This window comes from Rhizobium sp. GN54 (assembly GCF_021026345.1).
Taxonomy (GTDB): domain Bacteria; phylum Pseudomonadota; class Alphaproteobacteria; order Rhizobiales; family Rhizobiaceae; genus Mycoplana.
Map to the genome: position 1 here is coordinate 114646 of NZ_JAJNCZ010000009.1, position 56474 is coordinate 171119.

General features: G+C 66.1%; 52 protein-coding genes (2 of these 52 only partly in view). 24 read left to right on the top strand and 28 right to left on the bottom strand.

What is annotated here, in order from left to right; genetic code table 11:
* The 4 genes from recJ to LQK81_RS20920 form a co-directional block, all read right to left on the bottom strand.
* Positions 1-206, bottom strand: partial view of a single-stranded-DNA-specific exonuclease RecJ gene (recJ, locus tag LQK81_RS20905; RefSeq protein WP_230808317.1) — the 5' portion only. The gene continues 1594 nt to the left of window position 1, outside the view; only the first 206 of its 1800 coding nucleotides appear in the window; its start codon is at positions 204-206; its stop codon lies off the left edge, out of view.
* A 39-nt stretch (positions 207-245) separates the two neighbouring features.
* The gene (locus LQK81_RS20910; RefSeq protein ID WP_230808318.1) at positions 246-1568 is read right to left on the bottom strand and encodes a homoserine dehydrogenase; all 1323 of its coding nucleotides are present in this window, start codon (positions 1566-1568) and stop codon (positions 246-248) included.
* A gap of 60 nt (positions 1569-1628) precedes the next feature.
* A complete protein-coding gene (locus tag LQK81_RS20915) occupies positions 1629-2846 on the bottom strand; it encodes an LL-diaminopimelate aminotransferase (protein ID WP_230808319.1) in 1218 nt (405 codons plus the stop codon).
* A gap of 176 nt (positions 2847-3022) precedes the next feature.
* Positions 3023-3367 (bottom strand): SHOCT domain-containing protein, encoded by a 345-nt coding sequence (locus LQK81_RS20920; protein WP_230808320.1) that lies wholly within the window; start codon positions 3365-3367, stop codon positions 3023-3025.
* Positions 3368-3533: 166 nt separating this feature from the next.
* Here LQK81_RS20920 and phaC point away from each other — a divergent pair, with 166 nt between their 5' ends.
* The 5 genes from phaC to sthA all read left to right on the top strand — a co-directional run bounded on the left by phaC (position 3534) and on the right by sthA (position 9784).
* On the top strand, positions 3534-5381 hold the full coding sequence (gene phaC, locus LQK81_RS20925; RefSeq protein WP_230808321.1) for a class I poly(R)-hydroxyalkanoic acid synthase: 1848 nt from the start codon (positions 3534-3536) through the stop codon (positions 5379-5381).
* Between the two features lie 376 nt (positions 5382-5757).
* Entirely contained in the window at positions 5758-6477 is a 720-nt protein-coding gene (gene sfsA, locus LQK81_RS20930) for a DNA/RNA nuclease SfsA (RefSeq protein ID WP_230808322.1), read from the top strand.
* A gap of 29 nt (positions 6478-6506) precedes the next feature.
* Entirely contained in the window at positions 6507-7334 is an 828-nt protein-coding gene (map, locus tag LQK81_RS20935) for a type I methionyl aminopeptidase (RefSeq protein ID WP_230808323.1), read from the top strand.
* Between the two features lie 7 nt (positions 7335-7341).
* Positions 7342-8187, top strand: coding sequence for a RadC family protein (gene radC / locus LQK81_RS20940; protein WP_442967168.1), 846 nt, complete (start codon positions 7342-7344; stop codon positions 8185-8187).
* 148 nt (positions 8188-8335) lie between these two features.
* A complete protein-coding gene (gene sthA, locus LQK81_RS20945) occupies positions 8336-9784 on the top strand; it encodes a Si-specific NAD(P)(+) transhydrogenase (protein WP_230808324.1) in 1449 nt (482 codons plus the stop codon).
* 16 nt (positions 9785-9800) lie between these two features.
* On the opposite strand, the gene LQK81_RS20950 is transcribed toward sthA, so the two are convergent.
* From LQK81_RS20950 to rpiA, 5 genes are all read right to left on the bottom strand, one after another.
* Positions 9801-10196 (bottom strand): GFA family protein, encoded by a 396-nt coding sequence (locus tag LQK81_RS20950; RefSeq protein WP_230808325.1) that lies wholly within the window; start codon positions 10194-10196, stop codon positions 9801-9803.
* A gap of 175 nt (positions 10197-10371) precedes the next feature.
* Positions 10372-11745, bottom strand: a complete 1374-nt coding sequence (locus tag LQK81_RS20955; RefSeq protein ID WP_230808326.1) for a class II 3-deoxy-7-phosphoheptulonate synthase — start codon at positions 11743-11745, stop codon at positions 10372-10374.
* Between the two features lie 121 nt (positions 11746-11866).
* On the bottom strand, positions 11867-13255 hold the full coding sequence (gene gor, locus LQK81_RS20960; protein ID WP_230808327.1) for a glutathione-disulfide reductase: 1389 nt from the start codon (positions 13253-13255) through the stop codon (positions 11867-11869).
* A 144-nt stretch (positions 13256-13399) separates the two neighbouring features.
* On the bottom strand, positions 13400-13936 hold the full coding sequence (locus tag LQK81_RS20965; RefSeq protein ID WP_230808328.1) for a DUF2059 domain-containing protein: 537 nt from the start codon (positions 13934-13936) through the stop codon (positions 13400-13402).
* A gap of 18 nt (positions 13937-13954) precedes the next feature.
* Positions 13955-14653, bottom strand: a complete 699-nt coding sequence (rpiA, locus tag LQK81_RS20970; RefSeq protein ID WP_230808329.1) for a ribose-5-phosphate isomerase RpiA — start codon at positions 14651-14653, stop codon at positions 13955-13957.
* Positions 14654-14861: 208 nt separating this feature from the next.
* On the opposite strand from rpiA, the gene LQK81_RS20975 reads away from it, so the two are divergent.
* Complete coding sequence (locus LQK81_RS20975) at positions 14862-15548, top strand: HAD family hydrolase (protein WP_230808330.1); 687 nt, start codon at positions 14862-14864, stop codon at positions 15546-15548.
* A gap of 95 nt (positions 15549-15643) precedes the next feature.
* On the opposite strand, the gene LQK81_RS20980 is transcribed toward LQK81_RS20975, so the two are convergent.
* Entirely contained in the window at positions 15644-17536 is a 1893-nt protein-coding gene (locus LQK81_RS20980) for a L,D-transpeptidase family protein (protein WP_230808331.1), read from the bottom strand.
* A gap of 461 nt (positions 17537-17997) precedes the next feature.
* Here LQK81_RS20980 and fumC point away from each other — a divergent pair, with 461 nt between their 5' ends.
* Complete coding sequence (gene fumC / locus LQK81_RS20985) at positions 17998-19443, top strand: class II fumarate hydratase (RefSeq protein WP_442967169.1); 1446 nt, start codon at positions 17998-18000, stop codon at positions 19441-19443.
* A gap of 159 nt (positions 19444-19602) precedes the next feature.
* The gene (locus LQK81_RS20990; RefSeq protein ID WP_230808333.1) at positions 19603-20673 is read left to right on the top strand and encodes a GGDEF domain-containing protein; all 1071 of its coding nucleotides are present in this window, start codon (positions 19603-19605) and stop codon (positions 20671-20673) included.
* Positions 20674-21031: 358 nt separating this feature from the next.
* Here the strand turns inward: LQK81_RS20990 and LQK81_RS20995 are convergent, their stop codons facing one another.
* Positions 21032-21640, bottom strand: coding sequence for a pyridoxamine 5'-phosphate oxidase family protein (locus tag LQK81_RS20995; RefSeq protein ID WP_230808334.1), 609 nt, complete (start codon positions 21638-21640; stop codon positions 21032-21034).
* 85 nt (positions 21641-21725) lie between these two features.
* Positions 21726-22100, bottom strand: a complete 375-nt coding sequence (locus LQK81_RS21000; protein ID WP_230808335.1) for a gamma-butyrobetaine hydroxylase-like domain-containing protein — start codon at positions 22098-22100, stop codon at positions 21726-21728.
* A gap of 201 nt (positions 22101-22301) precedes the next feature.
* Between LQK81_RS21000 and moaA the strand changes: the two genes are divergently transcribed.
* On the top strand, positions 22302-23288 hold the full coding sequence (gene moaA / locus LQK81_RS21005) for a GTP 3',8-cyclase MoaA (protein WP_230808389.1): 987 nt from the start codon (positions 22302-22304) through the stop codon (positions 23286-23288).
* Positions 23289-23551: 263 nt separating this feature from the next.
* On the opposite strand, the gene LQK81_RS21010 is transcribed toward moaA, so the two are convergent.
* Entirely contained in the window at positions 23552-26083 is a 2532-nt protein-coding gene (locus tag LQK81_RS21010) for a methyl-accepting chemotaxis protein (RefSeq protein WP_230808336.1), read from the bottom strand.
* 338 nt (positions 26084-26421) lie between these two features.
* Between LQK81_RS21010 and LQK81_RS21015 the strand changes: the two genes are divergently transcribed.
* From LQK81_RS21015 to mobB, 3 genes are all read left to right on the top strand, one after another.
* Positions 26422-27327: a DMT family transporter gene (locus tag LQK81_RS21015; protein WP_230808337.1), complete on the top strand. Its 906-nt coding sequence runs from the start codon at positions 26422-26424 to the stop codon at positions 27325-27327.
* Positions 27328-27434: 107 nt separating this feature from the next.
* A complete protein-coding gene (gene mobA, locus LQK81_RS21020; RefSeq protein WP_330166568.1) occupies positions 27435-28106 on the top strand; it encodes a molybdenum cofactor guanylyltransferase MobA in 672 nt (223 codons plus the stop codon).
* Positions 28103-28630 (top strand): molybdopterin-guanine dinucleotide biosynthesis protein B, encoded by a 528-nt coding sequence (mobB, locus tag LQK81_RS21025; RefSeq protein WP_230808338.1) that lies wholly within the window; start codon positions 28103-28105, stop codon positions 28628-28630. Before mobA ends, mobB begins: the two co-directional genes overlap by 4 nt.
* Before the next feature lie 16 nt (positions 28631-28646).
* On the opposite strand, the gene LQK81_RS21030 is transcribed toward mobB, so the two are convergent.
* The gene (locus LQK81_RS21030) at positions 28647-29033 is read right to left on the bottom strand and encodes a winged helix-turn-helix transcriptional regulator (RefSeq protein ID WP_230808339.1); all 387 of its coding nucleotides are present in this window, start codon (positions 29031-29033) and stop codon (positions 28647-28649) included.
* Positions 29034-29080: 47 nt separating this feature from the next.
* Between LQK81_RS21030 and LQK81_RS21035 the strand changes: the two genes are divergently transcribed.
* Positions 29081-29890 (top strand): SDR family NAD(P)-dependent oxidoreductase, encoded by an 810-nt coding sequence (locus tag LQK81_RS21035; RefSeq protein WP_230808340.1) that lies wholly within the window; start codon positions 29081-29083, stop codon positions 29888-29890.
* 88 nt (positions 29891-29978) lie between these two features.
* Here LQK81_RS21035 and LQK81_RS21040 read toward each other — a convergent pair whose 3' ends face one another.
* Positions 29979-32030, bottom strand: a complete 2052-nt coding sequence (locus LQK81_RS21040; RefSeq protein ID WP_230808341.1) for an OmpA family protein — start codon at positions 32028-32030, stop codon at positions 29979-29981.
* A gap of 358 nt (positions 32031-32388) precedes the next feature.
* Here LQK81_RS21040 and LQK81_RS21045 point away from each other — a divergent pair, with 358 nt between their 5' ends.
* From LQK81_RS21045 to LQK81_RS21060, 4 genes are all read left to right on the top strand, one after another.
* Positions 32389-33171, top strand: coding sequence for an ABC transporter substrate-binding protein (locus tag LQK81_RS21045; RefSeq protein ID WP_230808342.1), 783 nt, complete (start codon positions 32389-32391; stop codon positions 33169-33171).
* 158 nt (positions 33172-33329) lie between these two features.
* A complete protein-coding gene (locus tag LQK81_RS21050; protein ID WP_230808343.1) occupies positions 33330-34133 on the top strand; it encodes an ABC transporter permease in 804 nt (267 codons plus the stop codon).
* A complete protein-coding gene (locus LQK81_RS21055) occupies positions 34130-34960 on the top strand; it encodes an ABC transporter permease (RefSeq protein WP_230808344.1) in 831 nt (276 codons plus the stop codon). The genes LQK81_RS21050 and LQK81_RS21055 overlap by 4 nt, the downstream gene beginning before the upstream one ends.
* Before the next feature lie 157 nt (positions 34961-35117).
* Positions 35118-35384 carry an usg protein gene (locus LQK81_RS21060; protein WP_230808345.1) on the top strand — a complete coding sequence of 89 codons (267 nt, stop codon included), beginning with the start codon at positions 35118-35120 and terminating at the stop codon, positions 35382-35384.
* Between the two features lie 23 nt (positions 35385-35407).
* Here LQK81_RS21060 and LQK81_RS21065 read toward each other — a convergent pair whose 3' ends face one another.
* Entirely contained in the window at positions 35408-36133 is a 726-nt protein-coding gene (locus LQK81_RS21065) for a DUF2270 domain-containing protein (protein ID WP_230808346.1), read from the bottom strand.
* A gap of 135 nt (positions 36134-36268) precedes the next feature.
* Between LQK81_RS21065 and LQK81_RS21070 the strand changes: the two genes are divergently transcribed.
* The 3 genes from LQK81_RS21070 (at position 36269) to LQK81_RS21080 (ending at position 39886) form a co-directional block, all read left to right on the top strand.
* Positions 36269-37099, top strand: coding sequence for a methyltransferase domain-containing protein (locus LQK81_RS21070; RefSeq protein ID WP_230808347.1), 831 nt, complete (start codon positions 36269-36271; stop codon positions 37097-37099).
* An 87-nt stretch (positions 37100-37186) separates the two neighbouring features.
* Positions 37187-38902, top strand: a complete 1716-nt coding sequence (locus LQK81_RS21075) for a hypothetical protein (RefSeq protein ID WP_230808348.1) — start codon at positions 37187-37189, stop codon at positions 38900-38902.
* A 111-nt stretch (positions 38903-39013) separates the two neighbouring features.
* On the top strand, positions 39014-39886 hold the full coding sequence (locus LQK81_RS21080) for an NAD(P)-dependent oxidoreductase (protein WP_230808349.1): 873 nt from the start codon (positions 39014-39016) through the stop codon (positions 39884-39886).
* A gap of 61 nt (positions 39887-39947) precedes the next feature.
* On the opposite strand, the gene LQK81_RS21085 is transcribed toward LQK81_RS21080, so the two are convergent.
* The 4 genes from LQK81_RS21085 to LQK81_RS21100 all read right to left on the bottom strand — a co-directional run bounded on the left by LQK81_RS21085 (position 39948) and on the right by LQK81_RS21100 (position 42779).
* Positions 39948-40871 carry a cation diffusion facilitator family transporter gene (locus tag LQK81_RS21085; RefSeq protein ID WP_230808350.1) on the bottom strand — a complete coding sequence of 308 codons (924 nt, stop codon included), beginning with the start codon at positions 40869-40871 and terminating at the stop codon, positions 39948-39950.
* Positions 40872-40935: 64 nt separating this feature from the next.
* Positions 40936-41424 (bottom strand): Lrp/AsnC family transcriptional regulator, encoded by a 489-nt coding sequence (locus LQK81_RS21090; protein WP_230808351.1) that lies wholly within the window; start codon positions 41422-41424, stop codon positions 40936-40938.
* Positions 41425-41492: 68 nt separating this feature from the next.
* Positions 41493-42182: a uracil-DNA glycosylase family protein gene (locus LQK81_RS21095; RefSeq protein ID WP_230808352.1), complete on the bottom strand. Its 690-nt coding sequence runs from the start codon at positions 42180-42182 to the stop codon at positions 41493-41495.
* 12 nt (positions 42183-42194) lie between these two features.
* A complete protein-coding gene (locus tag LQK81_RS21100; protein WP_230808353.1) occupies positions 42195-42779 on the bottom strand; it encodes a thermonuclease family protein in 585 nt (194 codons plus the stop codon).
* A gap of 297 nt (positions 42780-43076) precedes the next feature.
* Between LQK81_RS21100 and LQK81_RS21105 the strand changes: the two genes are divergently transcribed.
* The gene (locus LQK81_RS21105) at positions 43077-44612 is read left to right on the top strand and encodes a sensor histidine kinase (protein WP_230808354.1); all 1536 of its coding nucleotides are present in this window, start codon (positions 43077-43079) and stop codon (positions 44610-44612) included.
* A gap of 18 nt (positions 44613-44630) precedes the next feature.
* On the opposite strand, the gene LQK81_RS21110 is transcribed toward LQK81_RS21105, so the two are convergent.
* Both LQK81_RS21110 and cobT read right to left on the bottom strand, forming a co-directional pair.
* Complete coding sequence (locus tag LQK81_RS21110) at positions 44631-45041, bottom strand: diacylglycerol kinase (RefSeq protein ID WP_230808391.1); 411 nt, start codon at positions 45039-45041, stop codon at positions 44631-44633.
* A 252-nt stretch (positions 45042-45293) separates the two neighbouring features.
* On the bottom strand, positions 45294-46310 hold the full coding sequence (gene cobT, locus LQK81_RS21115) for a nicotinate-nucleotide--dimethylbenzimidazole phosphoribosyltransferase (RefSeq protein WP_230808355.1): 1017 nt from the start codon (positions 46308-46310) through the stop codon (positions 45294-45296).
* 208 nt (positions 46311-46518) lie between these two features.
* Here cobT and LQK81_RS21120 point away from each other — a divergent pair, with 208 nt between their 5' ends.
* The 3 genes from LQK81_RS21120 to LQK81_RS21130 are packed head-to-tail and all read left to right on the top strand — an operon-like array spanning position 46519 to position 48256.
* A complete protein-coding gene (locus LQK81_RS21120) occupies positions 46519-47301 on the top strand; it encodes an adenosylcobinamide-GDP ribazoletransferase (protein WP_230808356.1) in 783 nt (260 codons plus the stop codon).
* A gap of 38 nt (positions 47302-47339) precedes the next feature.
* The gene (locus LQK81_RS21125) at positions 47340-47561 is read left to right on the top strand and encodes a DUF1289 domain-containing protein (protein WP_230808357.1); all 222 of its coding nucleotides are present in this window, start codon (positions 47340-47342) and stop codon (positions 47559-47561) included.
* Positions 47558-48256: a retropepsin-like aspartic protease family protein gene (locus tag LQK81_RS21130; protein ID WP_230808358.1), complete on the top strand. Its 699-nt coding sequence runs from the start codon at positions 47558-47560 to the stop codon at positions 48254-48256. Before LQK81_RS21125 ends, LQK81_RS21130 begins: the two co-directional genes overlap by 4 nt.
* 246 nt (positions 48257-48502) lie before the next feature.
* Here LQK81_RS21130 and LQK81_RS21135 read toward each other — a convergent pair whose 3' ends face one another.
* The 6 genes from LQK81_RS21135 to LQK81_RS21160 form a co-directional block, all read right to left on the bottom strand.
* On the bottom strand, positions 48503-50194 hold the full coding sequence (locus LQK81_RS21135; protein WP_230808359.1) for a methyl-accepting chemotaxis protein: 1692 nt from the start codon (positions 50192-50194) through the stop codon (positions 48503-48505).
* A 279-nt stretch (positions 50195-50473) separates the two neighbouring features.
* On the bottom strand, positions 50474-51235 hold the full coding sequence (locus tag LQK81_RS21140) for an ABC transporter permease (protein ID WP_230808360.1): 762 nt from the start codon (positions 51233-51235) through the stop codon (positions 50474-50476).
* Positions 51232-52158, bottom strand: coding sequence for an ABC transporter ATP-binding protein (locus tag LQK81_RS21145; protein WP_230808361.1), 927 nt, complete (start codon positions 52156-52158; stop codon positions 51232-51234). The genes LQK81_RS21140 and LQK81_RS21145 overlap by 4 nt, the downstream gene beginning before the upstream one ends.
* Before the next feature lie 145 nt (positions 52159-52303).
* Complete coding sequence (locus LQK81_RS21150) at positions 52304-53125, bottom strand: sulfite exporter TauE/SafE family protein (RefSeq protein ID WP_230808362.1); 822 nt, start codon at positions 53123-53125, stop codon at positions 52304-52306.
* A gap of 330 nt (positions 53126-53455) precedes the next feature.
* A complete protein-coding gene (locus LQK81_RS21155) occupies positions 53456-54712 on the bottom strand; it encodes an extensin-like domain-containing protein (RefSeq protein ID WP_230808363.1) in 1257 nt (418 codons plus the stop codon).
* A gap of 532 nt (positions 54713-55244) precedes the next feature.
* Positions 55245-56474 carry the 3' portion of a methyl-accepting chemotaxis protein gene (locus LQK81_RS21160; protein WP_230808364.1) on the bottom strand. 582 nt of this gene lie beyond the right edge of the window, so 1230 of the gene's 1812 nt are visible here — the last part of the coding sequence; the start codon falls outside the window, past its right edge; its stop codon occupies positions 55245-55247.

Sequence of the window (56474 nt, forward strand, 5' to 3'; positions counted from 1 at the left end):
GGGTCGAGAAACTCCAGCGCCTCGTCAAAGCCGACGCCGCGGCCAGCGAGTACGCGGGCGATCAGGTCGGGGATGCCGTGCGTCTGGGTCATCGCCAGCGCCCGGTTCTCGCCGGCCTGGTCGAGGCGGGCGATCCAGCGCTGCCCGGTGGCCGATTGCTCAACCCCGAGGAAGGCGCGCTGGACGGGGTCGACCTCCTGGTTCATCACTCTCCTTGGCGGCGCGGCGCTGCCACCGCGCGTTCGTCAGGCGGTCTTCGGCCGCTCGATGCGGATCACCTGCGCCTCACCGGCGAGATAACCCTCCCCGGTGATCGCCGCCACCGCGCGGCGGACGCTGTCCTCCATCGTCGCATGGGTGACGAGGATGATCGTCTTCGGTTCGGCCGCCTCGCTGTGATGCTTCGAATGCTGGACGATCGATTCCAGCGAGATGCCGTTCTCGGCCATGTGGCCGGCGATGTTGGCGAACACCCCTGCCCGGTCCTCGACCGTCATGCGGATGAAATAGCCGCCGTGGTGTTTGCGGATCTGCGCGCGCTTGTAGGGCGCCAGCGAGGCCGCCGGCCGGCCGAGCACGGGCACCATCTGGGCACCCGGGCGGCTCTTGGCGATGTCGGCGATGTCGCCGAGCACGGCGGACGCCGTCGCATTGCCGCCGGCGCCGGGGCCGACCATCAGGAGTTCGCCGAGGATGTCGCTCTCGATCGCCACCGCATTGGTGACGCCGTCGACCTGGGCGATCTCGGATTCGATCGGAACCATGGTCGGGTGAACCCGCTGCTCGATGCCGGTATCGGTCTTCTGCGCGACGCCGAGGAGCTTGATGCGGTAACCGAGGTCGGCGGCGGCACGGATGTCCTCGATCGAGATGTTGCTGATGCCCTCGAGATAGATGTCGTCGGCCGAGATCCGGTTGCCGAAAGCGAGTGTCGTCAGGATGGAGAGCTTGTGCGCGGTGTCGTTGCCGTCGATGTCGAAGGCAGGATCCGCTTCGGCATAGCCGAGCCGCTGCGCCTCCTTCAGGCAGTCGGCAAACGACAGCCCCTCCTTCTCCATCTTGGTCAAGATGTAGTTGCAGGTGCCGTTCATGATGCCGTAGACGCGGGAGACGACGTTGCCGGTCAGAGATTCGCGCAGCGCCTTGATGACCGGAATGCCGCCGGCCACCGCCGCCTCGTAGTTGAGCAGGCAGCCGCGCTCCTCGGCGATCGTCGCAAGCTCGACACCGTGGGCTGCCAGCAGCGCCTTGTTCGCGGTGACCACATGCACGCCGCGCGAGAGCGCCGCCTTGACGGCCGCAAGGGCCGGATCGCCGGCGCCGCCCATCAGTTCCACGAAGACGTCGATCTGCGGGTTTTCGGCCAGCGCCACCGGATCGTCGAACCAGGCGACGCGGGAGAGGTCGACCCCGCGGTCGCGCTTCCTGTCGCGGGCGCTGACGGCGACGATTTCGATCGGGCGCCCGCAGGTCGAGGCCAGGCTTTCGCGGCGTTCGACGAGGATGCGGGCGAGCGAGGCCCCAACGGTACCCAAGCCCGCTATGCCGATCTTGAGGGCATCAGCCATGATGAAAAGTCCTATCGATATGGATTGTGCCCACCGGCGAAGACCGGCGGGCCAAGGAGATCAGCGGTGGGCGTTCAGCGAGATGACGTTGTGCATCGTCTCGTCGGCCGACGACAGGAAGCGCTTGATGTTGCGGGCCGCCTGACGGATCCGGTGCTCGTTCTCGACCAGCGCGATGCGCACGTAGTCGTCGCCCTGCTCGCCGAAGCCGATGCCGGGCGCAACCGCCACGTCGGCCTTCTCGACCAGGAGCTTGGAGAACTCCAGGCTGCCGAGATGGCGGAACTTTTCGGGAATCTTCGCCCAGGCGAACATAGTAGCGGCCGGCGGCGGCACCTCGAATCCGGCCTTGCCGAAGGTGTCGACCATCACGTCGCGGCGGCGCTTATAGATGCTGCGCACCTCGGCGATGTCGGAACCGTCGCCGTTCAGGGCATGTGTCGCAGCCACCTGGATCGGCGTGAAGGCGCCGTAGTCGAGGTAGGATTTCACCCGCGTCAGCGCCGCGATCAGCCGCTCGTTGCCGACGGCGAAGCCCATGCGCCAGCCAGGCATGGAGAAGGTCTTCGACATCGAGGTGAACTCGACGGTGATGTCAATCGCGCCCGGCACCTCCAGCACCGACGGCGGCGGTGCGCCGTCGAAATAGATCTCGGAATAGGCGAGGTCCGACAGCACGATGATATCGTGCTTCTTGGCGAACGCGATGACGTCCTTGTAGAAATCGAGGCTTGCCACCTGCGCCGTCGGGTTCGACGGGTAGTTCAGGATCAGCGCCAGCGGCTTGGGGATGGAGTGGCGCACGGCGCGCTCGAGCGGGCCGAAGAAGCTCTCATCCGGTTCCACCGAAATGGAGCGGATGACGCCGCCCGCCATCAGGAAACCGAAGGCGTGGATCGGATAGGTCGGGTTCGGGCACAGCACCACGTCGCCGGGTGCGGTGATCGCCTGGGCCATGTTGGCGAAGCCCTCCTTGGAGCCCAACGTCGCCACGACCTGGGTATCCGGGTTGAGCTTCACGCCGAAGCGGCGGGCGTAGTAGGCGGCCTGGGCGCGGCGCAGGCCGGGAATGCCCTTGGAGGCGGAGTAGCGATGGGTGCGCGGGTCCTGCACGACCTCGCACAGCTTGTCCACGATCGCCTTGGGCGTCGGCAGGTCCGGGTTGCCCATGCCGAGGTCGATGATGTCGGCCCCGCCCGCTCGCGCGCTCGCTTTCAAACGGTTGACCTGCTCGAAAACATATGGCGGCAGACGCCGGACCTTGTGAAACTCTTCCATCTCAGACCCCGTTGGGCACGGTCGTCGTTGCGCCCAGGGATCGGACGCCCCGCCTTCCGTGCAAATCAAGATTTCCGGTTAGGCGGGAATATGTCCGATTTGATGACACTCCGCCCACCGAAACGGTCACTTGGACCATTCAAGGCTTTGCGTCCAATCGTGCGTAAACGCAAGCGCTAATTCTGGATTTCGTTCAGCGTATCGGCCCCGTGATTCTGGGCCAGCGCATCCATCTCGGCCATCTGCCGCCGGTATTCGGCCTCCGATATCGTGCCGGCGCGCCGCTGCGCGCCAAGCCCGCTGACCCGGGCGCTGATCTTCGCCGCTTCCTCGTCGCTCATCTGGGCGGTCGCGGCCTGGACCCTTGCCGTGATGTCGGGATAGGTGGTGGAACGGTCGGCGCCGGGATTGACGGCTTGCGCATTGGTCGTCGTGGTCGATGCCGAGGTGCATCCGGCGGCAACCGCCAAGGTGCCGCAGATCGCGACCGCCGCACCAAGCCTTCTCAAATCATACGCCATGCCCATCCCGCTCCGCGCAGCCAAATACTTCCGGTCCGGCGGCGCGCTGCCGCCCCGTCCGGACGGCGCCCGCCTTCAAGGTGGCGCCGAAGAACTCTATGGCCCTTTTATTCTTTTTCCGGCAGGATGTAAAAACGGAACTAACAAGAAAATCCGGAGGAAACGGGTGAGCCAGGAGAAGGACGGCGACACGCGCGAGGCAGCCGGGTTTGCAGGTTTCGACCCCAAGACGATCGAACCCTACGTCGTCAGGAATCCCGAGGCACTCGCAGTCAATCTGGCCCGAACGGTCGAACAGCTCGGCCGCGCCGCATCGGCCTGGCTGGCCCCGCGCGAGCGGGGCGAGAAGGTCGATACCGTCGCAGACCCCGTCGTCGACATGGTCAAGACCCTGTCCAGGGTCTCCGAATACTGGATCTCCGATCCGCGGCGAACGCTGGAGGCGCAGACCCACCTGTTCGGCAGCTATTTCGGCATCTGGACGCGAACGCTGCAGAAGCTCGGCGGCGAGGCCGAGCCCGTCCCGGACGATGCCCGGCACGCCGCGGACAAGCGATTCGCCGACGAGGACTGGGCACGGAATCCCTTCTTCGACTTCCTGCGCCAGGCCTATTTCGTCACCTCCGACTGGGCGGAGAAGATGGTGTCGGAGGCCGAGGGGCTGGACGAGCACACGCGGCACAAGGCCGCCTTCTACGTCCGCCAGATCACCAGCGCCCTGTCGCCGTCGAACTTCGTCACCACCAATCCGCAGCTCTACCGCGAGACGGTCGCCAGCAACGGCGAGAACCTCGTGCGCGGTATGCGGATGCTGGCCGAGGACATCATGGCCGGCAAGGGCGACCTGAAGCTCCGGCAGACCGATACCAGCAAGTTCGCCGTCGGCGAGAACCTGGCGGTGACGCCGGGCAAGGTCATCGCCCAGAGCGACGTCTGCCAGGTGATCCAGTACGACGCCACCACCGAAGACGTGCTCAAGCGTCCGCTGCTGATCTGCCCGCCGTGGATCAACAAATTCTACGTCCTCGACCTCAACCCGCAGAAATCCTTCATCAAATGGGCGGTGGACCAGGGCCACACGGTGTTCGTCATCTCCTGGGTCAATCCGGACGAACGGCATGCCCGCAAGGACTGGGAGTCCTACGCCCGCGAAGGGATCGATTTCGCGCTCACGACGATCAAGCAGGCCTGCGGCGAGGACGAGGTCAACGCGGTCGGCTATTGCGTCGGCGGCACGCTGCTTGCGGCCACGCTCGCCTTGCATGCGCAGGAGGGTGACAAGCGCATCCGCTCGGCGACGCTGTTCACGACGCAGGTCGACTTCACCCATGCCGGCGATCTGAAGATCTTCGCCGACGAGGACCAGATCGCAGCGCTCGAGCAGGGCATGGCGGCGGTCGGCTATCTCGACGGCTCGAAGATGGCGAACGCCTTCAACATGCTGCGCTCGTCGGAGCTGATCTGGCCCTATTTCGTCAACAACTACCTGAAGGGCCAGGAGCCCCTGCCCTTCGACCTGCTCTACTGGAACTCCGATTCGACACGGATGCCGGCGGCCAACCACTCCTACTACCTGCGCAACTGCTACCTGACGAACAGCCTCAGCCGGGGCGAGATGACGCTCGCCGGCAAGAAGCTGTCACTGAAAGACGTGAAGATTCCGATCTACAACCTCGCGACGCGGGAGGACCATATCGCACCCGCTCGCTCCGTCTTCGTCGGCAGCAGCATTTTCGGCGGCAAGGTCACCTTCGTTCTGTCCGGTTCCGGCCATATCGCCGGCGTCGTCAACCCGCCCGACCGCAACAAGTACCAGTTCTGGACCGGTGGACCGCCCAAGGGCGAGTATGACGACTGGGTGAAATCGGCCAGGGAAACCGCCGGCTCCTGGTGGCCGCACTGGCACGCCTGGATCGAGAATCTGGACGGCCGCAAGGTCCTCGCCCGCAAGACCGGCGGCCCGCTCAACTCGATCGAGGAAGCCCCCGGCTCCTACGTCCGGATGCGGGCGTGAGGTAACTCGGCCTGACAGATTTGGCACGGGATGCGTCGGGCTGGCGCGCACCCATACCTCCCCCTTGAGGGGGGAGGTCGCCGCGAAGCGGCGGGTGGGGGTGACACGCCGCAGAACAGTGACAGACCTTTCTCGCTGCTCCCCGGATCACCCCACCCCGGCACTGCGTGCCGACCCTCCCCCTCAAGGGGAGGGTGTTCGTCGCGGCAGCCCACCGCGCCGAACCTACGAGCCGCTCGGCCGCAGGCCGCTTCCCATCGGACAATCATCTACTCGCTACTCGCCATTCCCTATTCGCTATCCCCTACCCGCCCATCTCTGCTAAGCAGCCCCCTCACCCCTACCGCCACATTCGATCCACCCATTTCGGTCCCGCATGATCTTCGATCCACCCCTGGTGCCGGCCACGCTGGTGCAGCGCTACAAGCGCTTTCTCTTCGACGCAGTCCTCGACGACGGCACGGCGATCACCGGCTCCTGCCCGAACACCGGCTCCATGCGCGGGCTGACGACGCCGGGGTCGCGCATCTGGCTTTCCGAGCACGACGGCCCCTTGCGCAAGTACCGCCACCGGTTCGAGTTGATCGAGGCCGACGGCACCGTGGTCGGGGTCAATACCGGCCTGCCGAACCGGCTCGCGGAGGAGGCGATCCGCGCCGGCCTCGTCAGCGATCTCGCCGGCTATCCCGTGGTCGAGCGGGAAAGGAAGTATGGCCGCAATTCGCGCATAGACCTGCTCTTGTCGGGCGACGGCCGCGCGCCCACCTATGTCGAGGTCAAGAACGTCCATTTCTCCCGCATCCGCGGCCTTGCCGAGTTTCCCGACACGGCGACGGCGCGCGGCGCCAAGCATCTGGAGGAACTCGGGAACGTCGCCGAGGCCGGATGCCGCGCGGTGATGCTCTACGTCGTCCAGCGCGGCGACTGCGAGCGGTTCCAGGTCTGCTCCGACCTCGACCCGGTCTATGCCGCAGCCTTCGAACGGGCGCGGTCGCGCGGCGTCGAAGCCTATGCGGTCGGATGCAGCGTCTCGGCGCTGGAAATTCGCCCCGACGCATTGATCGCCATGGACGAAACAGCCATAGCTGCTTTATGAAATCCTGAGAGACAATCGAAAGTTCGACGATGGTGACCTATATCGAAGCCTTTTCCGCGCCGATGAAGAATACCGGCGTGATCCGCCTCTACGGCAGCGAGGCGTTCGAAGGCATGCGCAAGGCCAGCCAGCTGACGGCGCGCGCGCTCGACGAAATCTATCCGCTGGTCAAGCCCGGCGTGACGACGGACGAGCTCGACCGCTTCGTGTTCGAGTTCGGCATGGACCACGGCGCCCTGCCGGCGACGCTGAACTATCGCGGCTACACGAAATCGTCCTGCATCTCGCTCAACCACGTCGTCTGCCACGGCATCCCCAACGACAAGCCGCTGCGCGAAGGCGATATCGCCAATATCGACATCACCTATATCCTCGACGGATGGCATGGCGATTCCAGTCGCATGTATCCGGTCGGCCAGATCAAGCGTTCGGCCGAGCGGCTGCTGGAGGTAACCTACGAGTGCCTGCTGCGCGGCATCGCCGCCGTCAAGCCGGGCGTGCGCACCGGCGCCATCGGCGAAGCGATCCAGAAATATGCCGAGGCGGAGCGCTGCTCGGTCGTGCGCGACTTCTGCGGCCACGGCCTCGGCCGCCTCTTTCACGATGCGCCGAACATCCTCCACTACGGCAGCGCCAACGAGGGGCCAGAGCTGAAGGAAGGCATGATCTTCACCATCGAGCCGATGATCAATCTCGGCCGGCCGCATGTGAAGGTGCTTTCCGACGGATGGACCGCGGTGACCCGCGACCGTTCGCTGTCGGCGCAGTACGAACACGCCGTGGGCGTCACCGCCGACGGCTGCGAAGTCTTCACGCTCTCGCCTGGCGGCCTCGACCGGCCCGGCCTACCCGGATAGGAACCCAATGGGCAAGGACCCCGCACCGAAGGACGAACAGTCCGCTTCTGAGGAAGCGCAATCGGCAACGGGGTATGGCAGCCTGCTTCTCGGCGACGACGAGCGCGGGCATTTCGCCGAACGCTCTGCCCGCCACGGAACGATCGGCGGGACCCGGGCGGCCGCCCCCGCCGACGTCGAGACGGCCCATTATCACGGCCACCGCGAGCGGTTGCGCAGCCGGTTCCGCGAGCACGGGGAAGCGGCGCTGGCGGACTACGAGATGCTGGAACTGCTGCTGTTCCGCCTCATTCCCCGGCGCGACACCAAGCCGATCGCCAAGGCCCTGCTCGACCGGTTCGGCACGCTCTCCGGCGTCCTCGGCGCGCCGCCGGCGCTGCTGCAGGAGGTCAAGGGCATCGGCGAGGCCGTCGCCCTCGATCTCAAGCTGATTTCGACCGTGTCGCAGCGCATGCTGAAAAGCGAACTGCGCAACAAGCAGGTGCTCGGCTCCTGGACATCCGTCATCAACTATTGCCATGCCGCGATGGCGCATGAGAGCCGCGAGCAGTTCCGGATCCTGTTTCTGGACAAGCGCAACGTCCTGATCGCCGACGAGGTGCAGGGACGCGGCACCGTCGACCACACGCCCGTCTATCCCCGCGAGGTGGTCAAGCGGGCGCTGGAGCTTTCGGCCACCGCCATCATCCTCGTGCACAACCACCCCTCCGGCGACCCGACGCCCTCGCGCGCCGACATCGAGATGACCAAGACCATCGTCGAGACCGCCCGCCCGCTCGGCATCGTCGTCCACGACCACATCATCATCGGCCGCGAAGGCCATACGAGCCTCAAGGGCCTGCGGCTGATCTGACGCCGGACAGCGTACGTTGAACGCAGGGAATTTTTCTGGCGCCGCAACATTTGCGCGAGGGCTTTGTTAAGCGATCACATAGAGGTTATAGGTACGACGGCAGAAATGCCGCAATGCAAAAGATTCTGTCCAGCTTCCGGAAGCGCCCATGCAAGAATTTGATCTCGTCGTCGTCGGCAGCGGCCCCGCCGGTCGCAGGGGGGCGATCCAGGCCGCCAAGCTCGGCCACAAGGTTCTCGTCATCGAGCAGGGAAAGCGCGTCGGCGGCGTGTCCGTGCACACCGGCACGATCCCGTCCAAGACCCTTCGCGAGACGGCGCTCAACCTGACCGGCTGGCGCGAGCGCGGCTTCTACGGCCGCGCCTACCGCGTCAAGCAGGAGATCAGCGCCGAGGACCTGCGCCGCCGCCTGCTCATCACGCTCGACCACGAGGTCGAGGTGCTGGAGCACCAGTTCGCCCGCAACCGGGTGCAACTCATCCGCGGCAAGGCGAGCTTCCTTACGCCGGAAACGCTGCAGGTCATCAAGGAAGACGGCGAGATCCTGCACGTCTCGGGCAAGAGCATCATGCTCGCGGTCGGCACCAAGCCCTACCGCCCCTTCAGCATCCCCTTCGACGGCAGGACCATCCTCGACAGCGACGAACTGCTGGAGATCGAGGAACTACCGCGCTCGCTCGCCGTCATCGGCGCCGGCGTCATCGGCATCGAGTATGCGACGATCTTCAGCGCGCTCGACGCCCAGGTCACCGTGATCGATCCGAAGTCGACGATCCTCGATTTCATCGATCGCGAGATCGTCGAGGACTTCACCTATCAGCTGCGCGACCGCAACATGAAGCTGCTGCTCGGCACCAAGGCCGAGAAGATCGAGAAGCTCGACACCGGCAAGTGCGCGATCACGCTCGACAACGGCCGCACCGTCGTCACCGACATGGTCCTCTACGCCGCCGGGCGCATGGGCGCCACCGATACGCTGAACCTGGCGGCAGCCGGGCTCGAGGCGGACGACCGCGGGCGGTTGAAGGTCAATCTGGAGACGTTCGAGACGACGGTGCCGAACATCTATGCGGCGGGCGACGTCGTCGGCTTCCCGAGCCTGGCCTCCACATCGATGGAACAGGGCCGCATCGCCGCCCGCGTCGCCGTCGGCGCCATCGCCAAGGAACCGCAGAAGTATTTCCCCTACGGCATCTATGCCGTGCCGGAAATCTCCACCTGCGGCCTCACCGAGGAAGAGGTCAAGCAGCGCGGCATCCCCTACGAATGCGGCATCGCCCGTTTCCGCGAAACTTCGCGCGGCCACATCATGGGGCTCGATTCGGGCCTACTGAAACTGATCTTCTCGCTGAAGACGCGGCGCCTGCTGGGCGTCCACATCGTCGGCGAAGGCGCGACCGAGCTCGTCCACATCGGCCAGGCGGTGCTGAACCTGAAGGGCACCGTCGAATATTTCGTCGAGAATACCTTCAACTATCCGACGCTGGCGGAAGCCTACAAGATCGCCGGGCTCGACGCCTGGAACCGCATGGGCGAGATCCGGCCTCCCGAAACCGTGGAGGCGCCGGCCGCCAAGAGCGCAACGCAGCGGAAATAGGCTGCCCGACCGCTGTTCAGTAGCCTTGCGGAAACTGGCGGGCGCCGTCCTCGATCTCGTAGTAGTCGCCCTTGTCGGCGCAGAAGATGTGGAAGCCGATCTTCAATCCAGTGGGCCGGTCGAACGCGCCGGCCATGATCGAGGTGTGGCCGGAGCCGTCGCCCTTCCAGAACAGCGCAGAGCCGCAGGTCCGGCAGAAGCCGCGGCCGGCCATGTCGCTGGCCCTGTACCAGGTGACGTTGTCGGCCCCCTCGATCTCGAGGTTCTCGTCCTTAACGTTGGTGGCGGCATAGAAATGGCCGGACTGGCGGCGGCACTGGCTGCAATGGCAGGCGATCACCTCGCGCAGCGGCGCGGTCGTGCGGAAGCGGACGCCGCCGCAGAGGCATTGCCCGGTGTGGATCTCGGCCATGGGCTCCCCTTCCAGCCTTCTTTCCAGGTTCCGTCGTACCGGACATGCACAACCGGACACGCACAAAAAGAACCGGGCCAGCTTCGGCAGCCGGCCCGGTCCTGTCAAATTCAGAAAATTCATCAGTCTTTTCAGTGCCGCTGATGGACGGCACCAAAGCATGAACGAAAGGCGATCAGCCGTTCACCACCATGCGTTTTTCGTCCAGGCTGCTCTTCAGCCGCTCGGCCAGGAGGAAGGCCAGCTCCAGCGCCTGGTCCGCGTTGAGGCGCGGATCGCAATGCGTGTGATAGCGGTCGCCCAGGTCGGCGCCGGACAGCGCGCGGGCGCCGCCGGTGCACTCGGTCACGTCCTTGCCGGTCATCTCGATGTGGATGCCGCCCGGATGGGTGCCCTCGGAACGGTGGATCTGGAAGAAGCTCTCGACTTCCGACAGGATCCGTTCGAAGGGACGGGTCTTGTAGTTGTTGAGCGTGATCGTGTTGCCGTGCATCGGATCGCACGACCAGACCACTTTCTTCCCCTCCCGCTCGACCGCGCGGATGAGGCGCGGCAGGTTCTCGGCAACCTTGTCATGGCCGAAGCGGCAGATCAGCGTCAGCCGGCCGGCCTCGTTCGCCGGGTTGAGGGCGTCGATGAGCTCGATCAGGCCGTCGGCCGTCAGCGACGGACCGCACTTCAACCCGATCGGGTTCTTGATGCCGCGGCAGTATTCCACATGCGCGTGGTCCGCCTGGCGCGTACGGTCGCCGATCCAGATCATGTGGCCGGAGGTCGCATACCAGTCGCCGGAGGTCGAATCGACGCGCGTCAGCGCCTGCTCGTAGCCGAGCAGCAGCGCCTCGTGGCTGGTGAAGAAATCGGTCTCGCGCAGGCTCGGCTGGTTCTCGGCGGTAATCCCGATCGCCTTCATGAAGTCCATCGTCTCGGAGATCCGGTGCGCCAGCTTGCGGTAGCGCTCGGCCTGCGGGCTGTCCTTGACGAAGCCCAGCATCCACTGATGCACGTTCTCCAGGTTGGCGTAGCCGCCCATGGCGAAGGCGCGCAGAAGGTTCAGCGTCGCGGCCGACTGCCGGTAGGCCATGATCTGGCGCTCCGGATTGGGGATCCGGGCCTCTTCGGTGAACTCGATACCGTTGATGATGTCGCCGCGGTAGGACGGCAGCGTCACCTCGCCCTGCTTCTCGACGTTCGACGAACGCGGCTTGGCGAACTGCCCGGCGATGCGGCCGACCTTGACCACCGGCTGCTGCGCGCCGAAGGTCAGGACCACCGCCATCTGCAGGAAGGCGCGGAAGAAGTCGCGGATCGTGTCGGCGCCGTGCTCGGCGAAGCTCTCGGCGCAATCGCCGCCCTGCAGCAGGAAGCCCTTGCCGTCCGCCACATTGGCCAGCGCGCTCTTCAGGCGCCGGGCCTCGCCTGCGAAGACGAGCGGCGGATAGGAGGCGAGCTGCTCCTCGGTTGCGGCAAGCGCCGCAGCGTCCGGGTAGTCCGGCACCTGCTGGATCGGCATCTGCCGCCAGCTGTTCGGAGTCCAATTCTGTGCCATCTTGTTCACCTGGTTCGGGGCATGCGTGACGCATTGTCCGCACACCTGCTTTCTTTAGGATGCGGGCTTATAAACCGGAAAGCCCCGCTTGCCTAGCGGGGCATGGCGGGGATCGGCCCGTTCAGATCCGCTCGCCGTTCAGGATCCGGTAGCTCGGCTGGTACATGGTCACCAGTTCTTCGGCCGCGGTCGGATGCACCGCCATCGTGCGGTCGAAGTCGTCCTTGGTGCAGCCCGCCTTCAGCGCGATGCCGAGCAGTTGCGCCATCTCGCCGGCGTCGTGGCCGAGCACGTGCACGCCGAGGACCCTCCGGTCCGCTGCGTTGACGACGATCTTCATGATCGTGCGCTCCTGCCGGCCCGACAGCGTCGCCTTCATCGGCCGGAACTCGGCGCGGTAGACCTCCAGCTCGGCAAAGGCCTTTGCCGCCGCTTCCTCGCTCATGCCGACCGTGCCGATCTCCGGCTGCGAGAACACCGCCGTCGGGATCAGGTCGTGATCCGGCGAGGTCGGCCGGTCGCGGAACACGGTCTCGATGAAGCACATCGCCTCGTGGATCGCCACCGGCGTCAGCTGCACGCGGTCGGTGACGTCGCCGATGGCGAAGATGCCGGGAACGTTCGTGCGCGAATATTCGTCGACGACGATCGCGCCCCGCGGGTCGGTCCGGACGCCGGCGGCCTCCAGCCCGAGATCCGTGGTGTTGGGCACCCGCCCGAGCGCCAGCATGACCTGGTCGACGACCAGCTCGTCGCCCTTCAGCGTCCGCACCTGCCGCCGGCCGTCCGCGCCTTCGACGATCTCCTGCACGATGTCCTCGCAGAGGATGCGGATGCCCTTGCCGACCATCGCCTTGTGCAGCCCCTGGCGCATGTCGTGGTCGAAGCGCGACAGGATCTCCTTGCCGCGGTAGATCAGCGTCGTCTCGACCCCGAGGCCGTGGAAGACGTTGGCGAATTCGACGGCGATGTAGCCGCCGCCGGCGATCAGAATGGATTTCGGCAGTTCCGGCAGGTCGAAGGCTTCGTTGGAGGTGATGCAGAGCTCGTGCCCCGGCAGGTCCTTGTGCGGCGACGGATGGCCGCCGGTGGCGATGAGGATGCGCTCCGCCGTCACCAGCCTGTCGCTCGCCGAGAGCCTGAGCGTGTTCGGACCGACGAGCACCGCCCGCGTATCGAGGATCTCGGCGCCGGCAGTGTCCAGCCCCTTGCGGTAGAGCCCCTCCAGCCGCGTGATTTCCTGCTCCTTGGCGGCGACCAGCGCCTTCCAGTCGAAGCGCGTCTCGCCGACGGTCCAGCCGAAACCGGCTGCATCCTCGAAATGCTCGCCGAATTGCGAGGCATAGACATAGAGCTTCTTCGGCACGCAACCGCGGATGACGCAGGTGCCGCCGTAACGGAATTCCTCGGCGATCGCCACCTTCTTGCCCATGGCAGCGGCCAGCCGCCCGCTTCTGACGCCGCCCGAACCGCCGCCGATCACGAAGAGGTCATAGTCGAAAGCAGGCATCGGGCGCTCCGGATTGCAGTTGGACGGGATGGTACCGCGCGGGCAATGCTCGCGACACGACCGAGATATAGGTGCTGCCGGGGCCAAAAGAAAAGCCCGGATCGCTCCGGGCTTCATAAAACCGATACGGGAAGGCCTCAGCCCTTACTGCGGCTGCTGCTGCCCCTCGGCCTTCTTCTGCGCGCCGATTTCGGCCTCGAGCTTCTTGTCGCTGTTGACGGCGAGGTCGCGCGAGATGCCGGCAGCCCAGATGTCGGCGGCCTTCATCACTTCGCGGGCGGCGAGCGGGCCGGACTGCAGGAGCTTCTTGCCGGCTTCCGAGCCGTAGAAGGCGGCGATCGCGTTCAGCTCGTCGACGGTGAAGGTCTTGGCATAGATGTTTGCGACTTCGCGCTCGAGGTCGGCGCGGCGCGGCGCCAGCGCCAATGCTTCCTCGTCGACGGTCTTGTTGATCAGGTCGCCGAAATTCGGCGACGACTGGATGAGCGTGCCCTTCAGCTGCTCGGCGATCTGCGGCAGGATGGCGTCGAACTGTCCGGTCGCGTTCAGCGCGGTCATCGCCGCCCGGGCGGCCGTGACCTGTTCCGGCGTTGCGTCCTGCGCCATCACGGAACCCGCGAAGGCGACCGAAGCGACGAGCGTTGCGGCAAGGGTACGGCCAAAGCCGGCAAAAATGGTCATTTTGGTCATTGCTCCTGTCTAAGTGTCCGCTTTCAGCGTCCGCGCACCTGCCGGCCCGGCAATGATGGCAATCGACGCCATGTTGATGAACAGACCGTGTTCCACGACGCCCGGTATCGCGTTCAAGGCACTTGCAAGCGCCTCTGCATCAGGAATACGGCCAAATGATGCGTCCAGAATATAGTGTCCGCCGTCGGTCGTGAAGATGCCGTCGCCCAGCCGGCGCGGCTCGATGGCGCCGGTAAGCCCGAGCCTTGCGGCCAGCTTCTCGATGGCGATACGGGTGGCGACCATGCCGAAGGGGTTGACCTCAATCGGCAGCTTGAAGGCGCCCAGCGTCTCGACCACCTTGGTTTCGTCGGCGATCACGATCATGCGGCTGGATGCGCTTGCGACGATCTTCTCGCGCAGCAGAGCACCGCCGCCGCCCTTGATCAGGCGCAACTGGCCGTCCACCTCGTCGGCGCCGTCGATGGTGAGGTCGAGTTCCGGGAGTTCGTCCAGCGACATCAGGGGAACGCCGAGTTCGACGCAGAGGCGCGCCGTGCGCTCGGAGGTCGGAACGCCGACGACCGACATGCCGTTCGCCACCCGCTCGGCCAGCAACCGCACGAATTCCTCCGCGGTCGATCCCGTGCCGATGCCGAGGCGCATGCCGTCCTCGACATGGGAGAGCGCCGCGGCGGCGGCCTTGATCTTCATTTCGCGGGCGTCCATCCGCCTCAGCTCCTCTAGAAAACCCTGCCGTGACCCGGCAGATATCCGGATCGACACTTACACGCCATCACGCGGGAACGAAAGCCATTTCGCCCGTCGAATCGTCCTGTGCCAACAGCTTCCCGGCCGCGGCGCCCGCCTTGGCAATTGCAATCGCAGGCGTCATCCCTTACCCCTTTTTGCCGGCACCCCAACCGAAGGATACGCCGTGACAGCTCCCCTCGTCGTCTTCGATCTGGACGGAACCCTCGTCGATACCGCCCCGGATCTCGTCCTGAGTCTCAACCACACGATCGGAACCGCCGGCCTCGAGCCGGTCAGCTATTCCGACCTCACCTATCTCGTCGGGCACGGCGGACAGGTGATGATCCGGCGCGCCTTCGAGCTTCGTGGCGGCCATCTGTCCGACGACGATCTCCCCGCCATGGTGGATGTCTTCGTCAGGCACTACGCGCATGGCATGCCGGGTGCATCCGTCCCCTACCCCGGTCTCGTCGCCGCGCTGGACCGGCTGCAGCAGGCAGGTTTCCGCCTCGCCGTCTGCACGAACAAGATGGAGGCACTGGCCCGGCGGCTGCTGGACGGGCTCGGCCTGTCGGAGCGCTTTTCCGCCATCACCGGCGGCGACACCTTCGCCGTGCGCAAGCCGGATGCCGGCCACCTGCTCGAGACGGTCCGCCTCGCCGGCGGCAATGCCGCCCGTACGGTGATGGTGGGCGACAGCCTCAACGACGTGCTGGTCGCGCGCAATGCGGGCGTGCCCTCGATCGGCGTTCCCTTCGGCTATTCGGACGTCGCCATTGCCAGCCTCGAGCCCAGCCACGTCATCGACAGCTTCGACGAGCTTCATCCCGAACTCGTCGAGGACCTGATCGCCCGCGTCGCCGCGGCCTGAAAAACGGCGTTTCCATCAAGACAAACGGCCCGCTCCGGAAAACGGAGACGGGCCGTTTGTCATTTTTCATCCTGCCCGCGCGCAGCGGGACCCGTTCAGCTTTGCGCCTGCCGGGCCGTCCGCGTCGCTTCCAGCGCCTTGCGCATGTAGTCGTCGCGGCCATAGACGTCGTCGAAGAACTCGACCTTGCCGTCCTTGTCCGGCCATGCGGTGAAATAGGATACATAGACCGGGATGCGCTCGGGAACGCTGACGGCCTTGTTGCGCCCCTTGGCGATCTCCGCGCCGACCTGGTCGACGCTGGTGCCGAGAACCGCCGCCGCCATCAGCCGCGGATCGGCCAGACGGACGCAGCCATGGCTCAGCGCCCGCATGTCCTTGTTGAAGTAGCTCTTGGACGGCGTGTCGTGCATGTAGATCGCATGCGCGTTCGGGAACAGGATCTTCAGTTCCCCGAGCGCATTGTCGTCGCCGGGCGGCTGGCGAACGGACACGCCCTTGGTCGAACTCCAGTTGATCTGCGACGAAGAGACCGCCCGGCCGTTGAGTTCGACCTGATAGCCCATCCGGTCGAGATAGGACGGGTCGGAGCGCAGCTTCGGCAGCATCTCGTTGATGATGATCGACTGCGGCACACCCCAGTACGGGTTGTATTCCACGGTCTGGATCTCGTCCTGGAAGAAGTAGGTCTGGTTCGACTTCGAACCGACGACCGTGCGCATGGAGAACTGCTCGGCGCCCTTTTCGTGGTAGTAGGCCATGAAGGCCGGCTGGTTGATGAAGACGTAGCGCGGGCCGAGGTCCGCCGGCAGCCAGCGCGCCTGCTCCATCGCCACCTGGACCTTGAAGATCCTGTCGGCAACGCTGTCGCCGCCCGTCAGGTGCCGGATCGTCGCCTGCCCGACGATCCCGTCCGGCTTCAGGCCGCGTTCCTTCTGGAAGGCCTCGACGAGGGCGACGAGTTCCGGGGAATAGTCCGGCGTATCCTTGTAGGCTGCGATCGTCGCCGCCTGCTCTGCCTTCAGCGCATCGGAGGCGTGCCGGATCACGCCCTTGACGACGTTTGCGAGTTCCGGGTCGCTCTGGCCGGGCTTCAGGAGCGTCCCCTGCGCGATCACCACCGGATCGTCGGTGCCGCTCTCGGCCTTGAGCGCCTTCAGTTCGGCCTTCAGCGCCTGGAAATGGCTGCCGGAGGGTTCGCGGGTCTTCAGATAGGCCGCGACGTCCGGGCTCATCGACAGGTTCTTCAGCGCTGCGACCAGGTTGACGTCCTTGCGGGCGAAATCATGGTAGCCGGAGATCCGGTTCGGATTGATGCGCCCGCGCACGGTATCGAGCACGTAGGTCGCCACCGCCGAGGACATGCTGACCTCGAAGGCGGCAAGCTCCTGGTAGCGCTGCACCATGTCGGCGCTGTCGAAGACGGCAGACGGCACGTCGACGGCGTAGTCCTGCGGATCGAGGCCGGTCGAGGCGGCATCGGCGAGCACGGCGAGCGCTGCGCGGGCGCGCGGGCTGAGCTGGCTGCCCGACACCCAGATGAGGCCGGCATTATGGCTGTAATAGTCCTCGACCGCCTTGGCGCTCTCGGCCGGGGCGCGGGCCGTGACGGTTGCGAACTCGCGCCGGATCTCGCCTTCCGGGGTCGGTTGCGGCGCATTCAGCGCGGCGACGTCGATGGAACCGGTGACGACCGGATCGGCGAACTTGTCCATCGCGATCGTCTTCAGGGGCTCGGCCTTGTAGGTGTAGTAGCTCGGCGCGCTGACGCGCGGCAGCGGCGCGGGCTTGGCGGCGGCCCTGGCGGCCGCGGGCGCCTGGGCGGGCATGTTCACGCCCGGCGGCGGTGCCGGCTCCTGGCGCCTGCGCTTGCCGAACAGAAGTTCCAGCAGGTTCGGCTGCGCCGCATAGGCCGGAGCCACGTCGGCGACCGTAACGGCGCAGCTTATCATGAGCGCCGTGAGCGCCGCGGACTTCTTCAACGTCATATCTGCTTCATTCCCCTGTACCGCCGGTAGGCGGCGAACTGGATTGCACCCGACCATGCGAGTCCGGAAACTATAGAATCCGATGGTGAATGAAAAGGAAACGCGCAGTCGCCGCGACATCGCAACCGTCCCATTTCGACATTCCGGCCGGACCGTTCCGGCCATCCAACGGCATGAAAGACAACGGGAATCCCTGCCCGTCCCAAGTCCTTGCCGCAGTTTCGCCGCACCTTGGCAAAGGCTTCGCCATGAAAATGCCGATGGCTGTGCCGCAACGGCAACAGCGACGGCTTGCGAAACAGGCGCGTCATCCCCTGTGCAGCGCTAATCGATTTTAGCGGACGGAGCCGGAAATAGCGCCGCGCCCGCCCTTTACAAGGATGGACCTTATGGGCCAGAGAATGCCCCGGATTTCGAGCACGGCGCCACCTTCCGCGCGCCGCCCGGAGACGGCCGCTTCCATGCGGCGGCGGTCGCCGACCCGAGAGCGCATGGATTTGACGGCGGGAAGAGACATGACATCTACGCGTACCGAAACCGATACCTTCGGCCCCATCGAGGTCGACAGCAGCCGCTACTGGGGTGCGCAGGCACAACGCTCGCTTGGCAATTTCAAGATCGGCTGGGAGAAGCAGCCGCTTTCGGTGGTGCGCGCACTCGGCATCGTCAAGCAGGCGGCCGCGCGCGCCAACATGGCGCTCGGCCGGCTCGACCCGAAGGTCGGCGAGGCGATCGTCGCCGCCGCCCAGGAGGTGATCGACGGCAAGCTCGACGACCACTTCCCGCTGGTGGTCTGGCAGACGGGCTCCGGCACGCAGTCGAACATGAACGCCAACGAGGTGATCTCCAACCGCGCGATCGAGATGCTCGGCGGCGAGATGGGCTCCAAGAAGCCCGTGCATCCGAACGACCACGTCAACATGAGCCAGTCGTCGAACGACACCTACCCGACGGCCATGCACGTCGCCTGCGGCGAGCGCATCGTCCATCACCTGCTGCCGTCGCTGAAGCACCTGCTCGGCGCGCTCGAGGCCAAGGCCAAGGCGTTCGACCATATCATCAAGATCGGCCGTACCCATACGCAGGACGCCACGCCGCTGACGCTCGGGCAGGAATTCTCCGGCTACGCCGCGCAGGTTGCATCCTCCATCAAGCGGATCGAGGCGACGCTGCCGGGGCTGATGGAGCTCGCCCAGGGTGGCACCGCCGTCGGTACCGGCCTGAACGCGCCGGTGGGCTTTGCCGAGAAGGTGGCCGAGGAGATCTCCAGGATCACCGGCCTCGACTTCAAGACCGCACCGAACAAGTTCGAGGCGCTGGCCGCCCACGATTCGATGGTCTTCTCCCACGGCGCCATCAACTCGGCCGCCGCCGCCCTCTTCAAGATCGCCAACGACATCCGCCTGCTCGGTTCCGGCCCGCGCTCCGGCCTCGGCGAACTGTCCCTGCCGGAGAACGAGCCGGGCTCGTCGATCATGCCCGGCAAGGTCAACCCGACCCAGTGCGAGGCGCTGACGCAGGTCTGCATCCAGGTCTTCGGCAACAACACCTCGCTGACCTTTGCCGGCAGCCAGGGCCATTTCGAGCTGAACGTCTACAACCCGCTGATGGCCTACAACTTCCTGCAGTCGGTGCAACTGCTCGCCGACGCCGCGGTCTCGTTCACCGACAATTGCGTCGTCGGCATCGAGGCCCGCGAGGACAACATCAAGGCGGCGCTCGAGCGCTCGCTGATGCTGGTCACCGCGCTGGCGCCGAAGATCGGCTACGACAACGCCGCCAAGATCGCCAAGACCGCCCACAAGAACGGCACGACGTTACGTGAGGAAGCCGTCGGCGGCGGCTATGTCACGAACGAGGAGTTCGACGAGGTCGTCCGCCCCGAAAAGATGATCATGCCCGGCTGAAACGCCTGACATACCGGACTTTGTCAAAGGCCCCGCTAGTTCGCTTGCGGGGCCTTTTTCGTGGCCGGAAATGCTGCGGCCGACACAAGAACGTTAATCGATTCCAAATCTTTTCCCCCTAATTTGATTGATCGAAGCGAACCCCGACAGGAGCCGGCATTGAACACTCCCCTCGCGCAGAAAGTGCAGGCGCCGGATATCGCCGCGCAGGTGGCCTATGCCATGCGCATCATGGGCGTCGCGCCGATCCCCCGAAACTACGAGCTGTTCTACGAGGCCTATATCGGGTCCAGCCCGAAGCTGACGCGCGAGGTCGCAGCGCTCGGCAACCGGGCCACGCAGGAAGAGCTCGACCAGATCGGGCGGCAGTTCTTCGGCCATCACCACCGGGCCGAAGCGATCGACGGCGCCCACAGCAAGCTCACCAGCCAGCTAGAGGGGCTCCTGCAGATGCTGCGGCAGGAGCAGACGTCGCTGGAGAGCTACAACCAGCTGCTCGACGAGACCTACAATCGCATCACCAACAAGAACAACGCGAGCGCCGAGATCATCCGCGGCGCCATCACCGTGCTCTCGACCGCAACCGGCGACACCATCAGCCAGGGCAAGGAGATGGTGGAGACGGTGACGCAGCGGTCGCGGGAGATGGACGTCGTCCGCCGCGAGCTCGACGAATACAAGCGCATCGCCAACACCGATTCGCTGACGCAGCTCTCCAACCGCCGCGCCTTCGACGACAAACTCGCCGCGACCTACGACAATGCCATGCTGCACCCCGTGACCGCGCTCGTGCTTGCCGACATCGACCACTTCAAGAAGATCAACGACACCTACGGCCATCCGGTCGGTGACAAGATCCTGGCGTCCGTCGGCAGCATCATCCGCGCCTGCGTGCGCAAGGACGTCTTCATCGCCCGAACCGGCGGCGAGGAATTCGCGATGATCGTCGAAGGCAACAACCTGGAAGAGGCGATGGCGATCGCGGAGCGCATCCGCACCACGCTGGAGCATACCCCGTTCAAGAATTCCAAGACCGGCGTGAACTACGGGCCGATCACGATTTCGCTCGGGCTGTGCATGGCGAGCGAGGCCGACGGGCCGGCCGAACTCTACAACAAGGCCGACATCGCGCTCTACTGCGCCAAGAACGGCGGGCGCAACCGCACCATGCCCTTCGAGGACGGCATGAAGAAGGATTTTTCCAAGAGCTGGCTCATCTATCGCAAGTAGCCGGCCATCCGGGCGCGCCATGCCGTGGTCCTGCATGGCGGCGTCACAGGGGTCACGAACCCTTCCGGAACTCTGCGGCGCCTTGCGGCGCCGTCTTCTTTTGTCCGGACGTTTTTCCGCCGCCCTGTTCCCGCGGTAACAGCGCCGGCTAACAATCGCGCCGATACTGCCCGCGTCGTTCAGGCCCCATGCAGTTCAGGGCGTCGCGCGGATCCTCCCAAGCGCTGCGGCGATCTTTAAGGAAGCACTTCACCAATCAGGTGGGGGCCTGGGTGCGTGCCTCCGGCGGAACTTGTACCGTGTATCCCCGGAGGCACGCCTTCCAGGACCAGTTTCCCGCCCGCGACAGGGCCCGTTCTCACCACATCGTCTTTGCCGCGCGGCCGGGCCACTCGCGATCGTAGGTCTCGCCGTCGAAGCCCTTCCTGGCCGAGGCCAGCATCTGGCCGACGGTCGGCAGGCTCTTCGGATCGTGATGCCTGGCCGGGTTCCACAGGTCGGCGCGCATGACCGCGCGGGCGCACTGCGAATAGACCTCCTCGATCGAGATCACCACGACGGAACGGGGATGGCGCCCGTCCATCTCGAACCGCGACGTGAGATCCTCGTCGATCCGGACGACGGCGCGGCCGTTCAGGCGCATGGTGGTGTTCGACCCGGGCACCAGGAACAGCAGCGCGACGCGCGGATCGCGCACGATGTTCGACAGCGAATCGATCCGGTTGTTGCCGCGCCAGTCCGGCAGCATCAGCGTCCGCTCGTCCTCGATGTGGACGACGGTGCCGGCATCGCCGCGCGGCGAGCAGTCCAGTCCTTCGGGCCCGACCGTTGCGAGCATCATGAACGGCGAGGCCTCGATCATCGTCCGGTATTCCGGCAGGAGATAGTCCGTCACCTTGACGAGCGACGCCTCGCCCGGCTCGCCATAGAGGGCGTTCAGTTGCTCGACGGAGGTCACGACGGTCATGGCAGGTCTCTCGCTTCGGTGTGCAGGCCTCTCACAGGGGTGAAGCGTCGTTGGCACAAACGCGTGACGATTGCGTGACGGCCGCCTATCGCGGCTTTTCGGAGCGGTCGCGCGTCATGCCCTTCTCGGCCAGTTCGCGCTCATAGGCGGCAAAGAGCTCGTCGCCCTTTTCGCCGAGTTCGCGCAGGAAGGCCCAGGTATAGATGCCGGTATCATGGAAATCGTCAAAGCCGATGCGCACGGCGTAATTGCCGGTCGGCGTCATCGCGATGATCGCGACGTTGCGCTTGCCCGGAACGGTCACCCGCTGTCCCGGGCCATGCCCCTGGACTTCCGCCGAAGGCGACAGCACCCGCAGCATCTCCGCCGACAGCTCGAAGCGCTGCCCGTCGTCGAACGCCACCGTCAATCGCTGCCGATCCGGCGATACCCTGAGTTCGGTCGGCCAGTATTCGCTCATCGTCATCTCTCCCGCGCCATTGTCGAAGCACTAGGCTTGACGTCCGGCGGGCGCAAGCGTCAACTTCGCTTGATCTGGCCGCCAGCCCCTTGACGCCGGGCGGCGGGGGGACCACATTCCCGGTAATTCAAGAGGATAGACGTGAACAGCTACGTAGGAACGACGGACAGGGCAACGGCGCTCGGCACCTCGGATGCGCCGATGATCGATCCATTCGGCCGCGCCGTCACCTATCTGCGCGTCTCCGTCACCGACCGCTGCGACTTCCGCTGTACCTACTGCATGGCGGAGAACATGACGTTCCTGCCGAAGAAGGACCTTCTGACGCTGGAAGAACTGGAACGGCTCTGTTCCGCCTTCATCCAGAAGGGCGTGCGCAAGCTGCGCCTGACCGGCGGCGAACCGCTGGTGCGCAAGAACATCATGTTCCTGGTGCGCCAGCTCGGCCGCCACGTCGAAGCCGGCAGGCTCGACGAGTTGACGCTGACGACCAACGGCTCGCAGCTGGCAAAGCACGCCGCCGAATTGGCCGACTGCGGGGTCCGCCGCATCAACGTCTCGCTCGACACGCTGAATGCCGACAAGTTCCGCACCATCACCCGCTGGGGCGATCTCTCTAAGGTAATGGATGGGATCGATGCGGCCCAGGCCGCCGGCATCAAGGTCAAGCTCAATGCGGTGGCGCTGAAGGACTTCAACGACCGCGAGATCCCCGACATGCTGCGCTGGGCGCATGGCCGCGGCATGGACCTCACCCTGATCGAGACCATGCCGATGGGCGAGATCGACGAGGACCGCACCGAGCACTACCTGCCGCTTTCGGAGATGCGCGAGCGCCTTGCCCAGGAATTCACGCTCACCGACATCGACTACCGCACCGGCGGACCGGCGCGCTATGTCACGGTCGCCGAGACGGGCGGCCGGCTCGGCTTCATCACGCCGATGACGCACAATTTCTGCGAAAGCTGCAATCGCGTCCGGCTGACCTGCACCGGCACGCTCTATATGTGCCTCGGCCAGAACGACGCGGCCGACCTGCGCCTGCCACTGCGCGCCTCCGAAGACGACGCGCTGCTGTCGCAGGCGATCGACGAGGCGATCGGCCGCAAGCCCAAGGGCCACGACTTCATCATCGGCCGCAACAACCGCCCCGCCGTCTCCCGCCACATGAGCGTCACCGGCGGCTGAGCGGCAAGACCGCCCAGCGACCCTTCTTCTCCCCGCCGGGCGAGCGTCCCCGGTTCCTTCTTCTCCCCTCGAGGAGAAGGTGGCCCGAAGGGACGGATGAGGAGGCGGTGCGGCAGACGCTACACTCGCGGCTCCCCCTCATCGCCTCGCTGCCGCTCGGCACTTCTCCCCGAGGGGAGAAGAGGGAGATCGCCGTGATGCGTCCACCAAATAGCAAGCTGGTGAAGGCGGCCGTCTCCCGACAACCGCAGCGGCGCGCCTGTTCACGCCGCGTAGTAGCTGCCCAGGGCCGCGTCGAATTCGCCCGTCTTGAACCGGTCGATCTTGCGGTTGAGCAGTTCGACGCGGCTGCGCAGGCCGTGGATCTCGGCGTTGTTCTCCTCCACCATCGCCGCGTTCTGCTGGGTGATCAGTTCGACCTGATGCACCGCCTGGTTCACCTCGCTCAGCCCTTCGTACTGCGCGGCGGCCGCCTTTTCGATATTGCCGACGAGGTCGTGGATGGAGGAGATGTGCTCGTTGATCACCGTCAGCGCCATGCCGGTTTCCTCGACGAGGGAGACGCCGCTGCGGACCTGGGCGGAGCTGTCGGAGATCAGCCCCTTGATCTCGCGGGCGGCCCCCGCACAGCGCTGGGCCAGTTCGCGCACTTCCTGTGCGACGACGGCAAAGCCCCGGCCGGCATCGCCTGCCCGCGCCGCCTCCACACCGGCGTTGAGCGCCAGAAGGTTGGTCTGGAAGGCGATTTCGTCGATCACGCCGATGATCGTGCCGATCTTTTCCGAGGAGCGGTTGATCTGCGCCATCGCCTCGACGGCCTGGGCGACCACCTGGCCGGACTTGATCGCATAGGTGTGCGTCTCGTCGACCGAGGCGGTCGTGCGCTGGGCGCTCTCGGCGGTCGAGCGGACGATATCGGTGAGCTGGCGGAGCGCCCGCGAGCTTTCTTCCAGTGCCGCCGCCTGCTGCTCGGTGCGGCGGGCGAGGTCGTCTGCGGAGGCCGCAAGGTTGCCGGTGCCGCCGTTGATCTCCTGCGTCGTGGCGCGGACGTCCGAAAGCGTCGCCCGCAGCGCCTCGACGGCATTGTTGTACGTGCGGGCCATGGCGACATATTCGGCCGCCAGCGCTTCGGTCATGCTTTCCTCGAGGTCACCTTCGGCCAGCTTGCCCAGCACGCCGGAAAGCGCGTTGAGCGCCTCCATCTGCTCGGCCTCCACCCGCGCCTGCTCGGCTGCGCGCCGCGCCTGCTCCTCGGCCGTCTGCGCCCGCTGCGCCTCGGCCTCCTGCTCCAGCCTGACGTTTTCGAGCGCCGAATCGCGGAACACGGCGACGGAGCGCACCATGTCGCCGATCTCGTCGCCGCGGTTGCGGCCCTCGATCGGCACGTCCAGATCGCCGCTGGCGAGCCGCGACATCACCTCGGTGACGCGCTTCAGCGGCCCGCGCAGCGTCTCGACCAGCATCAGCCCGCCGACGATCGCCAGCAGCGTGCCCGCGACCATGGCGATGATCGAGATGTCGGCCGAGCGCTGGCTGTCGCGCTTGCCGGCCTCCTGGGCGCTGCTGACGAAGGCTTCGAGCGTCTGGCTGGCATCGGCCACCAGGGTGCGGGCACCGGCCCTCGCCTCGCGCCAGCGCTGGTCAATGTCGATCAGCGCCTGCGTGCCCTGCTCGATCGCCGCAAGATGCGGTTTCAGCTTCGAGGCGAGGTCGCGCAGCGCGGCGTTGCGGCCGCCGAGCCCGGAGAGTTCGTCGGCGTTCTTTTCGACCGCGGCAAGATCTGCCAGCACGAGTTCGCGGCCGGCCTGTTCGGGCTTGCGGTGCAGTTCGCTGATGTGCAGCCGCGTGCGGTCGATCTGCAGGAAGGTGTCGCCCATCAGCGCGATCAGCGTCTTCAGGGTTCCGATCTCGTTGTCCATGCTGACGAACCGCTTGGCGGCCATGTCCGAATTCTGCTGGGCGGCCTTTTGGAAGTCGGCATCGTATTTGGAAAGCTTCGACAGGATCGGCGTGAACGCCTGCTTCTTCGCCTCGGCATCGTCGCTGCCGGCAAGGACCTTCTCGATCTGCGCGATCTCGGTCTTCACCGGCACGAACTGGCCCAACGCCTTGTCGGAGGCGATCTTCTCGGATTCGCCGAGTTGCTTGAGCAGCGGCGGCAGGTAGGTCGTCGCGGCCTTGACCTTGTCCTCCGGCTTCATCGCCAGCGCCACCGGCTTGCGGAACTTGCCGATCCGTTCGGCGAGCCCCTGATAGGCGGCAGCGTCGAACAGAAGCGTGCGGGCGAATGTCTCCTTCTCGTCGGATTCGCCGCGAATGACGCCGATCTGCTTCTCGGCGAACTGCCCCTCAGCCGTCAGGCCGGCGAGTGCCGCCTCGAGTTCGCCGGTGATCCGGTCCTGCTCCTCGCGCACCGACCAGAGCAGATCGGCCTGCGCGCGCATCTGCGGCGCAAGCGCCACGACCGTTGCGATCTTTTCCTTTTCGGCAGCGTCCGGAAGCAGAGCGTCAAGGGAATTGATACCCCGGTCCTGCGCGTCGATGCGTTCAGCGAGCGCCGTGCGCGCATCTTCGGTCGGCGCATCGACGAAATCCTGCAGGGCCGTCCGCAGATACTGGAAATCCGACAGGCTGCTGATCGTCTCGCGGGTCACCGTCATGTGGCCGTTGAGGGTCCGGGCGGTGAAGAACCCGACGAGCCCGATGCCGGCGATCAGGACGACGAGCGGAACGACGAAAAGCAGCACCTTGGTGACGATACGTCGGCGCTGCAGCAAGCGATCGATGAAGGACATGGGTTCCCCAGGGTATTGTTCTTGCCCATCTCATACCCGACCGGTGGCCGATTGCTTGCGTCCGCCTCTACGGCTTGCGGCGCAATTGCGCCCGGCGGCAAGACAAGCAGGGGCGCGGCGTTTTCGCCTTGCGCTCCCGCCACCCGTCGCCTCATGCGATGGGTCCTGTGGGTGACGTTACGATATGTGTGGATGATTAACGAAAAGCGAAACCGGCATGATGGCTTTTCGCAGACCACGGCCTCCCCGCCTCCCGCCATTCCGGGAGACCGGACGTCGCACTGGCGCGCTGCTCCCATCGCGGCTATCACAGGCCGAGGGGGCCCGGGAATCGCAGCATGAAACTCTCCGCAAATCACAAGGGCGCGCTGTTCATGGCGCTGGCGATGGCCAGCTTCAACGTCAACGACGCGCTCGTGAAATCGGTCACCGGAGTGATGAACCCGGGGCAGATCATGTTCGTCCGCGGGCTTCTGACGTCTGCCATGATCATCGCGCTCGCCTGGCCCACCCGGGGGATGTTCTGGCGGCGCGTGCTGCCGGACCGCAAGGTGCTGGTACGGGCGGCCGCAGAGGTCGGCGCCGCCCTCACCTACATCGTGGCGCTCGGACTCCTGCCGCTCGCCAACACTGCCGCGATCCTGCTGTCGCTGCCACTGGCGGTAACGCTCGGCGCGGTGCTGTTCCTCGGCGAGACGGTCGGATGGCGGCGCTGGCTTGCGATCATCAGCGGCTTTGCCGGCGTGCTGATCGTCATCCGGCCCGGCCCGGAGGGATTTTCGATCGGCGCGGCCTTCGTGATCGCCGCCGTCGTCTTCGCCGCCACCCGCGACCTCCTCACCCGCAAGATCGATCCGGAGATCCCCGCGGCACTGATCACCGTCGTCACCGCGCTCTCGATCACCGCCTTCGGTGCGCTGATGATCGCGCCGCTGGGCGGCTGGCAGCCGATCGAGTGGCACATCTTCCTTCGGCTCGCCGTTTCGAGCGTCGCGCTCCTGATCGGATACCAGTGCATCGTCTTTGCGATGCGGGCCGGCGATATCTCCTTCGTCGCCCCGCTCCGCTATACGAGCCTGATCTGGGCGATCGGCATCGGCATCGTCTTCTTCGGCGAGATACCGGATTTCTGGATGTGCGTCGGCGTCGCCGTGATCGTTGCCTCCGGCCTCTATGCCTTCAACCGGGAAAATCGAAGGCGCGCGAAGCCGATCGCCCAGACCTCGGCGATCGAGGGCCCGTGAGCGCCGGTCCGCCGGTCCTCACGATCGTGGAGAGGCGTTGAACCCATGAAGGACAGGTCTAGAATCGGACGCAACAGGTTGAATTTGAGCACCAGGTCCACGCCATCGTGACAGACAAGCCGAACGCACACGCCACAGCCCCCAACAGTGGAGCCGCCGTCCCCGGCGTCGTCCTCGCCGGCGGCCTCTCCAGCCGCATGGGCGCCGACAAGGCGCAAGTCCGCCTCGGCGGCGTGCCGTTGCTGGAGCGTGCCCTGCGCCGCCTCGCTCCGCAGGTTTCCTCGCTGGCGATCAGCACCAACGACCCGTCCTCGCCGACGCTCGAAGCCTTCCAACTGCCGCTCCTCGGCGACCCGGATGGCGTCCGGGCCGGGCCTGCCGGCGGCGTGCTCGCAGCCCTCCGGCATGCGCAGGACAACCATCCGTCCGCCTCCCATGTCGTGACGGTGCCGACGGACAGCCCCTTCTTTCCGGCCGACCTCGTCGCCCGCCTGCGCGCCGCCACGGACCGGCCGGACGGCGTTGCATTCGCCACCTCCGCCACCGGCGCCCACCCCGTCTTCGCGCTCTGGCCGACAGCCCTCGCCGACGATCTCGCCGGCTGGATGCGCAGTGGCGACACGCTCCGCCTCCGCGCCTGGCTCGAGCGGCATCATGCCACGCCCGTTCCCTTCCCCGCCTGCGAGACGGCCGAAGGGCCGCTCGACCCGTTCTTCAACATCAATACGCCCGCCGATCTCGAACGGGCGGAAATCTGGCTCAGGACGCTCGACCGATGACGACATCCCCTCCCCGCATCTTCGGCATCGCCGGCTGGAAGAACTCCGGCAAGACGGGCCTCGCCGTGCGGCTGGTCGAAACGCTGGTTTCCCGCGGCTTCCGCGTCTCGACGATCAAGCACGCCCACCATGATTTCGACATCGACAAGGTCGGCGCCGACAGTTACCGTCACCGCCAGGCCGGGGCGCACGAGGTGACGATCGTGTCGGGCACGCGCTTTGCCATCATGCACGAGTTGCGCGGCGCGCCGGAGCCGAGTTTCGAGGAGATCCTGGCGCGGATCGCCCCCTGCGACCTCGTGCTGATCGAGGGTTACAAGCGCGAGCCGATCCCGAAGATCGAGGCCCGGCGGCTGGAAGCGGCCAACCGCACGCCGCTTGCGCCGGAGGATCCGCATATCGTGGCGATCGCCGCCGATCATCCCGTCACCGATACCGCACTCCCGGTGTTCGACCTCGACGACACCGATGCGATCGCCGATTTCGTACTCGAAACGGTAGGACTGCCGAAGAGACAGGGTTGACCCCCGTCTTGCGCCGTCAGCCCTCCTGCGGGCGGGGATGGTCGCGCGAGAATTCCCTGACCGCCAGCAGCACCGGCATCAGCCGCAGGCCCGCGCCGGTCACACCGTATTCGACGCGAGGCGGCTGTTCGCCGAAATCCCGTCTTTCGACAAGCCCGTCGTCTTCCAGCTCCCGCAGATGCTGGGTGAGCATCTTCTGCGAGACACCCGGCATGTCGCGCAGCAGCTGCGAGCTGCGCATCGATCGCTCCGTGAAAAGCCGAAACAGGATCGGCAGCTTCCACCGTCCGCTCAGCATGCGAAGGACACGGCCGACATGCGCCACCGAGCCGTCCGGCCCGAGGCAGGCGCTCCGATCCTCGTCTTCGACAGGCACTTTAAAGTGCGTAATTGCCTCGTTCATTGCCGTGACCTCATATCGAATTTCGACCTTGATATGGGAATGGTGCGATGGATTTGAAACTGGACGGAAAGGTCGCGCTCGTGACCGGCAGCAGCAAGGGGATCGGCGAAGGGATCGCGCGCGGACTGGCGCGTGAAGGCGCCATCGTCATCGTTCACGGCCGCGACAGGACAAGGGCCGAGGAGGTCGCGCACAATATCGTCGCCCGGGGTGGCCGCGCCCACACCGTCACCGGCGATCTGACCGACGACGACGCGGTCCGGCGCCTGACCGACGAGGCACAGGCCTTCGTGAAGCCCGTCGACATCGTGATCAACAATGCCGGCGGTTCCGGCGAGACGGAGGACTGGACGACGACACGGCCCGAAACTTGGGCCGGCGGCTATGATCGCAACGTGCTCGCCGCCGTCAGGGTGACCGCCCGGCTGCTGCCGGCCATGCGCGCGGCGAAATGGGGCCGGGTCGTCAATATCTCCAGCCTTGCGGGCATGATGCCGCCGGCCGGAAGGCCCGACTATGCCGCAGCGAAGGCGGCGATGATCGCCATGACGGCCTCCCTCGCCAAGGCGGTGGCGTCGGACGGCGTCACGGCGAACACGGTCTCGCCCGGCACGATCCGCAGTGCCAGCCTCGAGGAGGCGTTTCGCAAGGCGGCAACCGGCCAAGGACTTGCCGCCGAAGCGCCGTGGGCGGACATCGAACAGAATGTCCTGCCCTTGTTCGCACAGGTGCCCATGGGACGCGTCGGAACGCTCGAGGAGATCGCCGACGCCGTCGCCTTCCTCGTCAGCCCGCGCGCCGGCTATATCACCGGCGCCAATCTGAGGCTCGACGGCGGCATGTGGCCCGGGCTTTGAAGCCTCTCGTACAGGATTCGCAGCCGAACATGCAGAAAGGCCGCCGGATCGCTCCGGCGGCCTTTCCAATCTTCGTTGACGTCCCGCCTCACTCGGCCGAGGCGACCGGCTTCACCAGCGGGGTGACGCGGCGGATGGTGACGCGGCGGTTGAGCTGCTCCGGGCCGTCGGTGGCGACCTTCAGGTAGCGTTCGCCATAGCCCTGGGTCGACAGGTTCTCCGGCGGGATGTCGTAGACGTCCGTCAGGAGGTTGGCTACCGATTCGGCCCGCTCGTCGGACAGGATCAGGTTCGAATCGTCCGATCCGACCGCATCGGTGTGGCCCTCGATCAGGAAGGTCTCGCTCGGATCCTCGTCCAGCAGGTTGTTGATCGCGTCGGCGACCTGCCTAAGCGTCGAGGCCTGCTCCATCGAGATCTCCGCGCTGCCGGTGGCGAAGGTGATCGTGTCGAGGTCGATGCGGCGCACCTTGTCGCGGATACGGGCCGAGTACTTCACCTCGTCCAGCGTGTAGACGCGCTCGACCGGCTCGACAGGCGGAAGCTCGAGGAACTCCTGGTAGTCGCGATCATAGTCGGACGAGGTGTCGATGATGTACTCGTCGACGGGCACGCTCAGGCGCATCGGCGGCAGGTCGAGACCGGGATCGTAGAACGGCCGGTCGTCCACGTAGTCGACCTCGGGCACGTAGTAGAGCACGTATTCCCGGTCGCCGACGAAGCGCGAACGCTGGATGACGGTGCCGTAGTCGTTGCGGATCGTCACCACGCGGACGCCGCCCGGACGCTCGATCGTCTCGCGGACGCGGCCGCCGCGCAGCGTCTCGTAGTAGGTGTTGCCGCCGCGGCGCGACAGGCGATCGCTGTCGTAGTGACGCACGAAGGTGCGGTTGTCGATGTTGTAGATCACGCGGTTGTCCTCGCGCCGGCCGATCCGCACATTGTCGGGATCGCGGTAGTCCGGCCGCCGGTCGCGCCGCTCGCCGCGCTCGCGGTCGATCGATTCGTGGCGCTCGTAGCGGCGGCGGTTGCCGTCGCGGTCCGTCTGGGCGTCCGCATCCGAGCGGGGCACGCGCACGTTGGCCTTGCGACGCTCCTCCTCGCGCCTCTTGCGGGTTTCCTCGCGCGAGCGATCCCGGCGGTTGTCGGCATCCTTGTCGCTGTCGAGCACGGCTGCACCGCCGACCACCGGCAGGTCGATCGTCCCGGTCGTCTTCGAGGGATCGCGGGCAATCTTCTCGCGCTCGGCGTCGCGCTCGCGGCGGGGACGCTGGCGATTTTCCTCGCCGGCACGCCGCTCGCGGTCGGACTCGGCCTTCTGGCGGCGCTCTTCGCGGGCGCGCTCCCGATCCGTCTGCTTGCCGTCGGACTGGTCACGCCCGGCCTGGTTGCGATCGGAGTCCTTGCGATCCGTCTGTTTGCGATCGGACTGCTTGCTGTCCGCGGGGCGCTGTTCCTTGTCCCCGGCGCGCTGCTCCTGCTCGCGCTTCTGTTCCCTCGCCTTCTGGCCATCGGACTGGCGCTTCTCGTCGTTCCTGCGCTGCTCCTCGGCCTGCTGCTCGCGCTTCTTGTTGCGCTCCTCGCGCTCGCGCTGGTTGTCGGACTGGCGCTTCTCGTCGCTCTTGCGCTGCTCCTCGGCCTGCTGCTCACGCTTCTTGTTGCGCTCCTCGCGCTGGCGCTGGCTGTCGGACTGGCGCTTCTCGTCACTCTTGCGCTGCTTCTGTTCCTCGGCCTGCTGCTGCTTCTTGGCGCGCTCCTCGCGCTGCTGGCGCTGGCTGTCGGACTGACGCTTGTCGTTGCCCTGCTTCTGTTCTTCTGCCTGCTTCTTGTTGCGCTCTTCGCGATTGCGATCCGACTGCCGCTCCTGATTGCGATCGGACTGCCGTTCCTGGCGCTCCTTGTTGCGCTCGGACTGGCGTTCCTGATTGCGTTCGGACCGGTTCTCCTCGCGCTGTTCACGGCGCTTGCGGCGCAGTTCCTCTTCGGATTCGCCGTTGCCGTTCGACTGGGCGAGGATCACGCCGCCTGTGGTATCGACGGGTTGCAGCGTCGCGCGGAAGGCCGCTGCGTCCGCAGGCTGCCAGATGATCGACACGATCGGCAGTGCCACCGTAGCAAGCAGTTTGGCTCGATTACCCATAATGTATTCCTTGTTGTCGCGTTTCCTCAGTGGCGAGGGTCAACCAATCATTCCGGGCGAATTTGTGTTTCAACCGGAACGGTTAGCCTCTTGATATCCAACGATATCGGCCTCCGCCTGAACTCCTCGTGAACGTCATGTTGAACCCTCGTTCACCTTCGGGACAGGTCAACGCCCGTCCGCCACGATGGTTCCGCAATCCACAGCCCCCGGCGCGGCGCCGGCCGCGCTGCGGCGGATTGGCCGTTGATTTTTGCCGCAAAAGCTGGCGATTATCGCCGCAAGCGGAACCCTTGTCCGCCCGGCGCCGGCAGAACCACAACAATCCGGCCGGCCCGAACAAACAGAGAGGATCTCGATGCGCATTTCCAAACGTCTTTCCATGGCTGCGACCGCCGCCGTCTTCACGCTGATGGCCGGCGCGGCGATGGCCGATGGTGAAAAGATCATCATCGGCACCGAAGGTGCCTATCCGCCCTTCAACAACCTCGAGGCGGACGGCACCCTCACCGGCTTCGACATCGACATCGCCAAGGCCCTCTGCGAGGAAATGAAGGCGGAATGCACCTTCGTCACGCAGGACTGGGACGGCATCATCCCCGCCCTCGAAGCCAAGAAGTTCGACGCCCTCATCGCTTCCATGTCGATCACCGAGGAGCGCAAGCAGAAGGTCGACTTCTCCGCCAAGTACTACAACACCCCGCCGGCGATCGTCGTGCCGAAGGATTCCGACATCACTGCCGCGACGCCCGAGGCGCTGGCCGGCAAGTCGCTCGGCGCCCAGTCGTCCACGACCCACTCCAACTATGCCGAAGCGCATATGAAGGATGCGGAACTGAAGCTCTACCCGACCGCCGACGAGTACAAGCTCGACATCGCCAACGGCCGAATCGATGGCGTCATCGACGACGTCGTCGTCCTGTCGGAGTGGCTGAAGACGGATGACGGCGCCTGCTGCAAGCTGCTCGGCACCCTGCCGATCGATCCGGTCATCAACGGCGAAGGCGCCGGCGTTGCCGTCCGCAAGGGCGAAACCGCGCTCGCCGACAAGTTCACCCAGGCGATCGCGGCGCTGCGCGCCAGCGGCAAGTACCAGGAAATCAACGCCAAGTACTTCCCCTTCGACGTCTACGGCGAGTGAGCCTACCTGCCGGAAAGCGGTTTTTCCGGCCAGATCGACAGTTGTGACGACGGGAGGGCTTGCCCTCCCGTCTTTTTTGTTTGAGAACTGCCGCAATCACAAGGCGTTCCAAAGCGCCGCAAGACGGGCGCGAAGCGGGCCCGGGGGGTTCTTTAGGCATGAGCGGGTTCTTTTCCGCCATCGCGGAAGCGGTTTCCGCAATTCTCGGCTTCATCGATCCGTTGTGCGGCCCGGCCGGCGTGTTCCGCTGGTTCGCCGAAGGCACGCTGCTTGCCTGCGGCGATGCGGGCTGGGGCGACGAGATCGCGATCGGCTTTCTCGTCACCGCGAGCCTTGCGGTCGCCACCCTGCCGCTCGGCCTTCTGATCGGCTTCTTCATCGCGCTGGCCAAGCAGTCGCCGGAGCGCTCGCTCAGGCTTGCCGCCGACATCTACACGACGATCTTCCGCGGCCTGCCGGAACTGCTCACCCTGTTCATCGTCTATTACGGCCTGCAGATCCTGGTGCAGAACCTGCTGTCGGCGCTCGGCTACGAACAGGCGATCGAGATCAATGCCTTCGTCGCCGGCATGATCGCGCTCGGCGTCGTCTTCTCCGCCTACTGCTCGGAGGTGCTGCTGTCGGCCTTCCGCGCCATCCCGCACGGCCAGTACGAGGCGGGCTATGCGCTCGGCCTGCACCATGGCCGCACGATGGGCCTGATCATCGTGCCGCAGCTCGTCCGCATCGCGCTCCCCGGGCTCGGTAATCTGTGGATGGCGCTTTTGAAGGACACCGCGCTCGTCTCGGTGATCGGCCTCTCCGACATCCTGCGGCAGACCGGCATCGCCGCGCGCGTGACCAAGGAGGCGTTCCTGTTCTATGGCATTGCCTGCGGCCTCTTCCTCGTGCTCTCCTTCCTGTCGTCGATCGTCTTCTCGATGATCGAGGCGCGGGTGCAACGCTCGGAGGCCCGGCGATGAGTGCAGTGACCACGCTGCTGCCGCCGCAGGCGCCGCCGCCCGCCCCCGTCCGGCCCTATACGCTGTCGCGCTTCGTCGGCAGCGTCGCGCTCGGCATCTGGCTGGCGCTGACCGTCGGCATCTTCCTCACCGTCGTCAACGGCTGGGATCCGGCGAAATTCTCGCGCTACGCGCCGAACTATCTCTCCGGCCTCGGGGTGACGCTGCTTCTGGTCGCCTTGTCGATCACGCTCGGGGCGGTCGTCTCGCTGCCGCTCGCATTCGCCCGGATGTCGACGAACAGGTTCCTGTCCTGGCCGGCCTATGCCTATGTCTATTTCTTCCGCGGCACGCCGCTGCTCACCCAGCTCTTCCTCGTCTACTATGGCCTCGGGAGCTTTTCCGCGGAGCTGAAGGCCATCGGCCTCTGGGGCTTCTTCCGCGATGCCTGGAACTGCGCGCTCCTGACCTTCACCCTGAACACCGCCGCCTACCAGGCCGAAATCCTGCGTGGCGCCATCGAGAGCGTGCCGCGCGGGCAGCACGAGGGTGCCGCCTCGCTCGGCCTGCCGCAGCGCGTCACCTTCTTCAAGATCATCCTGCCGCAGGCCCTCATCGTGGCGCTCCGGCCCTATGGCAACGAGATCATCCTGATGATCAAGGGCTCTGCGATCGTCTCGATCGTCACCGTCTTCGACCTGATGGGCGAGACCCGCCGCGCCTTCTCCCGCACCTTCGACTACCAGACCTATCTCTGGGCAGCCCTGCTCTACCTCATGATCGTCGAGCTGATGCGCAATGTCTGGGCCTGGATCGAGGCGCGCCTGACCCGCCACCTCAAGCGCTAGCCGGCCCTTGCCGCCCCCTTGGCAGCACTCGTCGCATTCGGCTGCCAAGCCTTTGTTTTAAAAGACTATTCATTGTCATAGATGAAAAAAGACAATTGCCTTGTGACCGGGAACGTCGGATCATCGGACCATCATTCACGATGGAACGAGGTCCTGGATGACATCGGACATGGAATTGCAGATGAAGGGCTACGGCATGACCACGGCCCAGATCCTCTACCGCATGCCGGACCACCCCTCGCTGCTGCAGACCTACATCTGGCAGCACTACGACCTGGCGCCGGACTTTCCCGAGATGCGCCATTTCCTGACATTCTGGCAGGAGACGCTGGACGGGCCGCTTCACTCGGTGCGCTACGTTCACCGCAAGCTCATCTCGGCCACCGAATGGCGGGCGCTGAAGGGCGAATTCATCCTGCACTGAGCGCCGGCGCGTAACGAAGGCATTCAGACATGCGCCTCGCCGCGCACCCGCTCCCCCTCGGCCCGGTCGCGGTGCAGGACACCGGCCAGGATGACGGCGTAGAAGAAAAGCACGAGGGAAAGCACGACGGCGCCGGGGATCGGCCCGAAAGCAGCGTTCTTCAGCACCTGGTCGAAGGACAGCACGACATCGACGTTGCTCTCGGTTCCCGTCATGCTCGACGAGGAGATTTTCAGCGCCCAGGCCAGAAGCAGGATCAGGTACATCCAGGAATAATTGCGGCGGAGCCGGCGGCAGGCGGCGTCGCGGTAGCTGATGAGGAATTCCGGCTTGCGCAGGCTGGCTGCGACCGCGGCTCCCCAGTCCGGCGCCAGATCGCCGCGCGGCTGCAGGAATTCGGCGAAATACTTCTTCTCCACCTGGCGGACGCGGGCGCGATAGACGTCGAAGAAGCGGTAGCGCCGTGCCTCGATCACAAGCAGCAGCGACACGAGCAGCATGGCGAACAGCAGCACGCCGTGATGGGAATTGGGCGTCGACAGCGAGACCGACAGAAGCGCCGCCACGACGGTGATCGCCCAGTTGGTCGTGCGGTCGATGCGGTCGCGCCAGCCCGCCATCCGCCCCATCTCGCCGCGGTAGTAGTGGACCATCAGGTTGATGGCCTCCGTCGAGGTCACCGGAGGCGCCGGCGATGGATGCGGCTCCCTTTGACCCTGCGCCGGCAGCGCCGTCACCTCCCCGGACATCGCAACCTCCCTTTTACAGTTTCTGTTGAAGGGAATGATGCTCCTCTTTGTTCCACTTGTGAAATGTCAATTTCATGACTTGCCGGGCATCGGCCCCGCGCACCGCCGACATTGCCAAACGCCCGGCCCGGCCCTATGACACCGTCCATGAAGAAGATCGACGAAGACGCGCTCGCGGAAGCCTATAACCGCGCCCTTGCCCTGGAGAAGTCCGGCCAGTTCGATGCCGCCGCGGCGGCCTATCGCGACGTGCTGACGCTCGACCCGGAGGACCACGGCGGCGCGGCCGTGCGGCTCGCCTCGATGGGACGCGGCGAGACGCCGGATAAGGCGCCGGACGCCTATGTCGCCACCCTCTTCGACCAGCACGCCGAGGTCTTCGAGGACGTGCTCGTCGAGCAGCTCGGCTATGCCGTGCCGGTGCTCGTCCGCCAGCGCCTGCAGACGCTGGCGCTCGGACCGTTCGCGCGCATGCTCGACCTCGGCTGCGGCACCGGCCTCACCGGCGGGACGCTCCGCGACATGGTGGACGACATGACCGGCGTCGACCTGTCGGAGAACATGGTCGAGGTCGCCCACGAGAAGGACCTCTACGAGACGCTCTACGTCGCCGAGGCCGTCGATTTTCTCGACGACAACGACGACGCCCCGTTCGACCTGATCACCGCCACCGACGTGCTTCCCTATGTCGGCGCGCTCGAGCCGCTCTTCTTCGGCGCCGCCGACAACCTTTCAACCGGCGGCCTGTTCGTCTTCTCGTCGGAGACGCTGCCGGCCGCAGCCTTTGCCGAAAGCGGCTTCGTGGTCGGCCCGCACCAGCGCTTCGCCCATGCCGAAAGCTACATCCGCGACCGCCTGGACGCGACCGGTTTCGACCTCCTCGAAATCGGCGACATCACCGTGCGGATGGAAGAGGGCGAGCCCATCGCCGGCCAGCTCGTGGTGGCGCGGTACCGCGGCGAGTAATGACAACCCATAGTTGCTGATGGTTTCTGGAACCCGCTTCGAAAGCGGCCTATCGTGCATCCGCATCGCCTGGGGGGCTTGGCGCGGATGGAAACCGTCACGAATGCAGTGGACGTCGCGACCTACGGCTATGTGCTGGGCGCACTCGTCTATGTGTGGGAGCGCATCAACGGCTGGGCGCTCCTCGTCGCCATCCTGACGCCGACGCTGATCATCTTCGGACGCCAGGAGATCCGCGTGCGGCGGGTGCGGCAGATTTTCGACTTCGAACGAACGTTCGGCCAGATCAATTCCGGCGAAAAGTCGATCAATCCTTCCTTCGAATTCGTCCGAAGCAAGTATCTGTCCGACGTCGATCTGGACGGCGGATGGGAAGCGACAAGTGCGACCCTGCCGACAGGCATGCCGCTCAACGAACTCCTGAACCGTATCCGCAGGCAGGGTCTGCGCCGGGACCTACGTCTCTTCGTGTCCTCCATCGGCTTGATGATCGTCGTCTATCTCGGCTTCGACGCCCTCCTGGCCGCCATTCGCTGCGGCTTCGGGGATGCCACCTGCGCCTGTTCCAGCACCCATTTCGCCGGCTGCACCCAGCCGGCGGCCCTTGTTGCCGGCGAGGCGGCGGCGGGTCCGGATGCTGCCGGCGCGCCGGGCCGGGTCGGTTTCGGCAACCTAGTCGTCGTCGGGGCGCTGGCATTTGCCGGCGCCTACATCGGCGCCGTCCGCAACTTCCTGCGCAATCTCGCCGTCTACGACCTGAGTTCCTTCACTTTCCTCAAGCAGGGTTGCGAGATCGTCGCAGCCAGCGTCTTCGCGATGATCGCCTTCGCGGCACTGCCGGATCCGTTCGGGGTTTTCACCGCTCCGCAAACCGGCATCGATGCGACGACGCATGACGGACGGATCTCGATGGTCTGGATCGCCCTTGCCCCCATCCTCGGCCTGATGCCGCGTTCGGCCACGCAGTTCGTCTACACCAAGACCAAGAACCTGGTGCCCTGGTTCAAGACGGAGGACGACCGGTTCGAACGGGTGACCCGCATCACGCCGATGGACGTGATCGACGGGATCGACTTCCCGACCCGCTTCCGTCTGGAGGACTGCGGCATCTACGACGTGCAGAACCTCGCCGCGGCGAACCCGATCATGCTGCACATCGAATCCCCGTTCGGCATCTACCAATGTATCGACTGGGTGGCCCAGGCGCAGCTTTGCCACATCCTGGGCATCGAGAAGTTCCTGATGATGCGCGAACTGAACATCCGCACCATCTTCGATCTCGAAAGGGCGATCGACGCCAGCGGCGAGCCCGACGAGGCCGATTCGATCTATGCCGGCATCCTCTTCGCCGCGACCGACAATCTGCGGGCGATCGCCGCGATCGGCAGCAGCCGCCCGATTGTCATCCAGGACGGCAAGGCAACACCGGCCTCCATCGACGAGTACTGTATCTGGGCCCGAACGGTCATCGGCACCAGCCAGGAGCAGACGAAGAAATGCATCGAGCACGTCATGCGCTGGATCGGCGACGACCTGCATGTTCGCCGGCTGCGCCGGATCTGGAACGACATTTCACGCTCCCTCGGCCCCGGCGCGATCGCGCTGGATGAAGCACGGACAGGAAGGGCCGCAGGCACCGATGGCGAGCGCCGGGGTGCCGGCCAGAGCACGGGGGGAACGGGCGGCGGTGCCCCCGAGCCCGGCACGCAACAGCCAGGTGGGCAGCCAGCTGCGCCGACCCAGGATCCTGCCTCCGACCCTCCGTCCGGCGCCGATGGCGAGCCCGGCGCGGGCCAGCAGTAGGCGGAATCCTTATCCCTGCCGTGCCGCGCAGGGCGCAGTTCCCGCACCACCCTTCCGTCCCCTCGCCGTTTCCGCTAAACCGGATGCATCGATCACAGGAGCATCCGCAGCATGGCAAATGTCGCATTCATCGGGCTCGGCGTCATGGGATATCCCATGGCAGGCCATCTCAGGGTCAAGGGCGGGCACGAGGTCGCCGTCTACAACCGCACATTCGCCAAGGCCGAGAAATGGGTGGAGCGGTTCGGCGGCAAGGCCGCCCGGACGCCGGCCGAGGCCGCAAGGGATGCCGATTTCGTGTTCGTCTGCGTCGGCAACGACGACGACCTGCGCTCGGTCACGACGGCCGAAGACGGCGCGCTCGCGGGCATGAAGGCCGGCGCGATCCTGATCGACAACACCACCGCGTCGGCCGAGGTCGCCCGCGAACTCGACGCGGCGGCCCGGCAGAAGGGTTGCAGCTTCATCGACGCCCCCGTCTCCGGCGGCCAGGCGGGCGCGGAGAACGGCGTGCTGACCGTCATGTGCGGCGGCGACGAGGCGACGTTCGACAAGGCCCGGCCGATCATCGACGCCTATGCCCGCATGGTCGGCCTGATGGGGCCGGCCGGTGCCGGCCAGCTGACCAAGATGATCAACCAGATCTGCATCGCCGGCCTCGTCCAGGGCCTCGCCGAGGGCCTCCATTTTGGCAAGCGCGCTGGCCTCGACATCGAAAAGGTCGTGGACGTCATCTCCAAGGGCGCGGCCGGGTCCTGGCAGATGGAAAACCGCCACAAGACGATGAACGAGGGCAAGTACGACTTCGGCTTCGCCGTCGACTGGATGCGCAAAGACCTCGGCATCGTTCTTGCCGAGGCCAAGCGCAACGGCGCCCGCCTCCCCGTCACCGCCATCGTCGACCAGTTCTACGGCGACGTCCAGGACATGGGCGGCAGCCGCTGGGACACGTCTTCGCTGCTGGCACGGCTGGAGCGCAAGTAAGCCGCACCCGGCTACAGGCTACGGCAGTGCACCCGCGCGCTGCCGCGCCCGCTTGTCCGCCTCATTCGGCCCATTCGGCATCGGCGGTGAAGGCGATCGTGAGCCAGCGATTGTCGACGTCGCCGCCGATCTCGTCACCGATCTCGTCGCGGATCCGGTCCCATTCCTCGATGCTTCGAGCAGGCTGGCCCGGCGGAACGATGAAATAGATCTCGATCTGCCGCGCCCGGCCAACCCGTGCGACATAGGCCCGGTAGGAGAGGAAGCCGTATTTGCTCGTGGTGTCCCGGGCAATGCGATCGACCTGCTCCTGCAGGTCGGACGGCGCAATCAGCAGGATGTCCGCCAATGCCTGCCGGACCGTGCCGACCGGAAGCGGGATGATGACGATGCAGACGAGCGCCAGCACGGCCGGATCGACATAGGGCACCATCCATCCGTGCCGCGTCCCCTCCACCGAGAGGCCAAGGACGAAGGCTGCGAGCAGTGCGGCGGTGATCCCGCCGGACATGAGCCACGCCTTGACGTCGAGCGCGACGAAGCCGGACTTCAGGACGCGGTTTGCGCGCCAGCCGAGTGCCGCCATCGCAAGGCAGGCGACGAGGGTGACCACGGCATAGGCTATGGCGTATCCGAACACCAGTTCGCGCCCGCCGTCCAGGATGCTCGATACGGCATTGATGAAGGCGTAGGCCGAGACGGCGATCAGGAGCACGCCGTTCAGCCCGAGCACGATCGGCTCGAGGTGCCAGAACCCCATGGTGAAACGACGGGCGAACCGGCCGGGCAAGGCGCCCTGGGCGGACCTGACGATCAGCGCGGACACCCACAGCGCCAGCACCGTCATGCTGGCGTCAGCAAGCGCATAGACGCCATCGAAGACAATGGAGAACGATCCGGACAGGAGCCCGAAAACGATGCCGAACGCGGCTACGACGAGCGTGGCCAGGATCGAGATGCGCAGCACGTCCTGTTCAGTCCGCATGCTTCCCCCGCAGCGCGGCACGACAGAAATCCCGGCCGCCCACGGTCCGGTCCGGCGCGGCCCCTCAGTCCTCGGCGGACTTCTGGTTGTCCACCATCATGTAGTCGAGCGGAAGCTCGGTCGTGTACTTGATCTGCTCCATGGCGAAGCTGGAGGAGACGTCCCGGATCTCGATGCGGGCGATCAGGCGCTTGTAGAAGGCGTCATAGGCGCCGATGTCGGGAACGACCACCCGCAGGAGATAGTCGACGTCCCCGCTCATGCGATAGAACTCCACGACCTCGGGAAACTCGACCACGACCTCGGAAAACCGTTTCAGCCACTCCGTCGAGTGGGCGCTGGTGCGGACGGACACGAAGACGGTGACCTTCGTGTTGACCTTGACGGGATCGAGCAGGGCGACGCGGCGGCGAATGACGCCGTCCTCTTCCATCTTCTGGATCCGCCGCCAGCAGGGCGTTGTGGACAGGCCGACCTTCTTGGCAAGATCCGCAACGGCGAGCGTCGAATCTTCCTGCAGCAGGCGCAGGATCTTGCGGTCGAGGCGGTCCATGGATACTCCCTTCATTGAAACGAATTTTCTATTTGAACCACTCATGCGGCAAAAGAAAGAACGATATTTCAGCCGGTCAAGGTTTTCACCCGCTTTCGCAGCTCCGGCAGCAGTTCGGCCTCGAACCAGCCGTTGCGCTTCAACCAGGCGCTGTTTCGCCAGCTCGGATGTGGCAGCGGCAGGATCGGCGGGAAGAGATCGCCGTCGAGATAGCGGCGCCAGGACAGCACGGTCTCGGTCATCGATCGCGCGCGCAGCCGCCCCAGATGCCATCGTTGCGCATATTGGCCGACGGCCAGCACGAGCCGGACCTGCGGCATCGCCGCCATGACGGCTGTGCGCCACCGCGGCGCGCATTCCCGCCGCGGCGGCAGGTCGCTGCCGGCGGCGTCGTAGCCGGGGAAACAGAAGCCCATCGGCACGATTGCGAACCGCTCGCGATCGTAGAATTCTTCCCTTGAGACCTGCAGCCAGTCGCGCAGGCGATCGCCCGAAGCGTCGTTGAACGGCAGGCCGGTCTCGTGCACGCGCAGGCCCGGCGCCTGTCCCGCGATCAGGATACGGGCCCGGTCCGACAGGACGACGACGGGCCGGGGTTCGTGCGGCAGACGGAAGGCGGCGCCGCCTTCAGGGGCGTCGCGACAGATGCGGCAGGCCGCGATCGACTGCCGCAGCGCCTCGATACCGTCCGCGTCCGGATTGCCGGCAGAAGGCTTTGCAGTGCCGGGCCCGCCGGCGTCCGACCGGGCCGTTGTCATCGCGGGCTCCCGTCAGCCAAGGCCGAGAAAGCGCAGAAACGCGCCCAGATAGGTTTCCACCGGCACATGCGGCTCCTCCTGCGGCCGGCCGTGCTGCCGCCGCCAGTCCTGCGGGCGGTCGAACACGCTGCTCCAAAGCCCCTTGCGCTCCTGGCGCGCAAGGCTCTCGGCCTCCTCGTAGTCGCCATAGGAAACGGCAAGGCCGTCGCGCACCATCCGCTCGCCGACATCTTCCTCGCCGATCCGGCATCGGGCAAGCGTGCGATTGTACTTGTCGGTGCCGATCAGGCTGCAGGCGATGTCGCCGCGCCTCAGCATCTCGGCCAGGTGCGAGCGCGCCGAAGCGCCGCAATACCATTCGGCCTCCTCGCGCCGACACACCTGCGTCAGTTCCGGCGCATCCATGCCCGAAAGACGGATCCGGCGGCCGTCCAGCGTCAGCGTGTCGCCGTCTGCGGCCCGCGCCGCGCCGGCGAACAGTTCCGTCGCCGGACGATCGTCAAGGCGCAGGGCGATCAGCGCCATCAGCGACAGGATCGCCGCGGTGACGGCGAGGTCGGCCCATTTCCTGCGATAGACAAAACCACTGCCCAACATCGTATGCATCCTTGGGCTTCTGCCCGGACCGGCCTTCATGCCGCGTTATGCCATACCGCCGGAGATTGTCGCCCCGGCGCACCGTCTGCATCTCCCGATCCTGCATCGGATCGGAACTCATGCACGAAATCAACGTCTTGCTGTCGTCTGTGCCAGCCTGTCGCGCCTCCCCCCGGATGCCCGCGCAACAATTTGGCCTTAGCGTCGAAATGGTTCGCAAATCGCTAATGCCCGGCAGCATCTTCTTAAGAATTCCACAATAGACTTGCGAAGTTAATCGCAACAGTTGCACAGGCCATGGGTTCCGGCGTCAGTACCACGCACGACAAGATCATCGTCGACAGATCGCGCAGCCACAGGAACAAGGCTGTTTCGCGGGCTGTCCGCGCGACCCGCGAACGGCTGCAGACGGCGACCGGGACGTCGCCCGCCTTCGAGCGCGACATGCTGCTGCTCTATATCGAGGCGGTGCTGAACGGCGCGCTGGTGATGCCGGTGCTGGTCTTCGCCATCACCGGGCTCGGCCTCTATTTGACCCGCGACGCCGCCTTCGTCGCCTGGGGCCTGCTGGCGCTCAGCCTGCACGCGATCAGCATCCTTCTGGCCAGGCACGTGCGCCTGAAGGGCCTGCCGCCCGAGGAAGTGCGGCGCTGGCACCGGCTCCTGCTCGCCGCGCAGGTGCTGATGGGCTTCGGCTGGGCCGTCTTCGCCCTGCAGGACTGCAGCACCTGCGCCGGCAACAGCTTCGATTTCTTCAAGGGAACCGTGCTGCTCGTCGCACTCTGCGTCACCTCGATGAGCGCGCTGATGCTGCGCAACGCCGTGCTCTACGCCTTCCTGCCGACGGTGGTCGCGCTCGTCTACAACGCCCAGCGCAAGCCGGACCCGATCGTGCTCGGGATGACGGCCTTCATCTCGGTGGCGCTGGTGTTCCTCACCTTCGTCACCCAGCGCATGCGCCACAACAGCCGCCAGCTCCTGTCGTTCCAGTCGGAGAAGGACGACCTGATCGCCGAGTTGGAAGTGGCGAAATCGATGTCGGACGAGGCGCGCCGGCGGGCCGAGGAGGCCAATCTCGCCAAGTCCCGCTTCCTCGCCTCGATGTCGCACGAACTCAGGACCCCGCTGAACGCGATCCTCGGCTTCTCGGAAGTCATGAGCACAGAAGTGCTCGGTCCGCTGAACAATCCGGTCTACAAGGAATACACGGCCGACATCCACAATTCGGGAAAACATCTGCTGAACCTGATCAACGAGATCCTCGACCTGTCGCGCATCGAGGCGGGCCGCTACGACCTCAGCGAGGACGCCATCCGGCTGGTGGAAATCTGCGAGGACTGCATCGGCATGGTGCAGTTGCGCGCCGGCGCCAAGAACATCTCGATCAGCGAGCAGTTCGAGACCGACATGCCCGACGTCTGGGCCGACGAGAAGGCGATGCGCCAGGTCGTGCTCAACCTGCTCTCCAATGCCGTCAAGTTCACCCCGCAGGGCGGCGAGATCACCGTCAAGGTCGGCTGGACGGCCGGCGGCGGGCAGTATCTGGCGATCCGCGACAACGGTCCAGGCATCGCCGAAGAGGAGATCCCGATCGTGCTTTCGGCCTTCGGCCAGGGCGCGATCGCGATCAAGAGCGCCGAACAGGGAACCGGCCTCGGCCTGCCGATCGTCCAGGCGATCCTGGCCAAGCACAATGGCGAGTTCATCCTGAAGTCAAAGCTGCGCGAGGGCACGGAAGCGATCGCGATCCTGCCGGCCAAGCGCGTGCTGCAGAGCCTGCCGCCGGTGGCGCAGATCAAGACGGTGGCGCCGCGCCGCAAGAGCTTCGCCTGAGGCGTTCCTGCGCAGCACTCAGAGGAAGTGCGAGAAGATCACCACATAGGCGGCATAGACCGCATTGGCGAGGATCAGGCAGAAGCAGGCGAAGGAACCGAGGTCCTTGGCATTGCGGCCCATGTCGGAGATTTCCGGCGATACCCGGTCGACGATCTCCTCGATCGCCGTGTTGACGGCCTCGAAGGCCATCATCAGCAGGAACAGGATGCTCATCGCCACATACTGGAAGAGAGTGGCGCCGGTCGCGACGAAACCGACCATGACGGCGGCGAAGGCAAGCAGTTCGTGGCGGAAGGCCGCCTCGCCCAGAAGCCGCTTCGCACCGCCGAGCGAATAGCTCGCGGCGGCGAAGAGATGGGCCAGCCCCTTGTGCTTCTTGAACGGCTGCTTCTTCACCGGGCTCGTGTCGATCCTGCCTTCGGCCATGGTCATCGTTTTCTCTCGCGGGCGGCTCGGCGCGCGCCCTCGCCTTCACATAGTGTTCACATCATGCCTGCAAAGTGCAAACATTGCATTGCCGTGCTGTTGCCTGGTCGACGGATCGCGACGCGCTTTAGGCGGCCCCGGTGGCAGAATGAAGGCCGCAGGCGCGCCGCGCAGGGGCCGTCGTCGCGCCGGGCCTGCGGCCCGCCATCCTCAGCCGCCCGCCTGATCGGGATTGCATCGGACCGCCCGTCACTACTGCCTGTTGCTGACACCCGCCTGAACGAAGGTCGCCATGCCGCCGTGGCAGGCGGCCGCCGCCTTGACGATGCCGGCGGCAAGCGCTGCCCCCGTCCCCTCGCCGAGCCGCATGCCGAGCGCCAGGAGCGGGGTCTTGCCGAGCTGCTCGATCGCCCGCATGTGGCCCGGCTCGGCCGAGACGTGGCCGATCAGGCAATGGTCGAGCGCGGACGGGTTGGCGGCCCTGAGCACGGCGCCGGCGCAGGTGGCGACGTAGCCGTCGAGGATCACCGGCACCTTCTGCATCCGCGCTGCGAGGATCGCGCCCGCCATGGCGGCGATCTCGCGGCCGCCGAGGCGGCGGAGCACCTCGAGCGGATCGGAGAGATGGTCCCGGTGCAGCGCGACGGCCTTCTCGACGGCGGCGATCTTGCGGGCCAGCACCTCGCCTTCGGATCCGGTGCCCGGTCCCACCCAGTCGGCGGCGGTGCCGCCATAGAGTGCGAGGTTGATCGCCGCGGCGATGGTCGTGTTGCCGATCCCCATTTCGCCGATGCACAAGAGATCCGTGCCGCCGGCCACCGCTTCCATGCCGAAGGCCATGGTGGCCGCGCAGTCGCGCTCGGACAGCGCCGCCTCCTCGGTGATGTCGCCGGTCGGATAGTCCAGCGCCAGGTCGAATACCTTCAGGCCGAGGTCGTGGGTGACGCAGATCTGGTTGATGGCGGCGCCGCCGGCGGCGAAGTTCTCCACCATCTGCGCCGTCACCGACGGCGGAAACGGCGTCACGCCCTGCCGGGTCACGCCGTGGTTGCCGGCGAAGATCGCCACCAGCGGGCGGGTGACGGCGGGCGGGCGCCCGGTCCAGGCCGCCAGCCAGAAGGCGATTTCCTCCAGCCGGCCGAGCGCGCCGGGCGGCTTGGTCAGTTGCCCGTCGCGCTCGCGCGCCGCCACCAGGGCGGCCGAATCCGGGCCGGGCAGATTGCGCAGCAATTCACGAAAGTCATCGAAGGGCAAACCGCTGGCACTCATGGTGGGAACGTCCTCGTATTCTGCTTCCAAAGTTGGATCGGTTGCCTCCTATTAGAGATCGGGAGCGAATCGGACAACCGTATTTGCGCCGGTGCCTGTCGCCGTTTCGGCATGCCGTTCCGGTGGAGAATCGGTAGGATGTGCCTGCCGCCACCGGCGCCCACCATGGCCGCCGGACGCGCCGGCACAATGCGGCAGGAGAACGCAGGTGGATATCCGCGACTATATCGACGACGTGGCCCGGTCCGTGGCCTTCCTGTCGCGCATCCGCGTGCCGCAGCGGCATTTCGCCGGCCATGACGGCCGCCTGTCGACCACCGTCCGCGCCTTTCCGGTGGCCGGCGTCCTGATCGTCCTGCCCGCGGCCGTCCTTCTGGGCCTGCTGCGGATGCTGGACGCCGCCCCCCTCTTCTGCGCCTTCCTGGTGCTCGCGGCACAGACGCTGCTCACCGGGGCGCTGCACGAGGACGGCCTTTCCGATGCGGCCGACGGCCTCGGCGGCGGGCGCGACAGGGAGGGCGCGCTTTCGATCATGAAGGACAGCCGCGTCGGATCCTACGGCGTCGTCGCCCTGGTGCTTTCCTTCGGCCTGCGCGGCGCAGCCCTTGCGGCGATGATGCCGGCGCTGTCCCCGCTCACGGCCGCGCTCGCGCTGATGGCGGTCGCCGCCACCAGCCGGGCGGCGATGGTCTGGCACTGGAACGCGCTTCCGCCGGCAAGGCGCGACGGCGTCGCAGCCGCGGCCGGCGAGCCGGAGACCGCCTCCGTGCAGGTGGCGCTCGCCTCCGGCGCGGTGCTCGCGCTCCTGTTCCTGCTGCCCGGTGCGCCGTTGCTCGCCATCGCCTCCATGGCGCTCGCCGTCTGCGCCGCCGTCTTCGCCTTCACAGATGTCGTGCGCGACAAGATCGGCGGACATACCGGCGACACGATCGGCGCCAGCCAGCAGATGGCCGAGATCGCGGCACTCGGCGCCCTTGCGCTGGCGCTGTGAGCCTACGATATAGTTTTCGACACGACCCCGGAGACCCGATGGAATCGCCCTGCATCCTCGTCTGTTCGATCGACGACGCCACCGGCTACTGCTACGGCTGCGGCCGCACGCGCGAGGAGATCGGCGCCTGGACGCAGTACACCCCCGAGCAGCGGCGGGCGCTGATGGCGGCGCTGCCGGAGCGGCTTACCATGGTCGAGCGCAGGCCGCGGCGGGAAACCCGCCGGGCGCGGATGGCGCGGGAGCGCGGCGAAGCATGAGATTCTGGATCATCCTCGGCATCCTCGGCTTCGGCCTGGCCATGCTTCTGTGGAACCACCAGAGCGGCCGCACCTTCGGCCTCGGCAACGACGATTTCGCCCAGATCGTCCAGCTTTCGGCCATCGCCGCCCTGCTTGCGGCCGGCTTTCTGGTCACCCGCGGGCGGATCAGCGAGACGCTGCGCAACGCCGCCCTCTGGCTGCTGATCATGCTCGTCTTCGTGGCCGGCTACGTCTACCGCGACGACCTGCAGAGCGTGGCAGGCCGCATGACCGCAGGCCTCATCCCCGGACGCGCGGTGATGGTGACGGATGCGGCCGGCGAACAGATCCTGGTCCTGCACAAGATGGACCACGGCCACTTCCAGGCGAACGTCCAGATCAACGGCGGCACGGTCCCCATGCTGGTCGACACCGGGGCCAGCGCCGTGGTGCTGTCCTACGCCGACGCGGAACGCCTCGGCCTGCAGCCCGATACGCTCGATTTCAACCAGATGGTCTCGACCGCGAACGGCACCGCGCTCGCCGCCCCCATCCGGCTCGACAGCCTGGCGATCGGCCCGATCGAACGGCAAAACGTCCGCGCCATGGTCGCCGGCACCGGAAGGCTCGAGCAGAGCCTGCTCGGCATGAGCTTCCTCGGCACGCTCGGCTCGATCGAGATCCGCGGCGACGAACTGCGCCTGCGCGACTAGAAGTGCCCCGCAATGTCGGGGCGATTGCTTGTGGCAGATCCCCTCTCCGGCCTGCCGGCCATCTCCCCCACAAGGGGCAAGAAGACTTGCCGCGCGCGCCCCCTCGAAGGAAGCCTCGGCGGTGCGGCCGGGATAGGCCCTCCCCCTGATGGGGAGGGTTGGGAGGGGTCGTCAACCTGCGATGCCCCCCGGCGGCCATTGTCGATGCCCCCGCCGGGACGGTTCCGCTTACCGCCAGCCCTGCCGTCAGGCCACCTTGCGCTGCGGAGCCGTAGCCTGTGCGGCCGGCTGCGTCTCGGTCCGGAACTCGCTGACCAGCCGGAACAGCGCTTCGGCCTCGTCCGCCAGCCCCTTGCTCGCGGTCGCCGATTCCTCGACCATCGCGGCGTTGCGCTGGGTCCCCTGGTCGATGACCGTCACCGCCTCGTTGACCTGCGCGAGGCTGAGGGACTGCTCGCGGCTCGCCTGGACGATGGCGCCGACATTCTCGTGCACGCGCGTCACCTGATCTGCGATCTTCGCCAGCGCCTCGCCCGCCTGACCGACGAGACCGACGCCGTCGCGGACATGCTGCTCGGAGATGCCGATCAGGTCCTTGATCTCTTTGGCCGAGGTGGCCGCGCGCTGGGCAAGCTCGCGAACCTCCTGCGCCACGACCGCAAAGCCCTTGCCCGCGTCGCCGGCGCGCGCCGCCTCGACCCCGGCGTTCAGCGCCAGCAGGTTCGTCTGGAAGGCGATCACGTCGATGACGCCGATGATACCGGCGATCTGCGCCGACGACGCCTCGATCTTCGACATCGCCTCGACCGTGCGGCGGACGACGTCACCCGACTGGTCGGCACTCGCCTTCGCATCGGCGACCAGCGAGCCGGCTTCGTTGGCGCGGATCGACGTCTCCTTCACCGTCACCGTGATCTGGTTGACCGCGGACGCCGTCTCCTCCACCGAGGCCGCCTGCTGCTCGAGTTCGCGGGAGAGGCCTTCGGAGGCCGTGCGAATCTCCTGCGAGCCGGAGGCGATGGCTTCGGCGTTTCCGGCGATCGTCTGGATGGCGCTGCGCAGCCTGCCGACCGAGACGTTGAAATCCGCCCTCAGCTTGTCGAGCGTCGGAATGAACGGCCGCTCCAGCGTCCGGGCAAGGTTGCCCTCCGCCAGTTCGTGCAGGCCACCGGCCAGTTCGTTGACCGCGCGAACGCGTTCGGTCACGTCGGTGGCGAACTTGACGACCTTGAACACCCTGCCGTTCATGTCGAAGATCGGATTGTAGGAGGCCTGGATGTGGACCTGCCGGCCGCCCTTGCCGATCCGCAAGAACTCGTCGGCGACGAACTCGCCGGCCGCGAGCTTTTGCCAGAACGCCGCATAGTCCGGGCCTGCGACGTAGCCGGGATCGCAGAACATCGAATGGTGGCGATCGGCAATCTCGTCCAGCCGGTATCCGAGGGTGGAGAGAAAGTTCTCGTTGGCGGTCAGGATCCGTCCGTCCGGGGTGAATTCGATGGTCGCCTGGACGCGCGAGATCGCCTCCAGCTTGCCCTCGCCCTCGGCGTTCTTCAGCTTCATCTCGGTGATGTCGGTTGCGAACTTCACAACCTTGTAGGGCTTGCCGCCGCGCAGGACCGGATTATAGGAGGCCTCGATCCAGACCTCGCGCCCGCCCTTTCCGAGCCGGCGATATTGCTGGCGATCGAACTCGCCGCGTCCCAGTCGCTCCCAGAATGCACGATATTCCGCGCTCGCGGCATATTCCGGGTCGACGAAGATATGGTGCTGCCGGCCGAGGATCTCGGCAAGCTCGTAGCCCATCGCCTTGCAGAAGTTCTCGTTGGCCGAGAGGATCTTGCCATTCATGTCGAATTCGATGATGGCCTGTGACCGGTCCATCGCGCTCAGGATAGCCCGCGCATCGGCGCCGCGGCCAAACGAAAGCAACGTCATTGCTGCACTCCAGAAAATTTGGGAGAAATGGACAGAGGATATGTGAGGCAACAATCATGTTACCTTTGCGGGTATCGCTGACGCCCACCTGCATAGATATCGAAGGTTGAAAATCGATTAAGCCGAAAGCGGATACCGCTCCTATCCTACTGATAAGAGTTGCTTTTTAGCATAGCCGTATATCTTTTAAATTGCAGATTGCAACTACGCGCAGGAATTTGCCCGCATTGCGGGCAAATGCCAGATCAATCGAAGGTGGAAAGCGAAGGGGCCGGCCGGTCAGTTCTTCAGCTTGTATCCGGTTCGGAAGATCCATGCCGTGACGGCAAGGCATGCCCCCAGGAAGGCCACGACGATCGCCAGGCTGATCCAGGGATTGACATCGGCGATCTCGAAGAAGCTCCAGCGGAAGCCCGAGACGAGATAGAGGACCGGGTTGAAGTGGCTGACGGTCTGCCAGAAGGGCGGCAGCATGTCGATCGAGTAGAAGCTGCCGCCGAGGAAGACGAGCGGCGGGATCACCAGCATCGGGATGATGTTCAACTGCTCGAAGTCCTTCGCCCAGATGCCGATCATGAAGCCGAACAGGGAGAAGCTGACCGCGGTCAGCACGAAGAAGACCACCATCAGCAGCGGATGGGCGATGGTGATGTCGACGAAGAGCGAAGCGGTCGCCAGGATGATGGTGCCGATGATCAGCCCCTTGGTCGCAGCCGCGCCGACATAGCCGATGACGATCTCCGCCGTCGAGATCGGGGCCGACAGGATCTCGTAGATCGTGCCGGTGAACTTCGGAAAATAGATGCCGAACGAGCCGTTGCCGATGCACTGGTTCAGAAGCGTCAGCATGATCAGTCCCGGCGCGATGAAGGCGCCGTAGGGCACGCCCTCGATCTCCTGCACGCGCGAACCGATCGCCGCGCCGAAGACGATGAAATAGAGCGAGGTGGAGACGACCGGCGAGACGACGCTCTGCATCAGCGTGCGGCGCGTGCGCGCCATCTCGAAGGCGTAGATCGACTTGATGGCCTCGAAGTTCATTTCGCGTCTCCGACCAGTTCGACGAAGATGTCCTCGAGCGAACTCTGTTCGGTCGAGACGTCCTTGAGGCGTAGCCCCTGCTCCGCCATGGCGGCCAGGAGCGCGGTGATGCCCGTCCGCTCCCCCGCCGTATCGTATTCGTAGACGAGCGACTGGCCGCCCTCGCCCAGCCGCAGCCGGAATGCGGCGAGCCCTTCGGGCACGGCCTCCAGCGGCTCGGCCAACTCGACCGTCAACTGCTTGCGGCCGAGCTTCTGCATCAGCGCCGCCTTGTCTTCCACGAGCAGGATCTCGCCCTTGTTGATCACGCCGATGCGGTCGGCGATCTCCTCGGCCTCCTCGATGTAGTGCGTCGTCAGGATGATGGTGACGCCGGTGGCGCGCAGCCGCTCGACGAGCTGCCACATCTCCTTGCGCAGCGTCACGTCGACGCCGGCCGTCGGCTCGTCGAGGAAGAGCACCTTCGGCTCGTAGGACAGCGCCTTGGCGATCAGCACGCGCCGGCGCATGCCGCCGGAGAGCTGGCGCAGCATCGTGTCCTTCTTGTCCCACAGCGACAGCTCGCGCAGGATCTTCTCGATCAGCGCCGGATCCGGCTTCCTGCCGTGCAGTCCGCGCGAGAACGCGACGGTGTTGAACACCGTCTCGAAGGCGTCGAGCGTCAGTTCCTGCGGCACGAGCCCGATGATCTCGCGGGTGCGGCGGAAATCCTTGACCACGTCGTGGCCCGCCACCGTCACCCGCCCGCCGGACGGCGTGACGATGCCGCAGACGATCGAGATCATCGTCGTCTTGCCGGCGCCGTTCGGGCCGAGCAGCGCCAGGATCTCGCCTTCCTCGATGTCGAGGCTGACGCCCTTGAGCGCCTGGAAACCGCTGGCATAGCTTTTGGTCAGGTTTTCGATGCGTACGATGGGCGCCATGGAGGACCGTCAGGATTGGAAATCGGAGGGACTGCCGGCGGACGCCGGACCTGCATCGCTCCCTCTCAGGCTCTCAAGGGGGATGCGGGCGGAATATGGGGTATGCGTGTGACGTTTTCATCCCCGCACGCGAAAAAACATTCTCTCAACCGTAGATGCTGTAGAGAAAGCGGGCGCCGACGAAGAGCAGGAACAGGCCGAAGGCAATCTCCAGATGGCGCTTGCTCAGCGCATGCGCGATTCGGACGCCATAGGGCGTGACCACCAGTGCGATCGGGATGATCAGCGCCACGGCGACCCAGTTGATGAAGCCGGTCGAGAACGGCGGCAGGCCCGGCGCGCGCCAGCCGGCCCAGATATAGCCGAAGATGCCGGGGATGGAGATCAGCACGCCGACGCCGGACGACGTCGCCACCGCCTGGTGGATCGGCCGGCCGTAGAGCGTCATGTAGGTGTTGTTGAGCACCCCGCCGCCGATGCCCATCAGGCCCGACAGCGTGCCGATGACGACGCCGGCGATCCACCGCCAGGGGTTCTGCGGCAGCTCCGTGCCGAGCCGCCAGTGCGGCTGGTCGAACAGCATGCGCAGCGCGAACAGGATGGCGATGGCGACGAAGATCAGCCGCAACCCCTCCGAGGAGATATAGGCGGCGATGACCGCGGCGAGGATGGCGCCCAGCGGCAGCGCCACGATCCAGCCCTTCAGCAGGTCCATGTCGACCGCGCCGCGCTTGCGGTGCGCGGTGAATGAGCGCAGCGAGGTCGGCACGATGATGGCGATCGAGGTGCCGACGGAGAGGTGCATGCGCACCGCCTCGGGCACGTCGAGATAGCCGAACACCTGGTAGAACACCGGAACGAGGATGGCGCCGCCGCCGATGCCGAAGATGCCGGCGAGCAGCCCGGACACCACGCCGGCGGCCGCAATCGCCGCCGCGAACAGGAGAAGGTCGGCGACGGGCGGCATGCGGCTACTCCTGATTGCTGTCGGACCCGTATGGAAATCGAGTCGCCTGCCGCCTAAGTGTCATGAAACCGTGATCGTTTTCAATCACTCTGGCTTTCGAGGCAGGAAGCCGCCGCCGCGTCGCCCGGGCGCTTTCGGCTCGCAATGATTGCGACTGCGCCTCGCCCGGCAGCCCCCTGCCGGGCCGAACGGACGGATGTACCCGTCCGCAGGAATGCGCCGCCCTCCGGGATCCCCTCCCGCCGGGCCTTGTATCGAGTTGGCGTGGCGACGCACCTCTTTGACGCGTATCTTGGCCGGCTTTCGAGCCGGTCCTTTTTTTGCGCGGCTCTACAGGCTGCAGTGCCGGTAGCCGGACTTGCGCGTGCGCAGGTCGAAGTGGAAATGATCCTTGTGGAAGCGGTCGCTGCCGGGGCCGAGCACGGTGGTGAAATACTTGCAGCTGTCGCTGCGCACCGCCTTCAGCAGCCCCTTCTCGCGAAAGGCGAAGAAGCCCTTCTTGCGGATCAGGATCTCCTTGCCGTTGTTCAGCACGATCTTGCCGACGTCGATGGCATTGCCCTTGGCGTGCTCGGACATGGCGGCACCCCGCTGCGAATTCATCGTGCGGCAGGAATAGGACGACATCTGGTGGATCGACTTGACGCCCGAGACGTAGCGCAGCCTTGCCGCCGGGGCGAGCTCGTTCTTTACCCACTTCGCAAATGCCTCTGTGATCTGGCAGTTCACCTGCGCGGCCGGCCGGATCTGGATGCCGCCGGATAGGCCCTGCAGCTCGATCGGATAGGCGATGCCGCAGGACCGGCCCTTGCCGATCGCCGGCACGTCGCGGAATTTCACACCGAGACGCTGCAGCCGCTGGCGGCAGGCCTTCTCCGAAGCCGGCATGCCGCCCCGGCTCTCGGGCACCGACATCGGGTTGTCGAAGCGCGGGATGAAGGCGACCTTCTGCTCCTCCTCTGCACGACGGGCGCCTGAGCGGGCCGCAGGAGCGGTCATCTCCGCCTCCGTTTCCGGCATCGGCATCGGTTCGGACATTTGCGGCTGGCCCAGCTGCCGGGGATCGTCCGAGCCGATGCCGTCGACGACCACCTGCGTGGCATTGCCCTCGGCGATCTCCCCGGCCTGCGCCTCTGCGAGCCCCTGTATTGCCCCGTCTTGGCCGACGCCGAGGCCCGCATCCATGTTGACCCCGTCCTGCGGGATCTGCAGCACGCCGCCGGTCGAGGCCACCTGCGTGCCGCCGGAAACCCCCATAGCCTCGTCGCTATCAATTCTGGGCAGGCTGCCGGGCTGCCGGCCCGGCTCCGCCGGCATCGCCTGGTCGACCGGTTCGAGCCCGCCGAAGGTGTCGGACCCGCCTCCGGCAGCGCTGACCGGCGCTCCGCCTGCCGGATAGGCCGCGGACGCGCTGCCATCGCTGGCGGCGGCTCGCATCCGCTGCGCGCCCGCCGGCCTGATGGCGCTGACCGTGCTTTCGCCGTCGACGCTTGCCGGCGGCGTCAGATCGGCCGAGCAGGCGGCAAGGAAGAGGGCCGCAAGGATGGCGGCCGGTCGCGCCGGTGAGAAAGCAGACGTGATACTCATGACAATTCCCGTTCCGCCCGTGCCCGCGCGACCGATCCGCAAGCCTCCAGGTCCCGGCATGCTGCCGCCGCGCCGTGTCCGCATTCGGGACGAATCCGGGCGGCAGCGCCCGCGCCGGGCCAGTGCCCTGCAAAACAAGGAAATTTTAGGCCCGCAGGGTAAACGAAGCGTTTCCGGCCGATCCGCGCGATCACGTGCGTCGCCCTATCAACCCGGCCGGAAAGACGAAACGGCCCCGGCGGGTGACGCCGGGGCCGCTGACAGGTTGGCAAACTCGATTCTGCCGAAAAGCCCTCTTTCCGTCACCCCGGACTTGATCCGGGGTCCAGCAGCGCCGCGTCCGCGGCGCGAAAGAAATCTTTTGTACTCAAGGACTTGAGCGCGCTGGATGCCGGATCAAGTCCGGCAGGACGGTCCACTTTGTTGGCCTGTTCGAAGACATGGACGCCCGGGACAAGGCTTTCTCGGCAGTCAGACGGCCCCGGCGGGTGACGCCGGGGCCGATCAGGTTTGCGGCCATGTCGCGCCTGCCTCAGGCGGCGCGGGCGCGGGCTGTTGCCGAGGGCGCGTCGAGGCGGAAGCGCTGCAGCAGCGTCCGCAGTTCCTCGCTCTCCTGCGACAGCGTCTGCCCGGCCGCGCTCGTCTCCTCGACCATCGCGGCGTTCTGCTGGGTCATCTGGTCCATCTGGTTGACGGCGGTGTTGACCTCGGCCAGTCCGACCGATTGCTCGCGGGCGGCGGTGGCGATCAGTTGCACCTGGTCGTTGACCTGGTGGACCAGCTGCTCGATCTCGGCCAGCGCCTCGCCGGTGGAGCGCACCAGCGCCACGCCGTTGCCGACCTCCGTCGCCGAATTGCCGATCAGGCCCTTGATCTCCTTGGCGGCATTAGCCGAGCGCTGCGCCAGCTCGCGCACCTCCTGCGCCACCACGGCAAAGCCCCGGCCCGCCTCGCCGGCCCGCGCCGCCTCGACGCCGGCGTTCAGCGCCAGCAGGTTCGTCTGGAAGGCGATCTCGTCGATCACCCCGATGATCTGGCCGATGCGGTTGGAGGCGTCCTCGATCCGCCCCATCGCGGCGACGGCATCGCGCACGATGGCGCCGGAGCGGCCGGCGCTGTCCTTTGTCTGCCCGACCATGCGGCTCGCCTCGGCCGCGCGGTCCGAGGCGCTGCGGACGGCGGCGGTGATCTCGTCCAGCGCCGCAGCCGTTTCCTCCAGCGAGGCCGCCTGCTGCTCGGTACGCTGCGACAGGTCGTTGGCGGCTGCGGCGATGCCGCCGGCATTGCCGTGCACCACGTCGGTCGAACGGGCGATCGCGCCGATGACGCCGTTCAGCGCCTGCGCCGCCTGGTTGAAGTCCTCGCGCAGCTTGGCATATTCCGGGGCGATCGCATCGATCCGGGCGGAAAGATCTCCGCGGGCGAGCCGCTCGAGCGCCGTGCCGACCGTGTCCATCGCCTCGACCTGCGACTGGCTGATGGCGCGCTGCCGCCGCTCGCCCTCGCTGCGCTCGGCATCGGTGCGCCGCTGCTGCTCGCCTTCGCGGCTGCGCATCTCGGCGCGTTCGCGCACGCTGTCTCGCAGCACCGACACGACCCGGGCCATGTCGCCGACCTCGTCGGGCCGGTCCGTGCCGGGCACGTCGCCGGAGACGTCCTCCTGCGCGATCGCCTGCATGGCGCTCTTCAGCCGGCCGATCGGGCCGACCACGCTGCGGACGATGGCGAAGGCGACAAGCACGATCGCCAGCGCGCCGAGCCC

Coding starts and splice junctions, on each gene's coding strand:
- LQK81_RS20910 (WP_230808318.1), bottom strand. CDS start 1,568: ATGGCTGATGCCCTCAAGATCGGCATAGCGGGCTTGGGTACCGTTGGG.
- LQK81_RS20915 (WP_230808319.1), bottom strand. CDS start 2,846: ATGGAAGAGTTTCACAAGGTCCGGCGTCTGCCGCCATATGTTTTCGAG.
- LQK81_RS20920 (WP_230808320.1), bottom strand. CDS start 3,367: ATGGCGTATGATTTGAGAAGGCTTGGTGCGGCGGTCGCGATCTGCGGC.
- sfsA (WP_230808322.1), top strand. CDS start 5,758: ATGATCTTCGATCCACCCCTGGTGCCGGCCACGCTGGTGCAGCGCTAC.
- map (WP_230808323.1), top strand. CDS start 6,507: ATGGTGACCTATATCGAAGCCTTTTCCGCGCCGATGAAGAATACCGGC.
- radC (WP_442967168.1), top strand. CDS start 7,342: ATGGGCAAGGACCCCGCACCGAAGGACGAACAGTCCGCTTCTGAGGAA.
- sthA (WP_230808324.1), top strand. CDS start 8,336: ATGCAAGAATTTGATCTCGTCGTCGTCGGCAGCGGCCCCGCCGGTCGC.
- LQK81_RS20950 (WP_230808325.1), bottom strand. CDS start 10,196: ATGGCCGAGATCCACACCGGGCAATGCCTCTGCGGCGGCGTCCGCTTC.
- LQK81_RS20955 (WP_230808326.1), bottom strand. CDS start 11,745: ATGGCACAGAATTGGACTCCGAACAGCTGGCGGCAGATGCCGATCCAG.
- gor (WP_230808327.1), bottom strand. CDS start 13,255: ATGCCTGCTTTCGACTATGACCTCTTCGTGATCGGCGGCGGTTCGGGC.
- LQK81_RS20965 (WP_230808328.1), bottom strand. CDS start 13,936: ATGACCATTTTTGCCGGCTTTGGCCGTACCCTTGCCGCAACGCTCGTC.
- rpiA (WP_230808329.1), bottom strand. CDS start 14,653: ATGGACGCCCGCGAAATGAAGATCAAGGCCGCCGCCGCGGCGCTCTCC.
- LQK81_RS20980 (WP_230808331.1), bottom strand. CDS start 17,536: ATGACGTTGAAGAAGTCCGCGGCGCTCACGGCGCTCATGATAAGCTGC.
- fumC (WP_442967169.1), top strand. CDS start 17,998: ATGCGGCGGCGGTCGCCGACCCGAGAGCGCATGGATTTGACGGCGGGA.
- LQK81_RS20995 (WP_230808334.1), bottom strand. CDS start 21,640: ATGACCGTCGTGACCTCCGTCGAGCAACTGAACGCCCTCTATGGCGAG.
- LQK81_RS21000 (WP_230808335.1), bottom strand. CDS start 22,100: ATGAGCGAATACTGGCCGACCGAACTCAGGGTATCGCCGGATCGGCAG.
- moaA (WP_230808389.1), top strand. CDS start 22,302: ATGATCGATCCATTCGGCCGCGCCGTCACCTATCTGCGCGTCTCCGTC.
- LQK81_RS21010 (WP_230808336.1), bottom strand. CDS start 26,083: ATGTCCTTCATCGATCGCTTGCTGCAGCGCCGACGTATCGTCACCAAG.
- LQK81_RS21015 (WP_230808337.1), top strand. CDS start 26,422: ATGAAACTCTCCGCAAATCACAAGGGCGCGCTGTTCATGGCGCTGGCG.
- mobB (WP_230808338.1), top strand. CDS start 28,103: ATGACGACATCCCCTCCCCGCATCTTCGGCATCGCCGGCTGGAAGAAC.
- LQK81_RS21030 (WP_230808339.1), bottom strand. CDS start 29,033: ATGAACGAGGCAATTACGCACTTTAAAGTGCCTGTCGAAGACGAGGAT.
- LQK81_RS21035 (WP_230808340.1), top strand. CDS start 29,081: ATGGATTTGAAACTGGACGGAAAGGTCGCGCTCGTGACCGGCAGCAGC.
- LQK81_RS21040 (WP_230808341.1), bottom strand. CDS start 32,030: ATGGGTAATCGAGCCAAACTGCTTGCTACGGTGGCACTGCCGATCGTG.
- LQK81_RS21045 (WP_230808342.1), top strand. CDS start 32,389: ATGCGCATTTCCAAACGTCTTTCCATGGCTGCGACCGCCGCCGTCTTC.
- LQK81_RS21050 (WP_230808343.1), top strand. CDS start 33,330: ATGAGCGGGTTCTTTTCCGCCATCGCGGAAGCGGTTTCCGCAATTCTC.
- LQK81_RS21055 (WP_230808344.1), top strand. CDS start 34,130: ATGAGTGCAGTGACCACGCTGCTGCCGCCGCAGGCGCCGCCGCCCGCC.
- LQK81_RS21060 (WP_230808345.1), top strand. CDS start 35,118: ATGACATCGGACATGGAATTGCAGATGAAGGGCTACGGCATGACCACG.
- LQK81_RS21065 (WP_230808346.1), bottom strand. CDS start 36,133: ATGTCCGGGGAGGTGACGGCGCTGCCGGCGCAGGGTCAAAGGGAGCCG.
- LQK81_RS21070 (WP_230808347.1), top strand. CDS start 36,269: ATGACACCGTCCATGAAGAAGATCGACGAAGACGCGCTCGCGGAAGCC.
- LQK81_RS21075 (WP_230808348.1), top strand. CDS start 37,187: ATGGAAACCGTCACGAATGCAGTGGACGTCGCGACCTACGGCTATGTG.
- LQK81_RS21080 (WP_230808349.1), top strand. CDS start 39,014: ATGGCAAATGTCGCATTCATCGGGCTCGGCGTCATGGGATATCCCATG.
- LQK81_RS21085 (WP_230808350.1), bottom strand. CDS start 40,871: ATGCGGACTGAACAGGACGTGCTGCGCATCTCGATCCTGGCCACGCTC.
- LQK81_RS21090 (WP_230808351.1), bottom strand. CDS start 41,424: ATGGACCGCCTCGACCGCAAGATCCTGCGCCTGCTGCAGGAAGATTCG.
- LQK81_RS21095 (WP_230808352.1), bottom strand. CDS start 42,182: ATGACAACGGCCCGGTCGGACGCCGGCGGGCCCGGCACTGCAAAGCCT.
- LQK81_RS21100 (WP_230808353.1), bottom strand. CDS start 42,779: ATGTTGGGCAGTGGTTTTGTCTATCGCAGGAAATGGGCCGACCTCGCC.
- LQK81_RS21105 (WP_230808354.1), top strand. CDS start 43,077: ATGGGTTCCGGCGTCAGTACCACGCACGACAAGATCATCGTCGACAGA.
- LQK81_RS21110 (WP_230808391.1), bottom strand. CDS start 45,041: ATGGCCGAAGGCAGGATCGACACGAGCCCGGTGAAGAAGCAGCCGTTC.
- cobT (WP_230808355.1), bottom strand. CDS start 46,310: ATGAGTGCCAGCGGTTTGCCCTTCGATGACTTTCGTGAATTGCTGCGC.
- LQK81_RS21125 (WP_230808357.1), top strand. CDS start 47,340: ATGGAATCGCCCTGCATCCTCGTCTGTTCGATCGACGACGCCACCGGC.
- LQK81_RS21130 (WP_230808358.1), top strand. CDS start 47,558: ATGAGATTCTGGATCATCCTCGGCATCCTCGGCTTCGGCCTGGCCATG.
- LQK81_RS21135 (WP_230808359.1), bottom strand. CDS start 50,194: ATGACGTTGCTTTCGTTTGGCCGCGGCGCCGATGCGCGGGCTATCCTG.
- LQK81_RS21140 (WP_230808360.1), bottom strand. CDS start 51,235: ATGAACTTCGAGGCCATCAAGTCGATCTACGCCTTCGAGATGGCGCGC.
- LQK81_RS21145 (WP_230808361.1), bottom strand. CDS start 52,158: ATGGCGCCCATCGTACGCATCGAAAACCTGACCAAAAGCTATGCCAGC.
- LQK81_RS21150 (WP_230808362.1), bottom strand. CDS start 53,125: ATGCCGCCCGTCGCCGACCTTCTCCTGTTCGCGGCGGCGATTGCGGCC.
- LQK81_RS21155 (WP_230808363.1), bottom strand. CDS start 54,712: ATGAGTATCACGTCTGCTTTCTCACCGGCGCGACCGGCCGCCATCCTT.